Below are 56,951 nucleotides of genomic sequence, written 5' to 3' on the forward strand. Positions count from 1 at the left end.
CCGGGGGCTGGTGCGGCCCCGGGCCCCCCTTTGGGGGCCCCCTGCCGGGGGGGGGGGGGGGGGGAGGGGGGCCCCCCCCGCCCCCCCCTCCCCACTTCTCCCCACCCGTGCGCTCTACGCATAGAACGCGGGCCGCTCGACCAGCTCGACCTCGGTGCGCCCGCCCTCCCGTTGGGACACCACGCCCGCCTCGCACACGGCCGCGGCCGCGTAGCCGTCCCAGGCACTCGGTCCTGTGATCTCGCCCCTGCGGGTGGCGTCCACCCAGGCCTGCACCTCGCGGTCGTAGGCATCCTCGAAACGCTCGACGTAGTCCGGAGGTACGTCTCCTCCCCAGCGGCCTTCGGCGCTGATTCGGGGACCCTGTTCGTCCCCGATGCGTACGGTGCCTCGCTCGCAGACCACCTCGGCCTGCACCTGGTAGCCGTAACCGCAGTGCCCGAAGATCTCGACGTCGACGAGCGCGCCCGACGTGGTCTCGAAGAGGACGAACTGCGGGTCGTTCATGCCGGTCGGGGCGAGCGACGACGCCCTCGGCTTGTGCACGGTGACAGCCGTGATCTCCTGGTCCAGCAGCCATCGGGTCGCGTCCACCTCGTGGGAGACCGAGCTGGTGATGAGCATCTCGTCGGTGAAGGCGGGCGGCATCGCCAGGTTGCGGTGCCGTTGGTGCAGCATCAGGGCCGCGCCCAACTCACCGCTCTCGATGAGCCTCTTGAGCCTGACGTACTCGGCGTCGTAGCGCCGCATGAAGCCCACCTGGATGCGCCGGTGCCCGAGCCGCTGCTCAGCCTCCAGGATCCGCAGGGCGGACGCCGTGTCCGGAGTCATCGGCTTCTCGCACAGCACCGGCAGATCGCGGCCGATGGCTTCGATGAGGGCCGACTCGTGCGCGGGACCGGGCGAGGCGATGAGTACGGCATCCACCTCTTGCGACGCGAGGGCGGGCGCCGTTTCGGTATAGGCCGTGCACCCCTCGATCGTGGCGGCGAGGGATTTCGCCCGGTCCGCGTCGATGTCGACGACGGCGCTCACCCGCGCCCCGCTGATGACGTCATGGAGACGGCGTACGTGGTCGGCGCCCATCTTCCCGGTGCCGACGACGGCTACACGGAGTCCTGGCTCGCTTGGCATGAGTGTGATGTCTCCCCTGCTGGTGAAGGACTCTCCCGCACCTCATCCGCAGCAAGAGAGAACCCTCATTCCACCGCACCGTCAACGCTCAGGACAGCACCTTGCCGGGGTTCAGCACGCCGTGCGGGTCCAGAGCCTGCTTCACGGCACGCTGCATGGCCATGGCCTCCGGCGTGATCTCCGCGGCGAGGCCAGGACGCTTGAGCAGGCCCACCCCGTGCTCGCCGGAGACGGTGCCGCCCAGCGCGATGGCATCGGCGATGATCTCGGCGAAGGCCTCCTGGGCCCGGGTGCGTGCGGCGTCGTCGCCGGGTTGGGTGATCAGCAGCGGGTGGAGGTTGCCGTCGCCCGCGTGCGCGATGTTGGCGATGAGGATGTCGTGCCGGACGGCGGTCTTCTCGATGCGGCCGAGCATCTCCGGGATGTGCTCCTTGGGCACACAGATGTCCTCGGTCAGGACCGGACCCAGACGTTCGAGGGCGGGGTAGGCGAGCCGCCGGGCAGCGAACAGGGCGTCGGCCTCGTGCTCGTCCGTGGACCGCTCCGCCCAGGAGGCACCGGCGCCGCGGAAACAGTCGACCATGCGCTCGGCCTGGGCGGCGCCCGTCTCGCCCGGCTCGTCGATCCGGCCGAGGAGCACCACGTCGGCGTCGAGCGAGAGGCCCATGTTCTTCCACGCGTCGACGGCGCGCAGGCAGTGCCGGTCGATCAGTTCCAGCGCCGACGGGGTCAGCCCTGCGTCGGCCACGGCGCGTACGGCGGCTCCGGCATCGACGACGGAGTCGAAGTGCCCCGCGATCGTGACCGAGGCCGGTGGCATGGGCCGCAGGCGGACGGTCACCTCCGTGACGATGCCGAGCGTTCCTTCCGAGCCGACGACGAGACCCGTCAGGTCGTAGCCTGCGACGCCTTTCGCGGTGCGTCGACCTAGCCGCACGATCTCGCCGAGCCCGTTGACCATCTCCAGGGCGAGTACGTAATCACCGGTGACGCCGTACTTGACGCAGCAGACGCCGCCCGCGTTGGTGGCGACGTTGCCGCCGATGGTCGACCAGGGGGAGCTCGCGGGGTCGGGCGGATACCAGAGTCCGTGCTCGGCCACCGCCGCCCGCAGATGGTCGTTGACGACTCCGGGCTGAACGACCGCGAGACGCTCCAGGGGGTTGACCTCGACGATCTCGTCCATGCCGTCGAGCGCCACGACCACGTGCCCCTCGCCCGAGTTCGCGCCCCCGGAAAGGCCGGTGCCCGCTCCGCGGGCGACGACCGGGGTGCGGTGACGGATACAGGCGCGCACCGTGTCGGCGACGTCTTGGGTGGACCTCGCGCGGACGACGGCCGCGGGGCGACCGCTGGGCGCCCATGCCGCTTGGTCACTGCGGAAGGCCTCGACGCTGTCCGGATCGGTGAGTACCCGGTCGGCCGGGATGTGCTCGAGGATCGCTCGAACGACCGTGGCGCTCATCGTGTGTCCTCTCGGTGGGTTCGTCCCGGGGCGGGCATTCCGGTGGCTTGCATACCTCGATGGAAACATGCGGGCGCGGCGATCCGTACGGAGAGAATCTCCATGCTCCGGCTCCTTCCACGCGGCGCACGCCCGCGAGATCCTGCGGCGCATGACCCGGCAGCAGCGGGAGTCAGCTGAACTGTCGGCGTTCAACGACCTGGCCCGGCGCCGCCGGCAGCGACTGGACCGGCTACTGGGGCAGGCAGGGCCCCGAGCTGATCGAGCGCCGGACGCTCGACGGACACGTCCAAGAACTCGTCTACCGGCCTACCCTGCATGTCTGAGCCGACTCACCCCGCCTGAACTGGAGAACAGACTTGAGGATCACGACCCGGACGGTGAAGTACACCACCGGCAGCGACAGCAAACTCGTCGACATCTACGCCCCGGAGCAACAGGACGATGGATGTGTGCTGCTCTGGCACGGCATGGGACCCGACGAGCGGGACGTGATGGCGCCGCTCGCACGAGAGATCGCCGGGTTGGGCCTCACCGTCCTCGTCCCCGACTGGCGTTCGGACCAGGCCGACGAGGGCCGGGCGCATCTCACCGACTCCTTGCGGTTCGGGCGTGACTACGTACGCGAACTAAGCGACGGAGAGGGTCAGTTGATTCTCGCCGGGTGGTCGGCGGGGGCGGGCGCCGCGATGGGCACAGCCCTCCAGCCGGAGCTCTTCGACGGCTGGAGGCCGACCGCGGTGATCGGCATCGCGGGCGGCTACCGCTTCCCGGCACGCACCACCGGCACCGTTCCCCTCCGTGCGATCGGCCCGGCGGTGACACCGGTGCCCGTACGGCTCGTGCACGGCACCGAGGACACGGTCGTGCCCGGCGATTCCTCGCGTGAACTGCACGAAGCCCTGCTCTCACACGGCTGGGACTCCGAACTGTCCGAGCCCGCCACGGACCACGCCGGGGTACTTGGTTGCGTCTACGATCCCGGCGCGGGGCGGTGTCTGCCGGCGACCGAGCCCTCCGTGTCGGACCTCGGGCGGGATACGGCCCGCGTGGTGGCGAGCGTCCTCACTGGAAAGCCGGCATGACTTCCTTGATGAACAGCTCCAGGGACTTGCGCTTCTCCTCGTGCGACAGACCGGTGTCGATCCAGAAGCTGTACTCGTCGATACCGAGCTCCTCGTAGGCGCGCAGCCGCTCGACCACTTCTTCCGGGGTGCCGATCATCGCGGTCTTGTGCAGCGACTCCGGTTCGAACTCGGGACGGTCCTCGAACTTCGACTCCGGGCTGGGGGCGAGGAATCCCTTGTCAGGGGTGGTCTTGTTGCCGAACCAGGCGTCGAAGGTCCGGTAGAAGCGGTTGATCGCCTCTGCGGCCGGGCGCCATCCTTCGGGCTCGTCGGGCGAGTGGACGTGGGTGTGCCGCAGCACCATCAGGTCGGGGCGGGGCACCTCGGGGTGATTGGCCACCGCGGTGTCGAACTTCCGCTTGAGGTCGGCGACTTCGTCCTCGCCCTTCATCAGCGGGGTGACCATGACGTTGCAGCCCTGGCTCACCGCGAAGTCGTGGGAGTCGGGGTCGCGGGCGGCGATCCACATGGGCGGGGCGGGCTGCTGCACCGGCTTGGGCACACTGGTCGACGTGGGGAACTGCCAGATGTCGCCGTCGTGGGCGTAGTCGCCCTGCCAGAGCGCACGGACGGCGGGCACGAGCTCGCGCAGGTGTTTCCCGCCGTCGCGGGCCGAGACGCCGTCCGTCATCCGGTCGAACTCGAACTGGTAGGCACCCCGGGCAAGGCCGACCTCCATACGGCCGTTGCTGATGACGTCGAGCAGGGCACATTCACCGGCGGCCCTGATCGGGTGCCAGAACGGGGCGATGATGGTTCCCGCGCCCAGGCGGATGGTCGAGGTCTTCGCGGCGATGTGGGCGAGCAGCGGCATGGGGCTGGGGGAAATGGTGTACTCCATCGCGTGGTGCTCCCCGATCCACACGGTGGAGAACCCGCCCGCCTCGGCCATGAGGGCCAGTTCGGAGAGGTTCTCGAACAGCTGCCGGTGGCTGTCCTCCTCGTCCCAGCGCTCCATGTGAACGAACAACGAAAACCTCATGGCTGCTCCTCTGTCGTGGTGGTGACCTGGGCGCGCGCGGCGTCCATCTCGGTGAGAGTGACGTCCCCGGTGGCCCAGTGCGTGCGGGGGACTTCGTGGACGACGACCCGGATGTGTTCGGGCCGGGTGTTCGTGGTGCGCAGGACCGCGCCGTGCACCTCGTGGATCAGGTCCCGGATCTGTGCCGGAGTGCGGCCCTCGGCGAGCGTGATGGCGATCTGTGGCATGTCAGCTCCGCATGGTTCGGCCCCGCGTGGTTCAGCCCCCGTATGGTTCAGCTCCGCATCGTGAACGGGTCGGCCACGGGCTCCTCGCTCGTGTTGATCCAGACGCTCTTGAGGCGGGTGTACTCCTTGATGGACTCGGTGCCGTGCTCGACGCCGGACCCGCTGGTCTTGAAGCCCTGCCGCGGCGACATCGGGGACATGGCCCGATAGGTGTTGACCCAGACGGTCCCGGCGTCCAGACGGGCCGCCATCCGGTGCGCCCGTGCGAGGTTCGTCGTCCAGACCCCGGCCGCGAGTCCGTACTCGGTGTCGTTGGCCAGACGTACGACCTCCTCCTCGGTGTCGAACGGCATGACCGCCAGTACGGGGCCGAAGATCTCCTCGCGGACGACGCGCATGCTGTTGTCGACGTCCACGAGGATGGTGGGCTCGTAGAAGTAGCCGCCGAGCCCGCCGTCGGTGGAGTGTCCGCCGGTCAGCACCCGGGCGCCTTCACTGCGTCCGAGGTCGACGTATCCGGCCACCTTGTCGCGCTGGTCCTCGAAGGCCAGCGGGCCGAGTTCGGTCGCCTCGTCCATGGGGTCGCCGATGCGGATGGTCCTGGCGCGCTCACAGACGCGTTCGAGCAGCTCGTCGTAGACGGACCGGTGCGCGAACACGCGGCTCCCGGCGATACAGGTCTGTCCTGCGGCGGCGAAGATGCCTGCGACGACACCCATCGCGGCATTGGGAAGCTGCGCGTCGTCGAAGACGATGTTGGGCGACTTGCCGCCGAGTTCGAGCGTCGAGCCGATGAAACGGCTCGCGGTCGCCGCGGCGATACGGGCCCCGGTGGCGGTACTGCCGGTGAAGGAGATCTTCGCCAGGTCGTGGTGGTCGACAAGAGCCTGCCCGGCCTCGGCGCCGAACCCGGTGACGACGTTGACCGCGCCCGGCGGAAAGCCTGCCTCGAGTGCCAGCTCGGCGAGCTTGAGGACGGTGGACGAGGTGTACTCCGAGGGCTTGATCACGACGGTGTTGCCCGCGCAGAGAGCCGGGGCCAGCTTGCTGCTGGTCAAGGTCAGCGGCGAGTTCCAGGGGGTGATCGCGCCGACGACGCCGAGCGGCTCCCGTGCCGTGTAGTTGAGGACCTGGCGGTCGGAGGTGGGGATGAAGTCGCCGTGGATCTTGTCGGCAAGGCCTGCGTAGTAGTGGAAGTACTCCGGAAGTGTGGCCAGTTGCCCGCGCATCTCGCGCAGCAGTTTGCCGTTGTCCCGCGATTCCATGCGGGCGAGGTCTTCGGCGTTGTCGGCGATCAGGTCGCCGAGGCGACGCAGGAGGTGTCCGCGTCGGGTCTGGCTGAGGTCGCGCCACCGCGGGTCCTCGAAGGCCTTGCGTGCGGCGGCCACAGCCCTGTCGACGTCGGCCGCGTTCCCGCGTGCCGCCCGGTAGAGGACCTGGCGCGTGGCCGGGTTGGTGCTCTCGAAGTACTCCCCCGACGCGGGCTCCACCCACGTACCGCCGATGAAGTGCTGCAACGTGGTGGGTTCAGACATGTGCGCGCTCTCCGATGAAGGTGGTGAGACAGTCGACGAACGCGTCGGGGCGCTCGACGGGCAGCATGTGACGTGCTGTGGGGATGATTTCGGCGCGGCAGTGCGCGAGCGCCGATGCGAGCCGGTGGGTCATCTCGGGGGTGGAGCCGGGATCGTCCTGACCGGTCACGGCCAGTGCGCGTACGGCGATGGAGCCCAGGTCGGGGCCGAGTTCGGCGTCCGCGGTGGCGAACACGCGATAGCAGGCGAGGAACGACCCGACGTCGTTGGCCAAGAGCGTGGCCCTGGTGCGGGCGACACATGCGAGGTCGACGTCGGTGCCTGCGTACCAGCGCTTCAGGGAAGCGGCGGCACTCGCCTCGAAGTCGGCCTCCGCGGTGCGCAGCCGATCGAGGACGGACGTCCGCTCCTGGGGCGTACGGTCGCACACCGAGCTGACCGAGGTCAGTGTGGCCACCAGCTCAGGACGGTGCAGCGCCACGTGCTGGGCGACGAGTGCCCCGAGTGAGAATCCGACCAGGTGGGAGCCCTCGGGAATCCCGTCTACGACCCCGTCGGCCAGGTCGGTGAGCGTCACCCCGTCGCGCACGGGCGGGCGCGTGCCGTGGCCCGGCAGGTCGGGGGTGATCACGGTGAAACGGTCGGCCAGGAGCGCGGCGGCGGGCTCCCACATCGAGTGGTCGAGCCCGACGCCGTGCAGCAGCACCACGGTCGGCTTGCTCATACGTTCCTACTGCTCGGTCGAGAGGGGAGCGAGGCGCTGCTGCGGACGGCCCTGGGCGGCGGCTGCGAGCGCGATGACGATCTCGTTCGGGTGGGGGGCGTCGGTGAGCCGGATCTCGATGGTCTGGTGGTGCGAGCGGATCGTGGCGTCGGTGATGTGCTTCAGCGGGATGTCGAAGGCCACGCCGGCGGGTCCGCGCTTCTCGACCGCGGGCAGCAGGGTGGTGGCGCCCGCGGCCTTGCGGAAGTGGTCGCCGAACTTGAGCGTGTGGATCAGCGCCGAGCCGTGCTCGACCTCGCCGTCCAGGCCGACGACGGCGGCCTTGCCGTACGCCTCGGCGGGCGCGTCCAGGGCTTCGAGCACCGCGGGGGCGAGGAGCGCGCCGATGTCGGACGCGTGTGCGTCGATGCCGGGATTGAGGTCTTCGACGAAGCCCTGACCGGCCCACGGGTTCTCTATCACCGCTGCGACGACGGCGACCCGGGCGGGGCTGCCGACCGCGCGGCCGCCTTCGGTGTGGATCTCCTCGACGACGGTCACGATCTTGCGGACGTTCATGAGGGGACTTCCTCCAGTGTTTCGGTGGTGACGACGGGGTCGGTCATGCGGTCCCCGATGCGGGGGTGGGGACGAGGGCCCGTCGACGCTGCCGCGATGACGACGATCTCGTCGGCACGCGGGGCGTCGGGAACGCGGGCGCTGATGGTCTGGTAGTGGCTGCGGGTCGCGGCAAGTGTCTTGTGCCAGAGGGGGACGATCAGCGTTTCGCCCGCATCGGCGCGCGTGTCGGCGAAGCAGATGATCGACTCGCCCTGGAGGAACTCCCGGACCAGATTCCCGAAGTACGGGGTGTGGATGAGGGCACCGGCGTGCTCGATCTCGCCCGCCGTGCCGACGATGGCGGCCTTGCCGAACGATTCGATCTCGTCCACGCCACCGAGCGCGCCGATGAGCCTCTCGGTCAGCACCTTCGCCAGTACCGGCGCGATGTGGGCCTGCTCCGGGGAGAGATCGGTCGAAGGGCCGACGCCCGTCCACGGGTTCCGGATGACGGCGGCGACGCTGGCTCGCCTGGCCGGTTGCGCGGGCACCTCGCCCGCCTCGGTGAGGACGACGTCGCGGTAGAGCACGAGCTTACGGAGACCGATGCTCGCGTCCGGACGATCCAGGTTGCTCTCTTGCATACAACAGGACGTTAGACATGCACTCCGGTACCGGTCAAGAGGGAAGGCCGGGCGACTTCCCCAAAACACCAGTAGCCGCTCCATGAAGCCTCGCAGCACTTCTGACCTGGCTACTTACTGCATCCGCACAGTCCCGGGCGATTCGATGCGACCGATCCCTTGACGCTCAATCTGCGGCATGCCTTACTGCTCCTTGTATACCAATGGCGGTAGCGGCGAGCCCGCGGACTCAAGGAGTTTCATGTCCAGTCCCCTTCGAACGGGCGCGGAAATGACGCCCGACGAGCCGTCGGCGAGCGGGGGCGAAAGCCCCGCCGACGGCGCTTTCGAGGACACGGGCGAAGGGGGCGGGACCGTCGCCAGGCTCGGTTCCGTTTTCTGGGCCTCGCTCGGTATCTCCGCCGTCTTCGTCGCCTGGGCGGTGCTCTTCACGGAGAACCTGAACACGGTCACGACCGCGTCCCTGAACTGGGTCACGGGCACCTTCGGCTGGACCTATCTGGTGGTCACACTCGCCATCCTGGTCTTCCTGGTGTTCCTGGCCTTCAGCCCCGCGGGCGACATCCGGCTCGGCAAGGACACCGATCGTCCCGAGTTCTCGACGCTGACCTGGTTCTCCATGATCCTCAGCGCGGTCATGGGCATCGGCCTCGTCTCGTACGGCGTCGCCGAACCCATCTCGCACCTCGCGGCGCCCGCCCACGGCGTCGCCGAGCCGAACACGCCGGACGCAGCGGTACGGGCCCTGCAGTACTCCTACTTCGACTGGGGCCTGCACGCCTGGGCGATCTTCGCCATCTTCGGACTCGCCATCGCGTACTCGACCCATCGCAAAGGCCGCCGCGCCCTGGTCAGCCAGTTGTTCGTGCCCTTGCTCGGCGACCGCGTCAACGGGCCCATCGGCAAGGCGATCGACGTACTCGCCGTGTTCGCGACGCTCTTCGGCACCACGACCTCGCTCGGCCTCGGAGCGCTCCAAGTCAACAACGGCCTGGGAACGTTGTTCGGGATCCCCGTCAACTCGGTGTCCCAGGTGCTCATCATCGCCGCCGTCACCGCGGTCTTCACGCTCTCGGCAGTGACCGGCGTCAGCAAGGGGATCAAGTTCCTGAGTCAGGGCAGCTCGCTGCTCGCGGTCGCGCTGTTCGTCTTCATGCTGGTGGTCGGCCCCGCCGTCTTCATCGCGAACCTGTACATCGAGTCCGTGGGTCAGTGGGCCACCGACTTCTTCCGGATGAGTCTGCAGGGGACGGCGTTCGGCGGGCTCGAATGGATGCAGGTGTGGACCTACTTCATGATGGCCTGGTGGGTCTCCTGGGGCGCCTTCGTCGGTGTCTTCCTCGCCCGCATCTCGCGGGGCCGCACCATCCGTGGCTTCATCGTCGGAGTGCTCGTCGTACCCAGCGTGGTGTTCTTCACCTGGTTCACGGTCTTCGGCGGCACCGCGATCCACCTCGACCTGTTCGAGGGCGGTGACATCGCCAAGCAGACCTCGGCCGACATCAACAGCGCGTTCTTCGCGACCCTCGACCACTTCCCGCTCGCCGGGGTCACATCGGCGGTCGCGATCCTCCTGGTGGTGATGTTCTTCGTCTCCGGAGCGGACGCCAACACCTACGTACTGAGCATGATGACCTCGAACGGATCGCTCACCCCGCGCCGTTCGGTGCTCATCCTCTGGGGAGTCATCACCGGCGTCACCGCCGTCGCCCTCATGCTCGCGGGCGGCCTCGACGCCCTGCAGAACACCGTCATCGTGACGTCCTTGCCGTTCCTCGTGATCATCGCCGGTCTTGCGGTGTCCTTCTGGAAGGAACTGGGCGCCGACCGAAAGGAGAAAATTGATGTCGCACGCTGAATCCCGTCGCGCACGCACGCAGAAGGTATGGGCCGCGGCCTGGGGGCAAGGGGACGTCGATGCCCTCGACGAGCTCCTGAGCCCGGCCTACCTCCGCCACGGCAACGATCCGGACCCACAGGACCTGACCGCGTTCAAGGCCGCCGTCGTCTCCACACGTGCGGCATTTCCGGACCTGGTCACGACCATCGACGACATCCTGATCGACGGCGACAAGGCGGCGATCCGCTGGCACAGCAGCGGAACCCACACGAACTCGTTCCTCGGTGTCCCCGCCACCACGCGGCGCGTCGACGTCAGCGGTGCCACCTTCGCCCGGTTCGAGGGGGACCAGATCGTCGAGGAGTACGTGACATGGGATCCGCGGGCCCTGCTCTCGGCCCTCGGCATCATCCGCGTGGGACAGGACTGACGAGGAACAGGACCGACGATCAAGATGACAAGGAGCACTCTCATGGCCCCGCTCGCCTCCAAGCCCGACCTCGACGTGATGAAGCAGGTGAACCGGCAGTTCGTCACCGGTGTCACGGTCGTGACAGCGATGGACGGAGAGACCCCCCGCGGTCTTGCCGTCAACGCCTTCTCGAGCATCTCGCTCGACCCCGCCACCGTGATGGTGTGCGTCCAGCGCACCTCGTCCACCCACGACTGCCTGTTCCGGGCCGGTCACCTCGCGATCAACATCCTGTCCACGGACCAACTCGACGTCGCCGGCACGTTCGCGACGAAGTCCGACGACAAGTTCAAGGATCTGGACTGGCACGGCGGCCCGTTCGGCAGCCCGCTCATCGCGCGGAGCAGCGCGCAGATGGAGGTCGAGATCCGCGAGCGGCTCCAGGCCAGTACCCACACCGTCTTCATCTGCCGTGTGGTGCACGCCGCGGTCGACGAGCGAGCACCGATGGTCTACAGCGCGGGTAAGTTCTTCGACGGCGGCGCGCTCGCGCCCCTGGGATGACCGGCGGGCGGCTCAGGAGACGGAGGAGGGTCCGGTGAATCGCGGAATGAGCGAACCGAAGAACGGGTCGATGCAGGGCAGGGTGATCGCCGAAATGCGTCGGCGGATCATCAAGGGCGACATCGCGCCCGGCGCGCCGCTCTCGGAGCTCGCCCTCGCTGACGAGTTCGGTGTCAGTCGTACGCCGGTGCGCGAGGCCCTCAAGCAGTTGCAGACCGAGGGGCTCGTCGAAATCCGGCCTCGCGTGGGGACGTTCGTCACCACTCCGTCCCGGCGCGAGATCACCGAGCTCTTCGAGATGAAGGAACTCCTGGAGGGCGCGGCCGTCCGCCTCCTGGCGCAGCGGGGCCGGGTCTCGGAGATCGACATGCTCGAACGGAACCTGCGCGAGGCCGATGAAGCGGTGGCGCGTGACGATCGGGAGCGGTACGCGGAGCTGGTCCAGGAGTTTCACGACCTGCTCATCGCCGGTGCGGACAACAACAAGCTGGCGGCCCACTACCGGATGCTGATGAATCAGCTGGCCTACTCCCGGCTCGTGAACACCTCGCTGAGCCAGCCCGGCCGCGCCCTTCAATCGGACCGCGAACACCACCTCGTACTGGAGCTGATCCTCGAGAAGGACGGCGACAGCGCCGAGCAGGTGATGCGCGAGCATGTCAGGGCCAGTCGACGTGCACTGCTTGCCAGGCTGCCCATCGGCGGCCCGAGTGAGGGCTTCGGCACGGCAGGGTCGTCCTGACATCGGGCAGACCGGGATGCAGGGCGGCATCTGCGCTTCATGACGGTCATCACACCGCGAACACGCCGGGTTGAGGTCGCCGCGGTGGGACACATGGCGAATATGCCATCTGCGCAATCATTCGACGATCGGTCCTCGTCCCGGCGGTTCCCCTCCCCCGGTGACGAGTCGGAACAGCTGAGGGCCACCGCCGACGCGCTGCGCGAGCAGGTGTCCGAGCTGGAGGTCCAGGCGCGTGCGCGCATCAGGGTCGCCCTGGCAGAGGGTGTCCTGGTCGAACGGTATCGGCTGGCGAACGCGGAGGCGGCGTTCACGCTGCTGCGCCAGGCGTCCCAGCGGGCCAACATCAAGCTGCACCAGCTGGCCGCCGCGGTGGCCAGGACACCTGGGCCGGCACCGGGAGCCCGGGTGTGGTTCAGCGGCCGGGCACAGCATCCGATACCCGACCTGGCCGCGCTCGGCGCAGGCACGCTCAACGTGTCCAACCAGGGCGAGGTACTCGGCGCCGCCCTGCAACGCGTCCTGTCCGTCACCGGCACGGACATGGGAAACGTGCAGCTGGTCGAGGACGGTGTCCTGCGCATGACGAAACACACCGGTCTTTCCCGGCAGTTCACCGACTACTTCGCGTTCGTCGACGGGAACACCTCCTGCGCCCGGGCCGCCTCCGCCAGTCACCAGGTCACCGTCAAAGAGGTGGCCTCGTCGGCCGGCTTCGACGACGACACGCGCCGGGTGATCCTCACGGCCGGTAGCCGTGCCTGCCACAGTGTCCCGCTGGTCGACGACCAGGACACCGTCCACGGCGTGATCTCCTCCCATCACGCCCGCCCTCTGGTCGGCTTCACCCGGACGCAGCTCCAGGCCCTGCACACCACAAGCCGCGCCCTCGGCACCTGGATCAAGTGGCACCAGCACACCGTCCTGCGCGACGCACTGGAGGACCTGCACCAGCTCGGCCGCGCCCGCACCCAGTAGCGACGGGGGTCAGGGCTGGAGCGGCACCTTCCAGCAGTTGGAGGTGGCCGGCTTGCCGGAGAGCCGGTCGGCCATCCACGAGACGGCGTCGCCCTGGTCGGTGATGAGCGGGACGAGGTGGTTGGTGAGGATCTTGTCGCCGAGGTTCGGCAGCACGAGGGCCTCGTAGGTGACGTTGCCGCCCTTGCCGCACCAGTCCACGGCCAGTTGCCGGGCCTGCTCGTGCGGGACGATGTCGTCCTGGACGCCGGTCGCCAGACGCACCGGACCGGTGGGCTTGAGCCTGCCGATGCGCTGCTTGTCCAGGGCGGCCTTGGCCTTGGGGTCGGCGGCGATGATGTCCCCTATGGACTTGCCGTCGTTGGTCCACTTGTTGCTCTTGGTGAACCCGTAGCCGAACAGTGCGTCGCCGACACACATGGTCGACGCGTCCTTCAGTGCCGCCTTCCCCTGGGCGTTGATGTGCGTGTCCACGACCGCGCGCAGGTCGGGGTCGGCCTGGGCGAAGCCGCTGATCGACCAGGCGAGGGCGCCCGCGAGCGCACTGCCGTCGATGCCCTTCATGACCGAGGTCAGGTCCGCCGGTGGTGCACCGGCGTAGGTGCCGGCGAGCTTGATCTCGGGGGCGTAGGAGGAGTGGAGTTCGGCGGCCGCGGCGCTTGCGCCACCGCCTTGGCTGTAGCCGTACAGACCGGTGGGGGACTCCGCGGTGACCGATGCCCCGGGCACGGAGCGGGCGGCGCGGGCCGCGTCAAGGAGGGCGTGCCCCTGGTCGAGGCGGTTGACATAGGTGTGCAGGCGGTCGGTGGCGCCGAGGCCCACGTAGTCGGTGATGACGACGGCTGCCCCGGTGGCCAGGATGCGGTAGATGGCCAGGGCCTCGTAGCCGACCGACACCGTCTGGCCGTTGAGGGTCAACGGGTGCTGGAGGGCGAACGAGGGTGCGCACTGGTCGCCCTGGCCCATGGTGCCCGAGGCCACCGCCACCAGCGGGCGCGGCCCCGGTTTCGTCCAGGCCGCCGAGGGCTCGATGTAGGCGCCGGTCACCGCGACCGGCTGCCCGGCCGAGTCGGTGGACTTGTACATCAGTCGGCTCGCGGTACCGGGCATCGGGCGGCCGTCAAGACCGGGGATGCTCAGCCCGAGCGGCATGGCCTCGGTCCTGATCAACGCACCATTGGTGGAAGGCAGTTCGGCGGGCGGGTTGTAGAAGGCGGGGATGGTGACGCCCCGGGAGACGACGGGCTCCCCGTCGGCCGCGGAGGCCGATGCCCCCGAGAGGCCCACGCAGACGGTGCCCGCGACGACGCCTGCCACCAGGCGCAGCCGGGCCGGGACCGTGCGGCGGGTGGTCAACGCTTCGGTGTGCGCGGAGGATTCGGTCGTACGGGTGGGCAGAGCAGAACGCGAAGGGTGTCTCATGCGGCTCATGGGTGTGCTCCTCGCTCGTGATGCGGACGTGATGCAGAGGTGGTTCAGACGTGATTCAGATGACGGTGTCGATGTCGCGTGCGGTGATGGCGTCCAGCGCCCGTTCGGCCACGGCGGCGATGGTCATGGACGGGTTGCACGCTCCCGTCGTGCCCGGGATCAGCGCACCGTCCAGTACGTAGAGCCCGCGCTGTCCCCGCACGCGGCCGTCGATGTCGCACACGGTGCCCATCGCCGCTCCGCCCAGCGGGTGCCAGGTGCTGTTGACCAGGGAATTGGTGTCCGTGAGCGCGCCGAGTCCCTTGGAGACCGCCGAGACCCTCCGCTGGATGTGCCGGTGGCTCACGGCGTCACCGTCCCGGGGCCAGTGCAGCGACACGGAGTCGGTGTCGGCGTCGTAGCGGAAGCGGCCGCGATCGGGGCTCACCCCGAAGCCGACCAGCATCGTCGTCCTGGTGTCGAGGCCCAGCGGCGGGAGCGACGCCTGGATGATGGTGTTCGCGGTGGCCGGGTCCTCCCATGCCTTGCTGCCGAAGACCACCGGGCCGCCTTGTTCGGGCCCGAAGTCCTCCCGCAGGTTGGTCCACGCGTAGATGCGGTCGCCGTTGGTGCCCCATCCTTCGCCGAGCCCGTCGGGCAGGTCGGGGATGGCTCCGGTGGCCGCCGCGCGGACGAGGAGCTTGCTGGTGTTGACGCTGCCGGCTGCCATGACCAGGGCCCGGGCGGAGAGGATCTTCTGCTCCAGGACCCGGCCCGAGTCATCGGTGCGGTCGACCCGCACCTCCCAGCGACCGTCACCGGCCCGCGCCACGGACGTGACGTTGTGGTGGGTCGCCACGGTGACCTTGCCGGTCGCCTCGGCCTGTTGAAGGTAGGTCACGTCGACGGAGTGTTTGCCGCCGTTGTTCACGCCGAGGGCGCAGTCGCCGTTCGTGTACGACGGCTTCATCTCACCGCGCAGTTCGGCGAGGGCGTAGTCCCAGTCGATGGGCATGGGGATCTTCTCGAGGCCGTACCCGGCTCCGCGCACACGCTCGGAGAACACCCGGGCCGCCACGTAGTGGGGTGAGCCGACCAGTTCATCGGGTGCCGTGGCCACCCGCAGCATCTTCGCGACCCTCGGATAGTGGATCTGGTCCATGCGCCGGTAGTCGAGTTGTTCGGGCAGCCAGGTGTTGAACACCGCCTCCGACGGTTGGAGGGTCATCCCTTGGTAGACGAGGGATCCCCCACCGACCCCGGCCGCGCAGACGCTCAGGATGTTCTCGCCGAGTACGGGTTCCAGGAGTCCGGCGTAGGGCGCGAAGTTCAGCGGGGTGCCGAGGAGCTTGGCGAGCGGCCTGACCGCCGCGGGGAGGGTGCCGTACCAGAGCATGCGTTTGTCGAGGCCCGACACCCTGGGGAAGGTCTCCGCGTTCGGCCCGGTCGGCCAGCGCCGACCGCGTTCGAGCACGGTCACCGGCACGCCCGCCTGTGCCAGGCGCAGCGCCGCGACGCCGCCCCCGAAACCGGATCCGATGATGACGACCCGGTGTTCTTCCCGGGTCAGCCGCACCCGGGAAGGTACGGCGGAGGCGGCCGATGGTGGAAGGACGACGCTCGCGGCGGCGAGTCCGGCGGCGCCTGCGAGCAGGGCGCGTCTGCTGGGAGGGGGCATGGGCGACTCCTTGAGGGGACCACGGGAGTTTTCGGCATGCGCATGACAAGTGAGACATAACAGAGGAGACCAACGCGGGTTACCCGCTGGTCACTTACGGGAGAATAGGGCTGCGTGTCAGTCTGTGACAAGACGTCTGCATGCGTCATCCGCGCCGCTCGCTATGCTGCGCTGATCGAGACGGAGGGCGGTGGAGCGAGAGTGCGCGAGGCGCCATCCACGGAACGAGGACACACGGCGGAAGAGGTCGCCAGGCCGTCGCTCGTTCAGCGACGGAAGGCGGCTCTCCGCTTCGAGATAGCCCGCGAAGCCGTTCGCCTGTTCACCTCGCAAGGCGTCACCGCGACGACCGGGGAGCAGATCGCTCAGGCCGTGGGGATCTCCGCCCGCACCATGTGGCGTCACTTCCCCACCAAGGAGAGCTGCGTACTGCCCCTCCTTTCGGCGGGGCTCGATTTCGTCATGGCCGAACTGCGCCACTGGCCGCCGGAGATGAGCCTGGTCGACTTCTTCACGGAGACCTGCCGGATCGGCGAGCTGCCCGCCGACACCCCCGTCATACTCGATCTGATCCGTATGACGTCCACCGACCCGGCACTGCGCTCCGTCTGGCTCCAGGCCCACGACGACGCCCTGCCCGTCCTCGGAGAACTCCTCGCCCGGCGATCCGGCGGCCACCCCGACGACTTGAGAGCGAAAGTGCACGCAGCGACCCTCAACGGGGCACTGCGTGCGGCGGCGGAGGACTTCGCCCAGCGGTACGCCGATGATCCCGAGGCTTCCGGCGGAGAAATCACCGCATGTCTACTCGCGGCCTTGCACGCCGCCTCGGAGGGCCTGCCCTACTGAGGCCCGAACTCTACTGAGGCCCGAACCCTGCTGGAGCCCGAACCCTGCTGGGGCCCTGAGAGGAAACGGCGCCCGTCCGGGCCTACTTGGACTCGACGCGCCCGAACGCGTCGGGGCCGGTGGTCAACGCGTCCCGTGCCTCTTGCCACGCGTTGTCGCCCAGGCCGAACTGGGTGCGGAGGTAAGCCGACGCGAGCCGCGCGAGCGCGGCGACCCGCTCGGGGTTCTCGTCCGTGGCCTCGGCGACGTCGTACCCGCTGATCCCGCCGAGTCCGTGCTCCGCGTCAAACAGGCTGAGCAACGTCTTGGCGCCGGGAGCGAGGTGGTACGGGTCGGCGTGCCAGTCCGGGCCCATCTCCGTGAAGTGCCGGGAGTCGTCCTTGTCCCCGGCAACGACAAGCGCGGGTGTGGTCATGGCGGAGAAGTCCATGGTCCGGAAGACCGGGAACTGCTCGCCCATGACCCCGGTCAGGATGTCGCCTCCCCTCCCGGGGGCGGCCAGCAGCACCCCCTGCTTGATCCGGGGCTCTGTGTAATCCGCTTCCTGTCCGTCATCAGGGTCGGTGACCCGGGCGCCCAGCAGAAGCGAGGCGGTGAAGCCGCCAAGCGAGTGTCCGGCCACGGCGATGCTTTCGCGGTCCATGCGCCCGGCGAGCTGCGGCACGGCGGACTCGATCTCATCGAAGCGGTCGATGATGTGGGTCATGTCCTCGGCGCGCGAGCGCCAGAACAGCGGCGCCCCGGGGGTGTCCGCAAGCAGGTGGCTGAGCGTCTGGGAGCTGAGGTGCGTGGGCTGGATGACGACGAAGCCGTGTTCGGCCCACACGTTGGCGAGCGGGGCGTAGCCGTGGAGCGAGGAGAGGTGGTTGGAGTGGCCGTGCCCGTGCGAGAGGAGGATGACCGGCAGGTCGGTTCCCGTCGCGGGTGCGGTGACGCGCACCTGAAGGTCGACGGGACGTCCGGGCACGGAGAGCACCACCGGGCTGAACGAGAGCACGGGAGTGGGCGAGCCGACGGTGTCGGTCACGGAGGTCACGGAGGTCACGGAGGTCACGGAGGTCACGGAAGTCGATGCACTAGATGCACTCACGATGCGTCTTTCCCTTCGGTTTTCCCTTTGAGGGCCTCTGCCGCTGATCTCATGGGGCTGAGCGCGCGAGGCAGGGAGGAAGTGCCGCCTTCAGCTAGACTGAAGCGGAACGTTGCTCCACTTACGATACGGAACATTGTTCCGCTTGCCAAGCGGAGCGCCGTTCCGTCTTGTCGACGGCAACAGGGACGGCAACAGGGAGGAGAGTGCGGTGCCCACGAAAGGCCAGTCCGGAGAGGTGGCGGCCCCGAGCAAACGGGCCGACGCGGTGCGCAACCAGCAGAAGCTGCTCGCCGCCGCCGCCGAGGTGTTCGTGACCTCCGGCGTCGATGCGCCGATCCGCGAGATCGCGGCCAAGGCGGGCGTAGGGATGGGCACGATCTACCGCCACTTCCCGACGCGGGCGGATCTCGTCGTCGCCGTCTTCCGCCACCAGGTCGAGGCGTGCGCGGAAGCCGGTCCGGCCCTGCTGGCCGACGCCGACTCACCACTCGCCGCGCTGCGCCAGTGGATCGACGTCTTCGTCGATTTCCTGGTCACCAAGCACGGGCTCGCCAACACGGTGCAGCCGGACAGCAGTGGCTTCGCCGCGCTCCACACCTATTTCCTCGACCGCCTGCTGCCCGTCGCCGAGCAGTTGCTCGACGCCGCGGTCGACGCAGGCGAGATCAGGCCCGGTACGCGGCCCTATGAACTGATGCGCGGCATCGGCAACCTCTGCATCGGCACCGAAAGCGACCCGCGCTACGACCCCCGTCGCCTGGTCGCGCTGCTCCTTCAGGGACTTCAGCAACCACAGGCGTCCTGATCCAGACGGGCCTGCAGCAGGGCGGCGCCGGATTCGGCAAGCCAGTCCCCGAACGTACGCAGTCCGGGATGGATGACGCGCAGCGCCTCGATGTCGGCGTGCCAGCGCGATCCGGCCGCCCAGCGCTCCCGGACCTGAGCGATCTCGGGGTTCAGTGCGGTTGCCTCGGCATGAGTGATCTGCTCGTAGCGGATTGCGGTACCGGTGGCCTCGCTGATCGCGGCGACCGCCTCGGTCGGGGTAGGCGCGTCCCCGGCCAGCTCGAGACTCCGTCCCGCGAACCGGTCCGGCTGATCGAAAGCCAGCGCCGCGAACTCGGCGATGTCCTCCACCGCGATGATCTGGACAGGTTCGTCCGGCGGGAAGATGTGCCGGTGCACGCCGTGGACGATGCCGTCGAGACCGATGAGCGTCGAACCGAGAAAGTTCGACATGAACCGCACCGGGCGCAGAACGGTCACCGCCCGGATCCGCTCACGCAGGTGGTCCTCGATGCGCTTCTTTCCCTCGGAGCCACCTGGGCGACCCGGCGTGGACGCGATGCCCGTGAACACGACGTGCTCGACTCCCACTGAAGCCGCGGCATCGATCAGTGCCCGACCACGGGTGAACTCGCGCTCCACGTCGGTGCCGGCCGGTCCGAAGGCCACGGGCGGTACGGCGAACAGTGCCGCCGCTCCCTCCAGCGCAGCAGGCAGACTCGACCGGTCGTCGAGGTCTCCGCGCACGAGCTCCGCTCCCGCGGCTTCAAGTGATGTGGCGGCGGGTGCGGTCGTGTCCCGCACGAGCGCGCGCACCGGCCTTCCGGCCGCCAGGAGCCGTTGTGCGGTGGCGCCGCCCTGCCGACCGGTCGCACCGGTCACAACAACCAAGCGGTCAGTGCTCATGTCGTCCTCCGCCCCGGCGATGGTCGGTGGGTTCAGTCAGGTTGGGCCCGGGGTCGATGTGGAATGCTCCACCCGGTTAAGTGGCACGGACAAGGGATTACGTGACATGACCGCAGCTCCCCAGAACGACGCCCGGGCCGACGCCCGCCGTAACCGCAGGAAGGTGCTCGCCGCCGCCTCGCAGGCGTTCGACCAGCATGGCCCGGACGTCTCGCTCGACGCGATCGCACGGCAGGCGGGGGTCGGCGCCGGAACCGTGTACCGGCACTTCCCCAGTAAGGAGATCCTGCTGGAGGCCGTACTGGTCCAGCAGGTCGACGACTTGGTGGAGACCGCTCGACAGTGGGCGGCCCGCGTCGACCCCGCCCCGGCATTCTTCGGCTTGCTCCTGGAGGTCATCGAAACGTCGCACGGGCGCGAGCACGCATGCGATGCCTTGACCATGCATACGAACTGGCCACGGCCGAGCCTTGCCGCGTCGGCGCGACGGTTCCGCCAGGCACTCGGCCAACTGCTCCGCGCGGCCCAGCAGGCTGGTGAGGTCCGCGCTGACGTCAGCGCGGACGATGTCGCAGCCCTCACCGTCGGGTGCGCGACGATACGGGCCGCCCACCGCGACCGGAGCGGCGGCACCCGCATGGTGCGGCTGGCGCTGGAGAGCCTGCGGGCTCCGTCAATCGTCACGCAAGGGCGGGGCTTTCGTGACACCCCCGGCACGCTTCACGCGGCGTCGCGGTGCGAAGAATGCGGGGTCCGGCTCGAGGCCCGGTCCACTGGCCGCCCGGCGCGCTACTGCGGAGCGACCTGCCGACAGCGAGCACATCGCCGCCGCCTCGGGACGGCGACGCTCTCCTCAGTCCCCGACGCGTCAGCCACGAGGCCCGCGCACTGACCGATTCCGTCGCGTGACCCGCGACACCGCGCATTCAGCGCCGACACAATCGTCCTGCTCCAGAGGGCAGCTCTTGGACGGCCAGTTCACAGGCACCGGATACGCACCTGCGAGCACCCCAGCCGACATCCCGGAACGGATCACCATGAAGCCAACGGATCTCCCGTCCATCAATGAATCCGGCCTTCCGCTCGCGATGGAGCAGAACCTCGCCGAGCATGCCTGCCACCTGCACCGGAACCTGAAAAGCGCGTCCGTCACCGAGACCAGCGACCTGCTGATCGCCGACAGCGGTCTCGCCGATGACACCTTCAACATCGTCGCGGCGGCCCGTTTCGCCCCGGACACTGCCCCGACCCGCGCCGCGGAGACGACCCGGACCTTGGCCGCCACCGGCCGCCCCTTCTCCTGGTGGGTGGGCCCCGCCTCCACACCGGGCAATCTTGCCCAGCATCTTGAGGCCGTCGGCCTGGAGGCGTCGGAGACCGAGACCGGCATGTGGAAGGATCTGCGCGGTCCTCTCCCCGAGGCGCACGTCGACGGCCTGGACATCCGCCCGGTAACCACTCCGGAACAGCTCGCCGACTACGCCACGATCCTCGCTGCGAACTGGAGCCCGCCCGCCGCCACGGTGCGCCGATTCTTCGCCGACGCCGCCGACTTGGCGCTCGCCGCCGACTGCCCCGCCCGCTACCTGCTCGGCTCCGTCGACGGCCGTCCCGTCTGCTCGGCCGAGGTCTTCCTGCACGCGGGTGTCGCCGGGATCTACAACATCGCCACGCTCGCCACCGACCGCCGCCGTGGTCATGGCGGCGCCTTCACCCTGGCCGCCCTGCACACCGCACGCGACGCGGGCTACGAGACCGCGGTGCTGCAGGCATCCGCCGACGGAGAACCCGTCTACCGCCGCCTCGGTTTCGCCGCCTGTGGCCACTTCACCGAGTACGCCATCGCCTCCTGACCCTCTGGCGAGAATCCGGGGCTCATCGGCATTTTCGCCGCTGTCGGCTCGACGGTGCCATCCATAGGCTCGTGGCATCAGCCGCCGACGAGAAGGCTATTCACATGTTCGACGAGAGCAACGGCACGGGGGCGAAAGACATCGCCCTGCCCACCGCAGTGGCCGGAGTCCACATCCCCGACAGCGAACTGGCCCAGAAATCGGCTGCGTTCGTTCGAGGCGTATCCTCCGGGACGCTCTTCAACCATGTCATGCGGACATACGTTTTCAGCTCGCTGCTGTTCGATCGGCGCGGCGTTCCGTACGACTCTGAACTTGCCTTCGTCGCCGCGGCCCTGCATGACCTCGGGCTGGTCAAGGCGTACCAGACCCCGACCGAACGCTTCGAAGTCGACGGTGCCGACGCCGCACAGCGGTTCCTGCGGGAACAGGGCATGTCCGCCGATCGGGCGGCTGTCGTCTGGGATGCGATCGCCCTGCACACCAATGCAGGAATCGCGACTCGGAAAAGGCCGGAGATCGCCATGGTCTCCGTGGGATCCGGACTGGATTTCGCCGGGAACGATCTTCAGGAAATCCCGTCCGACGTTCTCGAGGAAATACTCACCACGTTCCCCAGGGAAGACTTCAAGAAGGACGCGCTCGACAACATGGTGTCGCTGTGCCGTACGAAGCCCATGTCGGTACTCATGCATCCCTTCGCCGAGGTCGGCCGTCGCCACATCCCCGATTTCCCGGTGCCCACCGTGGAGGATCTGCTGTTCGCGTCGCCTTTCGAGGAGTGACGGTGAGCGATGTGCCCGCCGGAGCGTCGCTCCGGCGGGCGGCGGCTCAGCGCGCCAGCACGGTCTCCAGCCACTGCAGGATCTCGGGGGTGACCGGGTCGGTGATGTCGGCGAACTCCTCATGCTTCTTGAGGAACTTGGCCACGTACGGGCAGACCGGCACGATCCGCAGGCCCGACGCCCGGACGTCGGTCAGTGCCTGCTGTACGAGGATCGAGGCCAGGCCCTGCCCGGCGAAGGCGTCGTCGACCTCGGTGTGGAAGAAGACGCGTTGGCCGTCTCGGTCGCGGTAGGCCGTGAGGCCCGCGGTCGTACCGTCGACCAGGATTTCGTAGCGGTGCCGGGAATCCACTCGCCGGACGGTCGGAGCGGGAGCTTGCTGGGTCATCGTGTGCCTTTCGGACGGGTCGGGTTGGAGCGCGGGGCGATGGTGGCGTTGGGGAGGGCGGGCGCGGGGATGCGCTCTCCGTCATAGCCGTCGACTCGGCCGAATCGGTCGGAGGCGCTCTGCCACGCTTCTCTGGCGTCGACGATGTCCTGGTGGCTGCGGCCCACGAAGTTCCACCACATAGAGAGTACTTCGCTGCTTTGCGCAGGTCAGAGGCATCTCGGTCCTCGGGCGGTCAGCAAACCGTCAGCATTGGACTTCAGGAGTCGGCGACCGATGGCGAACAAGACCCTGGCGCATGGCATGGGTACCTTCTTCAAGGACTGCGATCACGCCCAGTCGAGATGGCCGAAGTGCCCGCACCTCTACAAGATCCAGTTCCGCAACGCCGCGGGGAAGCAGACCGTTGAGTCCGGGTTCGAGACCGACGTTGCGGCGATTGTGCGTTTGACGGATGTCTACAACGCGAAGAGGGCTGCGCCGGGCCGTGCGAGCAGGGCGGTTCGGGTGGCGAAGTACGGGGCGATGACGTTTCGGGAGTATGCGAGGGAGTGGCGGGAGAGTCAGCGTCATCTGGAGGGGTCCTCGCTGCGGCATCTGGACTCGCTGCTGGAGCACCACATCTTCCCTGCGCTGGGGAATCGGCGGATGGATGCCTTCGACCACAAGGTGGTGGACGGGTTCATCAAGGCGATGGAGCGCAACGGGGCCGGACTGGCCACACGGTCCAACGCGTTCGACAAGGTGAAGTCGATCCTGCTGGTCCGGAGTTCTGAAGACCCGTTGGCGTCCGTACGACGTCGTATGCGGAAGTACGGTGCCGTTGGGGGCCCTCACACGCCGGGCAGATCCGCCGCCTCCCGGTCTCGTCGCGGATCTAGCCGAGGAAGGAGCCCAGGGCCGAGTTGACCTCATCTGCGTGCGTCCAGAGCAACCCGTGCGGGGCTCCCTCGATCTCTACGTACTGCGCCTCGGGCAGGTCCCGTCGAAAGCGGCGGGCGGTAGCGTCGATAGGGAGGATCTTGTCGGCTGTGCCGTGCAGGATCAGGACCGGCTTGCCACTGTCGCGGACCGCTTCGACGTCGGCGCGGAAGTCTTCGATCCACGTGGGAACGACCGCGTAGGCCGCCACGGGGGCACTTGACGTCGCCACGTTCCAGCTCGCGGTGACGGCCTCCTGGCTGATCCGACTGCCGAGGTTCTCCTCGAGGTTGTAGAAGTCCGAGAAGAACTGCGTGTACCAGGCGTACCGATCGCCCCTCGCCGCTGCCTCGATTCCGTCGAAGACCTTCTGCGGCACACCCTCGGGGTTGTCGTCCCGGGCGACCAGGAAGGGCTCCAGCGAGGCCAGAAACGCGAGCTTGGCGACCCTTTCGTGCCCGAATCGTGAGACGTAACGGGCGACCTCGCCCGTGCCCATCGAGAAGCCCACCAGGACGACGTCGCTCAGGTCGAGCGTCTCCAGGACGGTGTTCAGGTCTGCGGCAAAGGTGTCGTAGTCATACCCGGAGTTCACCTTTGACGACTGACCGAAGCCCCGACGGTCGTAGGTGATGACGCGGTAGCCGGCGGCCAGGAGATTCCTCGTCTGGCGCTCCCAGCTGTGGCCGTTCAACGGATATCCGTGAATGAGGACGACGGGCTGCCCTGCGCCCTGATCCTCGTAGTAGAGCTCGATCGGCGTGCTGTTTTCATTACCTACGGTGATGTACCCCATGTGCTCGTCCCTTTCTGGGTCGCTACGGGCGTCGAGGACCGGAGGATCAGATCCCCAGCGTTTCATGATTACTGTTGGGCCGGCCTGATGGCCCGGCTCAACTCGCCGCGCACCACCGCGCACCATCAGCTGTCCGATGGAGTTGCGCGCAGTTGCGTGGAGCGGTTCGAGGTCTACGCCCCACCGTCCACGAGTTCGTACTGCAGCGCACCCGAGGGACAGCGCCGCACCACTTCGATCAGGCGCCCGACCTCGGCACCGTCGGGGCGGATCCACGGGCGCTCGGCCGTGTCGAAGACTTCCGGCAGGCCGTTGACACATTCGGCGGCGTGCAAGCAGCGCCTGGCTTCGAAGGTCACGGTGATCAACTGGCCCTCGTAGGCCTTCTTCTCGGTTCCACCGCTCATACCGGTCTCCGTCGTTTCTGTCGCTTCAGTGCCCGGCTGTTCAGTCGCTGACCTTGCTGCGGGACTGGTACAGCAGGTCCTGGTACTCGGGGTGCCGGGCGATCCACCCCGCGAAGAACGGGCAGGTGGGGAGCACCCGCAGGTTCGCGGCGCGCGCCTCGTCGAGGGCGGCGCGGGCCAGCGCCGACCCGACTCCCCTGCCCTCGTACTCGGACGAGACCTCGGTGTGCACGAACGCGACAAGTTCCGTCGTACGGATGTACTCCGCGACGCCCGCGACCTTGGACTCTCCGTCGACCCGGGCCTCGTACCGTCTGGCTTCGGGAACGTCACTCACTACCACTGCCATGTGTCCTCCATACGTCTTCCGCGTGGGCCTCGTTCCACCATAGTCCCCATTTGGTTGACTCTTCAACTAGCCGGGTTGCGGCCGACCGGGTCACCGCTGTCGCGCGCGCCCGGTCGTCGCGGTTGTCAGGCCTCGGTTCCGGTGGACGTGGCCAGGAGCTGCATCTCCCAGGCGAACGCCACACCGCTGGCACCACCATGCTGCGACTGGACCTCGGCGACGCCCGGCACGGTCTTCTCACGGGCCCAGTCGCGCTGCCACTCGCCCAGTACGGCCATCCAGGTGATCGGCACCACGCCCGCCTGGACCATGCGCCGCACGGCCATGTCATGAGCTTCCTTCGAGGCGCCGCCCGAGGCGTCGGTGACGGCAAAGACCTCGAAGCCCTCACCCGCCGCCTGTATCGCCGGCATCGCGACACACATCTCCGTCCAGAGGCCGGCGATGATCAGCTTCTTGCGGCCGGTCGCCCTGACGGCATCGACGACGCGCTCGTCCTCCCAGGTGTTGATGAAGGTCCTGTCGATCGGCTTCTGCTCCGGGAACACATCCTGCAACCCCTTGATGAGGTAGCCGCCGCGCCCCTCCAGAACAGTCGTCAGGATGGTCGGCACGTCGAACACCTTGGCAGCCTTGGCGAGGCCGACGACGTTGTTCACGATCATCGTGGGTTCGTGGCTGTTCAGGTTGGCGAACTGGAACGGCTGGTGGTCGATCAGCACGACGACGCTCTCCTCGGGCGTCAGCAGTGCCTGCAGGCCGGACTTCGCTTCATTGCTCATGGGAATCCCTCTCCGGGTGCTCAGTGTCTGCGGGGTCGAACGGGACACCGTCGATCTCGACGTCGGCGACTCAGCCGTACGTGTCCTCGTCGGCACCCCCAAGGCCGAGTCGGCCGAACAACACGCTCCATCGGGTGACGCACCCTCACCACCTGGCGCGGCCTCCGCATCAGCGGCGGCCCGCAGCACCGGCAGAGGCTCACCTCAACCCGACTGGATGACGTGTCATCTACATTAATGACGGCAGGTTGATGCGTCAACTAGATGTCGATTCCGGCCCACATGTTCGAGCGCGAGAGCCAACGGCGGCCCGGGAATGCGGAGTTGCCCCGTGGCGGCAATCGCAGTTACGAAGCCCGGACATCGGGCGGAATCGGCCACGTCAACGAGATAGATGAGGTGTCAACGTCTTCGCTACACTCCATCGATGAACGCAACGCCTCGCTGGCTGACCTCGGAGCAGAAGGCCGCCTGGGACAGTTTCATCCGCATGCAGGAGACGCTCATCGGGCGACTCTCCCGCCGAGTCCAGGCCGACTCCCACATGTCCGCCTCCGACTACATCGTGCTGGTGAGTCTCACCGAACGGGGCGGCGGACGGATGCGCTTCCTGGATCTGGCCAATTCGGTGGAGTGGGAGAAGAGCCGCATGTCCCACCAGGTCAGGCGCATGACGAAGCGCGGACTGGTGAACAGGGAAGAATGCCCCGACGACGGACGCGGAGCGTTCATCATCGCTACTCCGGCCGGTTACAAGGCGATTGAAGACGCCGCACCCATGCACGTCGAACACGTCCGCCGACTGTTCATCGATGCCCTCACCCAGGAGGAACTCGATACGCTCGCCCGGATCTCGAACCGCGTTCTCGAACACATGAAGAAACAGGCAGACTGACCGATCCGAATTGCGATCAGATCTGATCTGTCTGGTCAGTTCCGGCCGGGCGAGGTCGATCCCACCTGGCTCTCGGCGAGGGCGTTCGGGTGAGCCAACCGCTCGACAAGTCCCCGCACGCTAAACGCACTTGCACGGGCGGCGTGCAGCGCGCAGATTTGGTTGACATGTCAACGGCCACCGTAGGGTGAGATCACCAACTCGTCAACCACACTGAGAGTTGACCGAGGCACACAACCCCGCCCAACTCGATGCGCCCACCCGCGCCGGCATCCTGGCCAGCGATCCAAGGACAGTCATCCCGAACTGCGTGGCCTCCCACCCCCAATGCCGTTGGCGTGTCACCATCGCAAGCCGGTTGACGTATCAACTACCTTGGTGGTTGCCTTGCCGCCGAAGTCTCCCCCCCTCGTGCGGAGGAACGGGTCCTGCACGGCCATCACCCGGCGCATCGGGTTGGCGGTACGGGGTGAAGTGCCCATCGTGCCCGCGCCCGAACGCCCGAGACGGCACAACTCCGTACCGTGGCGCCCTGGTTCACCCGCTTCACCAGAAGGGATGCAGTCGTCATGAGCGACCTCGACCTCCAGCCCGGCCTCCGTGAGTGCGGAGGCCGCGCCGATGTGTCCGGCGAACCCGTCAGAGAGCTGCTGAACCCGCGCGAGCTGCCACATCCCCGGCTGCTTCATGACGTTCAACTGCCTCGCTGACCGTGCTCGCTGCCCGTACGGGGCATACCCGGAGAAGAACCGCTTCGACGTCCTCGGCGACGACGCCACCGACCCTGCGGTCCCGGAGCACGTCCAAGCTCTGCGCTGAACCGCATCAGCGCGCACCCGCCCGAGCCACCGGCCGCGGCGCCTCTCCCGCCTGAGACAGAAGGACCTGCCTGATGAAGACTCCCGTGCCCGACTACCTGGACGAAGTGCTCGACAGCCTGCGTGCCGACACCAGCGGCGCCAATGCCGACTACATCCCCGAGCTCGCCGAAGCCGATCCGGAACGTTTCGGCATGGCGCTGACCACGACGCTCGGTCGCACTTACGCCGCCGGCGACGCCGACACGGAGTTCTCCATCCAGTCGATCTCCAAGCCGTTCGCCTATGCGGCCGCCATCATCGATCGTGGCCTCGACCGCGTCCTGGGTGCCGTCGGGGTCGAGCCGTCCGGCGAGGCCTTCAACGAGCTCTCCCTCGAAGGCGGCACCCACCGGCCGATGAATCCCATGATCAATGCCGGGGCCATCACCACGCATTCGCTCCTGGTCGGCGCGGAGGCCGGCCAGGACGATCGCGTCGAACGTGCCGTGACGTTCTTCTCCCGCCTCGCGGGCCGGGATCTGCAGGTCGACGAGCGGGTGTGCGCCTCAGAGCTTGACTCCGCGCACCGCAACCTCGCCATCGCCCACATGCTGCGCACCTACGGCATCATCGACGGGGACGTGCCCTCCGTCGTCGAGGGATATACGCGCCAGTGCTCGATCCTGGTCAGCGTCCGGGACCTCTCGGTGATGGCCGCGACGCTCGCCACCGGAGGTATCCAGCCCGTCACCGGAGAACGGGTGATGGACCCCGCCGTCGCTCAGCACGTCATGGCCGTGATGGCTGCGGCCGGGATGTACGACGCGGCCGGCGACTGGCTCACCCGTGTGGGCATCCCCGCCAAGAGCGGCGTCGCAGGGGGCATCGTCGGTGTCCTGCCCGACCTCGTGGGCATCGGAACCTTCTCCCCGCGCCTGGACTCCCACGGCAACAGCCAGAGAGGGCGTCTCGTCTTCGAGCGGCTCTCCCGGGACATGGGAATGCACCTGTTCTCCTCCGATCGGGGCCGACTCGATGCCGTCGGCGTGAGCGAGTCACGGGGCACGATCACCTTCGCCTTGCAGGGCAACGTCCAGCTCACCGCCGCTTCGGAACTCTTGGACCTGATGGCCGACTCGGACGGCGCTGCCGACGTGGTGCTGGATGTCACCAGAGTGCACTCCTTCTCCGATCTCGGCCGTCGCATGTCGCTCGAAGGGCTGCGCCGACTGCGGCTGGACGGACGCAGGGTTGCCCTCCGCGATCCCTCGGGCGTGCTGCCGGACCCTGATCTGGGAGACGGCAGTTACCCGGACGCCGTCTGACCGACCAGCTCACCGTCCTTGGCGACAACTCGGCACGGACCGGGTGAAGCTCGGCTGGTGCCACTGCCACGCAAGGTCCTGCGCCGATCCCGGCTGCTGATCCGGCCCGACACCGTGCTCGCCAACACCCTCAACACCCCCGCAGGCCGCACGGGCGAACTCATCGCCATAGCCCAGCTGCTCCAAGTGGTGCACCGCGGAGGTCATCCCGAGCTGGCGCCTATGCTGAAACACCACACCGAGCACCTCACCGGTGTGCCTGTTCCAGTGCCCTGAACATCCAGCCGTCCCGCCGCCGGATTCCCCCAGCCCCGGTGAACCTCTCGTCTCCAACTCCGCAACCCGTCTCATGCGGGGGCCTATGCGGTGCGTGCGGCCTACATCTGAGACCCTGCGCGGACAACGGAGTACAGTCCCGGCTCAGTTGACGTTGGAGAGATGGATGAAGGCTTCCAAGACCCTGATGCAGGTGGTCGCTCACCCGGACGACGACCTGTACTTCATGAATCCCGAGGTGGCGGCCACGCTCCGCGCGGGCCACCGAGTGGTGACGGTGTACATCACGGCTGGAGAGTCCGACGGCCGCAACAACATACCCGGAGCCGATGCGCCCGCCGAACCCGACCAACCGGCGTACGCGAGCGCCCGGATGCAGGGACTGCGCCAGGCGTACGGCTGGATGTCGGCCAAGGAGCCAGGAGCCCGATGGTCACGTTCGGCCCTCGCGATGCCGAACGGGGCGTGGAGTGAGACGGCCCAACTCGGGGCGCAGGTCACGCTGGTGCACTTGGGCCTAAGGGAAGAAGCGCTCCCGGACACGCCGTACGTGGGGCTCGCCGAGCTGTGGCATGGGCCGGACGGCACGGCGACGACGCTCCGCACACCTGGCAGCCTCGTAGCGGAGGAGTCCGGCTACACCCGGGCCGAGTTGATCGACGCCATCGCGTGGCTCCTGGAGCGCCATCGGCCCGGCGTCGTCCACTATCTGGATCCACTCCCCGATCATCAGAACCACGATGCCCCGAACCGGCGCCATTTCGACCAGCCCGGCTTCTCCGACCACCGCGACCACACCGTCGCCGCGAAGTTCGCCCTGGCCGCGCTGTCACGGAACGACGCCTGGGCCCGAGGCCGTTCCTTCGTCCAGGCCTACCGTGGCTACTACAACGCGCGCTGGCCCGCCAATCTGAGTGCAGCTCAACTGGACGACAAGGTCGCGGCGTTGGACGCATATGGGGGTCTTTCCACCGCTGACTGCGGAAACCCGGGGGGCTGCGGCGACTACTCGGTGGGGCAGGGCAGGTCCCGGATGACGGGGTGGGCCCATAGCGTGACCCCTCGGTGGGACGGCGCCGGTCCGGCTCTGACTACGGACGCCGATGGCACAGTGGCCGCGTTCTGGGTCCTGGGCGGCCGTGTGGTGATGTCTCAGCAGGAGCCGGGGGGGCGGGCTTGGACCGGCCCCCGGCAGGTGGGCGGGCGCGGACTGCTGCCGGTCCTCGCGGTGACCACCGGGCCTGATGGAAGCCGCCGGATCCATGCGTCGCGGGTGGCGGAGCCGTCGGTCGGGGTCGGTGAGGACATCGTCGAGACCGGGCTCATCGAGCAGTCGCCCCAAGGGGAATTCCGCACCTGGCGCAGCCTGAGGACTCCCGGCGGCCCACGTTCCGGCACGGGCCAACTCGGTGTGCCCGTGGCGGCCGTCGACGGTGGGGGCAACCGGTTCGTCTTCGCCCGGCAAGGGGATCTGTCCATAGCCGTGAGAACGGGTACGCGTGGACAACCGAAGCACTGGACCAAGCTCGCCGAATCGGACGTCAGGGAATCGCTCGCCGCGGTCACCGATGTCCGGGGCATGGTCCACCTCTTCGGTTCCGGACGGCACGGGCTTCGGCACTGGGCGCAGTCCGCACCGGGAGCTCTCCCTGTCGGACAGGACACCTCCGCATTGCCCGTCCCGGTGAGTCCGCCCACCGCCGTGGTCACCGAGGACGGCGCCCTGGTGCTGGCGTATCGCTGTGCCGACGGCCCTTCATGCGTGTACCGACGGCTTGACGACACCGGCTGGGGGCGTGTCGCATTCCCGGAGCCTGTCGAGGGAGGTCTCGGACCGGTGGCGCTCGCCGCGGGCGAAGGGCACCAGGTGCTGCTCGTGCAGCGGACCGATCAGGGCGCGTTGCAGGCGTGGGCGATGGATGTGTCGCGCGACAGCGGTGCCGTGCGGTGCACCGTGCCGGATGTGTTCACCGTCGGTACGCCATCGGCGGCCATGGACGGCTCCGGCCGATTCGTCGTGGCGGGGCTCGGGATCGACGGCTCATTGCTCGCCCTCACTGAGAGATCTCCTGAGAGCTGTACAGAGAGCTCTACAGAAACGTTGACCGAGACCTTCACTGAGACAGGCACCGGATCACGAGTCTTCACGAGGGGATGATCCTTGAAGATCACGTTTCTGCTCACCTGGGCGGATGTGCTGGGAGGCACGGAGCGGGCGGTGTTCACCCAGGCTGCGCAACTCGCCGCCGCACATGACGTCGAGATCATCAGCGTCTTCAAGACCGGGGAACGACCCTTCTTCACCATCGACCCGCAGGTCACACTGCGCTACCTGGTGGACAGGAGCGGCGGCCCCGAGAGCCCGGTGTCCCCGACGGGTCTCAGCGCGGCCGAGTGCGCGACGCTGGCCGCATCACCCACCGAGTTCACCGCCCCGGCCTGGGAGAGGGCCATCTTCACCCGGCTCTCCGACCTGGAGCTCGGGCTCCTGCTCCCGGCGATCGATTGCGATCTGCTGGTCACCACAACGCCCGCGCTCACATCGGCCGCGGTACGTCTGACAAGGCCCGAAGTTCTGACGGTGCACCATGAGCACCGTATGGCCGGGATTCCGCCGCTGCCGTCCGCGCCTCAGCTCGACGCGCTGGTGACGGTCAACGAGCGCAGCCGGGCCCAGTACGAAGAGGCGCTGGGAGATGCCGCGCCGTTCCTTGCGACGATCCCCAACTCGCTGCCCGTCGAGCACCCACCGTGTTCGACACTCACCGGAAAGACCGTGGTGATCGCGGGACGGCTCGCTGCCGAGAAGCGGGTCGACCATGCGATTCGGGCGTTCGCGAAGGCGTCTTCGGAGCACCCCGACTGGGTGCTCAGCATCTTCGGCGACGGCCCCGAGCGCAGTGCGTTGCATGCGCTGGCCGGGGAACTCGGAGTATCGGGCCGTGTGCGGTTCCACGGCAGCAGTCCGCACATGTCCCAGGAGTGGGCCAAGGCCGATATCGCCCTGCTGACCTCACGCGCGGAATCATTCGGCCTCGTCATCCTGGAGGCCCTCGCGGCGGGGGTTCCCGTGGTGTCCTACGACTGCCCCAACGGTCCATCCGAGATCATCCGGCACGGAGTGGACGGTTGGTTGGTGCCCACGGGTGACGTGGACGCGATCGCGGCCGTACTCGCCGGGCTGATGGGCGACCGAGCGGCTCTGCGCGCTCTGGGCACACACACGGTCACCGGGGCCGAGCGCTTCTCCGCGGAGCGGGTGACCGAGCGCTGGGAGACCCTCTTCGCCGAACTGGAGGCGCGGCGCGGTGACTTCGCCCGTCGCCGCCACCGGGCCGAGCGGATGGCCTGCCGCTCGGCCCTCGACTCGTCGGGAGCCCAGGCTCAATCGCCGTGCAAGGGTGGCGCGGAGGGCGCGCCCACGGGGCAGTGTCCGCCCGACTCCCCCGGCACCTCCCGGAATACGGGAACGGAGCGCGCCTCCCGCAGATACGGAACCCCTTCCGTATAGCCGGTTCCCGAGCGCGTCTCGCCGAGCATGCGGGCCGCAAGGCGGTAGTGGGTCTTTCGCCACTGGACCAATGCGGTGGCGAACCCCTCCATCGCCTGCCCGACGATGTCGCGCGTCGCCGGGGACATCCGACCTGCCGCGTCGGCGCTCCGGAACGCGCTGTCGAGGCTGGGCATGCCCTTGAGTACGCGTGCGCGGACCTCGGGTACGGAGTGGAAGGCGGCGGACTCCACGCGGTCCGGGTCCGGTTCCCGGCACAGCGATTCCATGGTCTTGTAGCCGCGGGACTGTATGGCGCTCGCGCCCTCGGTGTAACAACGGAAGGCATGGAACGCCTCGATGCTCATCGTCGCAAGGAGTGAGAACAGCGGGGCCGCCTCGCGAAGTCCCGTGGTCGCCGCGTCGATGCGTCCGGCCGCGACGAGGGGCTGATGGCCGTCAATGCCTTCCACCGCGGCGGCCAGGTGCTCGGCGAGCAGCGCGAAGGTCAACTCGAAGCACTGGAGCACACGAATGAACAGGTACTCGTCGTGGACGGTGTAGGCGGGGAGCATGCTGAGCGTGAGGCGGCGCCGCTCTTCGGGTCGCGTGTCCCCGTGGACGGTGCGGCAGAGCCCGCGGGTCTGTTCGCTCAGGCCGTCCTGGACGGTCCGCGCGACCGTGGCGGCCGGGTCTGCCAGGCCGAGCCGGGTGAGCGCCGGACCCGCCGCCCGTATACCCAGGCGGCAACGCTTGGCCACGGTGCGCGTGTCGGGACGCATCAGCGGGAGCCGGCCGGTTCTGCCCTCTTCGGCGTCCAGCTCGAACTCAAAGATGTCGGCGATGAGTTGGACGGTGAGCCGGTCCCGCTGCCCGGAGGTATGTTCCTGCCGGTCCGATGTGTCCGCAGGCCCCAGGAGCGGGGTGTCCGCAGGGCCGAGGAGCAGATTGAGCGCGAGATAGGTCTGGTAGTCGTAGCGGCCGTCCCACTTGTCGAGGGCCAGGTCCAGGAACCGCGTGAGCAGCTCTCGGTCCCGGGCCGTCCCGCGCAGTGTGGGCAGGTCGTCACGGAGCTCGGCGAGTGAGGTGAGCAGCTCCCGCTCCACGAAGTGTTTCCCCACGAGCTGGTACGCGTCGACGACGGAGGCGTAGGGGAAGACGCTCAGATCTCCGTCGGACCGCCATTCCTCCAAGGCGCGCACCATCCTCAACTCCCCGAGCCGACCTGGCGGAGCACCTCATGGGCAAGCAGCTCCAGCTGGTCGATGTCGCCGAGGGAGTGGGTCCTGAGATAGATCCGGCTCGTGCCGGACTCGCCCAGCTTCCCGATCTTGTCCACGACCTCGTCCGGAGTGCCCACGAGCCACTTCTCGCGCAGCGATTCGGGGGTGCGGCCCGCGGGCGCGCGCCGGGCGATCTCCGCCGCGTCGCGCCCGCAGCACACGGCCTGCGACACGGCGAGGGCCAGGGAGTCCTCGCTGCGGCCCACCTCGGCGCAGGCCCTGCGGACACGGTCGAACGCCTCGGCGACCTGCTCGAAGCCCGGATAGGCCAGGCTGAACTCGTCGGCGTACCGCGCGGCGAGGCGAGGGGTGCGGCGGGTGCCGTACCCGCCGATGAGCAGGGGCGGCCGTGGGCGCTGGAGGGGCTTGGGCAGTCCGGGTGAGTCGGTCAGCGTGTAGTACTTGCCGACGTGGTTGAAGGTCCCCCCTACGGGCGTCTCCCAGAGACCGGTGATGATGGCGAGTTGCTCCTCGAACCGGTCGAACCGCTCGACCACGTCCGGGAAGGGGATGCCGTAGGCGGTGTGTTCCGGCTTGTACCAGCCCGCGCCGAGCCCGAACTCGATGCGTCCGCCGCTCATGTGGTCAGTCTGCGCGACACTGATCGCCAGCGGCCCCGGCGCGCGGAACGTGGCGGCCGTCATCAGCGAGCCGAGCCGGATGGTGGAGGTCTCCCTGGCGAGGCCCGCCAGCGTGGTCCAGGTGTCGGTGGGCCCCGGCAGGCCGTCCCCGCCGCCTATGGGCGTGTAGTGGTCGGCGCGGAAGAAGCCCTCGAACCCGAGGTCTTCGGCCGCCTTCGCGACCCGCAGCACGTCGTCGTAGGTCGCGCCGAATTGCGGCTCGGTCAAGATGCACAGTCGCATGGGGGGTGCCTTTCCGTACGGGTGGGTCAGCGGATCTTGGCGAGGCGGGCGTCCTCGTCGGGATCGGCGATGCCGGTCCACCCGTAGACCGACAGGTCGGTGGGCATCGGCTCGGTGCGTGTGGTGGTGCTGTGCACCTCGACCGTGGTGTGCCGTTCGGCGGCCTGGAACGCCGCGTGCATCACCTCGACGACGTGCAGGGCCAGGGCCGGATCGGCCTTCGGGGCGCTGCCGGTGCGCAGCGCGAGGGCGAGGTCGGCGACGCCGATCCCGCGGTCGTACACGTAGCCCGGCAGCGCAGGAAGCTCCTGCAGACCGCCCCCGCTGGAACGGGCCACCTGGATGGGGCCGTCGAAGAGGTTCGGGTCCGGCAGGACGAGTGACCCCGACGTGCCGTGCAGCTCGATGTGCGGCGAGGTCGCAGCCCAGGCGTCGAACGAGCAGACGAGGGTGGCGATCGCGCCCGACGCGAAGTCCAGGGAGGCGACCGTGACGGTGGGTACGGCGACCTCGATACGTTCCCCCGCGCGGGGCCCGCGGGCGATGACACGCTCGCGGTCGCTGACCCGGTTCTGGGCGCTGACCGCGGTCACCGGGCCGAGGAGGTGGACGAGCATGGTCAGGTAGTACGGACCCATGTCGTGCAGCGGCCCGGCGCCGGGACGGTAGAAGAAGTCCGCGTCGGGGTGCCAGATTTCGGGCCCGGACCTGAGCATGGACGCATGAGCGTGGACCGGGGTGCCGATCTCACCGGCGGCGACGGCGGCGATCGCGGTCTGCGGACCGCGTCCGAGCACGGTGTCGGGTGCGCAGGCCAGGAGCAGCCCGGACTCACGGGCGAGCGCGAGCAGCCGCCTCGCGTCCTCGGGATCCGTGGCAAGGGGCTTCTCCACGTAGACGGACTTGCCAGCGCGCAGGGCCGCTTCCGTGGTCGCGGCGTGTTCGGTGGGGGGCGTCAGGTTGACGACGATCGACACGTCGGGGTCGTCGAGCACCTCCTGCCACGTGGACGGCTTGCCGAGGCCGAACTCCTGGACGCGCCGCTGGGCCCGTTCCGGGTCCAGGTCGGCGCAGCGGAGGACTTCCAGGATGCTGAAGTGGCGCAGCATGCGCAGGTAGCGCGCGCTGACCGAGCCGCAGCCGAGGACGGCCACGCCGGTGGGCGGGATCGGCCCGCGTCGGGAATCGATGAGGGTGTCGGTGTCCGTGCTCATGAGGGGGGTCACCTTCCGGTCGTGAGGCTGAGGCTGTGCTGGAGGTGTTCGCGAAGGGCCGGCAGATGTTCCGGCGCGAGCAGCGTGTGGTGCGAGCCGGGGATCACCGTGTGGTGGAAGGAGCCCGTGGTGTGCGCCCGCCAGGACGTCATCCCTGCCGGGACGGGGTTTCCGGCCGCCTCGAGGGTCGCCATGGGGCTCCCGACGACGCCCTGAGTGGTGTGTCCCGCAGCGAGGGGCAGCAGCACATCGAGGCGGGCGGCGACATCGGTGTGTTCCGCCCCTTCGATGAGCGCCGCGCGCTCCGCCGAGGGAGCCGGTGGATTGAGCATCCGGTCGATCAGGACCAGTGCGGGACGGCGTCCACGCTGCTCGAGCAGGCGCGCGAGGTCGAACGCGACGGCGGCTCCCAGTGAGTAGCCGACGAGGGGCACCACTGTGTGGTCGGTGTGGAGCAGCAGTTCCTCGGAGAGGGCTTCGGCCAGCTGGTGGAGCGAGGCTTCCACCGATCCGTCGGGCGTCAGGTAGTCGACTCCCCACGGGGCGTACGAGGTGGGCAGCTCGCCCACCAGATCCGTGAAGATGTACGGGATGCCCGCGGCGGGCGGCAGGAAGAAGACGGGCAGGGCATCGTGACGCGCCGGTCGCAGCGGTACGACGCGCGTGGCGCCGCGAGAGCGGCTGTCACTGAGGTGCCGGGTGAGCGCGTCGGCGGTCGGATGGTCGTGCAGGGCTCGCAACGAGACGTCCCGGTCGAGCGCGCGCGACAGTGCGGAGACCGCCCGGAGCGCGAGGATGCTGTGCCCGCCCGCGTCGAAGAAGTGCTCGTCGGCCCCGAGCAGGGGGTCGTCGAGTACCCCCCGCAGCGTGTCGAGGACGAGGTCGGCGAGCCCGTGGTCCGCCCCCTCGCCGCTCGGCCCCCCGCGGTGCAGACGGGCGAGCAGGGCCTGGGCGTCCAGCTTTCCGCTGGAGGAGAGGGGGATTTCGGGCACTGAGGTGATCAGGCGGGGCACCATCACGTCGGGCAGCGACCGCTTGAGGTGGGCGCGGATCTCGGCCCGCTTGGGCACGGCCGGGCCCGCCACGAACGCGGCGGGCTCGATGTCACCGCCCGGCGTACGGAAGGCGATGACGGCCGTGGCCTGGACGTCGGGGTGCGCGCCAAGGACGCGTTCGATCTCGCCGAGCTCCACCCGGTGGCCCCGGATCTTGACCTGCCCGTCGCGCCGTCCGGCGAAGTGCAGTACGTCCGACTCATCCACCCAACCGCGGTCACCCGTGCGCAGGACGCGCCCCGCCGGGCGCCCTGGACGCGGGCCAAAGCGCTCCTCGGTGAGCGCTTCGTCGTTGGTGTATTCCAGGGCGACACAGGGCCCAGCGATACGGATCTCCCCCACAGCCCCTCGCGGGACGGGTCGACCCGAGCCGTCCGTGACCTGGACCTGGCTGTTCGTCAGGGATGTGCCGATGGGCACGTCCTCGCGCGCGGGGTGGAGCCCGTCCCCGCCGCGCACGACGTACGCGACGGAGTCGACGCCGCTCTCGGTCAGTCCGTACACGTTGACGACGACGGCGGACTCGGGAGCACCGAGCTCGTGGAAGCGGGCGACCGCGGCGGCCGGGAGCCGTTCGCCCCCGACCAGCAGGCGGCGCAGCGGCAGGCGGTGCAGCGACGGTGCCGCGTGGGCGGTGAGCAGTTGGAGCAGGCTGGGCGTGCAGTCGGCGACGTCGACGCCGTGCTCGACGAGTGCGTCGCACAGCCGCACCGGGTCCCGCTTCACTTCGGGGTCGATCAACACGAGCGTGTGCCCGCGAAGCAGCGCGCCGAAGATCTGCTGAACCGAGGCGTCGAAGGCCAGGGAGGCGAGGAGCGCCACACGCAGGCCGTCGCCGAGACCGTCGTAGACCGGGGCACCGAGGGCGTCGACGAGGCTCGTCACCGCGCGCTCGGGGACCTGTACGCCCTTGGGTCGGCCGGTCGATCCGGAGGTGTACAGCACGTAGGCGAGCGATTCTTGGCTATCCTGGGAGGCGGAGTGCGCGGAGCGGTCGGGGAACGGTCCTTCGAGCCGGTCGACGCGCGTGACCCCCTCGTCGTCCGGGTGTGCCAGGAACCGCGCGCCGCTGTCGCTCAGGATGTGCTGTGCCCGGTCCTCGGGCAGCTCCGGATCGATGGGGACGTACGCGGCACCGGCGTGGAGCACTCCGAGCAAGGCCGTGATCGCCTCCGGTGTCGCGGGCATGCGTACGGCGACGCGGTCTCCGGGCACGGCGCCCAGCAGGGTCAGGCGACCGGCGAACTCATCGGCGCCGGCCGCGAGTTCGGCGTAGGTCCGCACGACGTCGTGGTGACGCAGCGCGGGCCGCCCCGGAGCAGCGGCCACGATGTCCGCCAGGCGTCGGCGGATGCCGGGGCCTGGGTCCGCGGGCGCCGAGGGCGGGGTCTCGTCCCGCTGGGCCAGGGGCGTCGGTCCGGCGGTGAGCGGAAGGTCACCGAGCCGGGTCTCGGGCTGTTCGCATGCCGCGCGCAGGAAGTGCGGCAGGCACTCCCCCAGTGCCTCGGCGAGCGGGGGCGTGACCAGGGTGCTGTCGTACGCCACGCGCAGGTCGACGCCGTCCGGTGAGGTCCTCGCGTCCAGGCGGAGGGAGAAGGGTTCCACGAGGGAGTCGAGCGACACCACACGGCTGCGCGGTGCGGCCTCGTCCACCATGTCCGTCTCACGCCAGACGAATGCCAGCGGCAGAGAACGAGAGGTCTCCGGCCCCGACGGCAGCACGAAGTAGTCCTGGAAGGCGGCCGCTTTGCGGCGTTCCTCGGCAACCTCACGGGCCAGTGCCGCGAAGTCGCGGTCGTGGTCACATGCGAGGAACAGCGGCAGGGTGCGCTCCAACAGCCCTGGTATAGCGCCGAGTTCGTCCAGCTCCCGGCCGTCGACGGTGTCGCCGAGCAGCAGGGTGTCGAGGTCGAACCAGCGGGCGAGGAGCCCTGACCACGCTGCGCACAGGACGTCCGCGGGTGAGGCCCCCAGTGCGGCCGCGCACCGGTGCAGCTCCTCGCTCTCGCGGTCGCCCCACGCGATGGGCGTGGCGGCGGGGCGCAGCTCCGCGGGGGCCGATTCGCGGCCCCACGGAAGCGGCGGCACAGCGGCGCAGCCCTGCTCGGCGCCGTCCCAGTGGGTCACCCCGTCCGCTTCGCGGGCGGCCAGTGTCTCCCAGGCCCAGGCCGCGAGGTCCGCCTGGTCCGGTCCTTCGTACGCGGCGTCCCCGATCAGGGTCGCGGCGAGGCGCGCCGCGGCGGTGGCGTCGAGCCGGTCGGCAGGGGCGCGGAGCTCGATCCGGTGTTCCCCGTCGGGACCGGATCGCAGCGCGCAGGTCACGACGCCCTCCCTCCAGGTGAGGGTCGCCGGGTCCGCCAGGCCGTTCGTGGCGGTGGGCGGTTCGGGGTGTGCGCCGTCGGCTTGCAGAACTTCGTGACGGGCGACGGCCGACCGCAGCCGCTCGCGGATGTCGGCCGGGGCGATTGCCGCGTCGTGGCCGACGACGATCCGGGTCTCGGGCGTACCGGCACCCCAGACGTCGGTGAATCGCTGCTGGGTGGGCGAGGCGTGCATGGGGGTTCTGGCTCCTTCAGCTATCGCTGGGGCGTGCTGCGCACCGGCCTGCTGGACGACATGTTCACGCGTTCGGTCCTGTCGTGTGGCCGTGCGACATGGCAACCAGTACCTCGCGCCGCCCCTGGTAGGGCATGCGGCCATGGGCGGCTGACATGTTGTCGACGATCAGCACGTCGCCCCTTTGCCAGCGCACTTTGCGCAGCGTCGCGTTGTAGGCGCGCCCGAGTTCCTCGATCACCGGGTCCTCGATCTCCTGCCCGCCGCCGTACAGCGTCCGGAAGGGCAGGTCGTCCGCGTCGCAGTGGTCGAGCAGTTCGGCGCGCAGGGCGGGGTCGAGGCTGTTGGGGCTGAAGAAGTAGGCGTGGTTGAACCAGACTTCCCGTCCGGTGTACGGGTGGGTCCGCAGCGCGGGACGCCAGAAGGTCGTCCGCAGCCGGTCGTCGCCCCGCCATTCGTACGCGATGTCATGGCGGCGGCAGTACTCCTCGACCTCTTCGCGGTCGTCGGTACCGAAGACCGTGGGCCACTCGAGGCCGAGGCCACCGCCGAAGTTGCGTACGTAGCGGACGCCTTCGTCACGGAACCTGGCGACGGTCTCGGGGCGCAGCCGTTGGGTGATCTCGGACAGGTCGGCCACGCTGGTCTCGCCGCCGGAGTCGGCCGGGCGTATGCAGCAGAACGTCAGGCGCAAGGGCCAGCTCTGCGCGTACGAGTGCTCGGTGTGCAGCTTGATCGGCTGGTCTGCGGGGTGTTCCGTTGAGGTGTAGAGGGACGGCGCCACTTCTCGGCGGTCGGAGGAGCGCTCTTCGTAGGGCAGCGGAGCGGAGCCGAGCAGGTCGAGCACCTTGCGGAACCCCTCGGGCGAGTCGGCGCCGGTTTCGCGGTAGAGCACGAAGCCGCCGTGGTCGGCCAGGCCGTCGAGCAACTCCCGATCATTCTCGAGCCGTTCGGCTATGGACTGGCCGGGCTCGGGAAGGCGCGCCGGTACGTCGGCCGGGGCAGCGGCCCCGGAACCTCCGGACATACGGCGCTTGAGCCGGGCGCGGCGGGCGGCAAGGGCGGTCGCCGCGTCACTCGCGGCGGGCGCCGCCGCCAGCGCCGGGTCACGTCCGTCGACGGTGTCGGCAAGCAGCCTCGCGATGCGCGTGACGATGCCCTCGGCCGAGTTCTCCGTGTGGGCCGCGGTGTCGTAGAGCGCTTCGAGGCACAGGCCCTGTTCGTCCTCCGTGAACAGCAGGTCCCAGCCGAACTTGCGCGCCACCGCCGTCCGTCGGGGCAGCCGTCGGCCGATGACGTCCCCCAGCGCCCACTCGGCGGGATCCGCCCGTACATCGGCGGCACGGTAGTCGAGTTCGACGGGGAAGGCCGCGCCCGGCATCCCGAGGTCGGCGAGCACGTCGGTGTACGGGCAGGTTCGCCGGTCCAGGCCCCAGTGCACCGTTTCCCGCACCCGGGCGACGACGTCGGCCATGGTGTGCGCGCCCTGTGTGCCGACCCTGTGCGGCAGCATGTTGAGGTGCATGCCGATCTGGTCGTCAAGGTCCGGTTCACCCCGCAGGGACACGGGCGAGACGACGACGATGTCCTCCTGCCCGGATGCCTCGCGCAATGCGAAGGACACGACGGCGAGGACCACCGCGAACGGGCTCAGCTGTTGGGCGCGGGCGAACTCGTGCAGCCTGTCGCGTTCCACGGTGGTCAAGCGGCGGGTGATGCAGCCACCGGCCGCCGAGGCGACAGTGGGGCCGGGGGCGGTCGGGAACGTCACCCCGCGGGCACCGGACAAGCGCTCTCGCCACTCGGCCCGTTGCCGGACCGCCCGGTCGGAGTGCGCCTGCGTGCTCTGCCGCGCGGCGACGGCCTCGTAGGGCAGGGCGGGCGGACGCGGAAGCACGGTTCCCCGGGTGCGGGCTTCGTACAGCGCCGCGAGGTCACCGAGCAGCAGTGCCATCGACCACCCCTCGCACACGATGTGGTGAGCGATGACGACGAGTGTCCTGGACTGCGCCCCTTCGACGAGGACAACGCGCAGCAGGGGGCCCGCCTCCAGCGAGAGCGGGGTGGCGCAGAGGGTGTCGATCACCGCCGTGCGCTCATCGGGGCTCGCGGGCGCCGGGAGGATCTCCAGGGACGCCAAGGGCTCCGCGTGGACGCGTTGTACCGGCGTGCCCCGATGGGAGGTGAAGGTCGTCCGCAGAGCCCCGTGCCGACGCCCGAGATCGGACACCGCGGCGCGGAGACCGTCGACGTCGAGCGCACCCGTCAGCTCGAAGCACCGGGGAACGTTGTACGCGGCACCTGCCTCGCCACGAGCACAGGCCAGCCACACACCGAGTTGCCCCGGGGACAGCGGAAGCGGCTGGTCGTGGTCCTCCGGGCGGCCGGATTCCGGGGCGGTTTCGGGCGCCGGGGCGGGCTGCGCGAGGGCCTCGGTGCAGTGGACCGCCAAGGCCCGTACCGTCGGAGCCTCGAAGAAGGCGGAGACGGCGACGGCGACGCCCGTCTCCAGTTCCAGCCGGGACAGCATCCGCAGCGCCGTAAGACTGGTGCCCCCGAGGCCGAAGAAGTTGTCGGTCACTCCGGCGGGGGCCCGCTCAAGGAGTTCCTGCCATAGGTCGAACAGGCGCTCCTCCCAAGGTCCTTCGGGGCCCGTGGACTCGCCGTCGCCCTGGTCCTCGTCCGCCGCAAGACGGGCGAGGGCCTCCAGATCGGTCTTGCCACCGGCGGTCTCCGGCAGCCGCGCAAGGACCACCGTGCGGTCCGGCAGTGCGTGGGTGGGCAGAACCGTGGACAACTCGGCCGCAAGCACGCGTGGTTCCGGGGCGTCGTCCCCGGCCACGAACGCACACAGGCGCCCCTGCGCGACAACGACACCCGCAGCGTCGACGCCGGGAACGTTCAGCAACGCGGCCTCGACCTCCGCGGGTTCGACGCGGTGGCCGCCGATCTGCACCTGCCGGTCACGGCGCCCGATCAGCTCAAGGCGCCCGTCGTCACACCACCGCCCGAGATCGCCCGTACGGTAGCGGCGCACACCGGAGAGTTCTGGCACGGGCTGCGCCAGCGGCGCATCGGCGTGCAGGTAGTCCCGCGCCACGGCCGCGCCCTCCACGCATATCTCTCCGACGGCGCCGATCGGCATCAGCTCGCCCCCGGTGCCAAGCACGCGGATGCGGGTGTTGGCGATCGGTGTGCCGATCGTGATCTCGCCGCCGAGCACCACGTCACCGGCGCTGGTGCAGCAGGTCGTCTCCGTCGCGCCGTAGGAGTTGATCACCCGTCGGCCTGCTCCGGACCACCGCCGCACGTCCTGCTCCCGCAAGGGCTCGCCGCCGCTGATGACCGTGCCGGCGTCGGGCAGATCGTCGGGCGTCATCGAGCGGAGCAGCGTGGGTACGAGGAAGGCGACCGTGACTCCGCTCCCGCGTACGTCCGCCGCGAAGTCGTCCGTGGAGTGCCGCATGCGCCCCGGTACGACGGCGGCTCCGGTGACCAGTGCCGCTCCCGTGGCAAGCATGGTGACGTCGAAAGAGGGTGAGAACGGCTGGAGCACCCTGTCGTCCTCCGTCACGCCGACATACGCGCTCTGGTCCCGCAGCATGTTGGCGAGACTTCCGTGGCCGACGAGTACACCCTTGGGCAGGCCGGTCGAGCCGGAGGTGTACAGCAGGTAGGCGGTGTCATCGGGACTCACCCGCGGCAGATCGACGCCACGACCGGCGGACGGGGCGTCGATCGCGAGGGCGGGGATCCGGCTCAGCGATGCCGGTGGCGGGCCCGTGTAGGTGACCACGGCCCGCGCGTCGGCGTCCGTGCACAGGGCGCGGAGCCGCTCCTCGGGCCAGGTCGGGTCGAGCCACAGGAGCACTCCGCGGGCCTTCAGGACGCCGAGCATGGCCCGGATGCCGTCGATCCCGTTGTCCAGGGCGACGGCCACGACCTGGCCGGGTTCCAGCGCGTGCCCGGTGAGCAGGTCATGCGCGATCCGGTCGCTGTCGGCGTCGAGTTCCGCGTAGTCGATGCCACGCTCACCGTCGATCACGGCGGTCCGGTGCGGGAACATGCGGGCGCTCTCGCGGAACAGCTCGACCAGGGACGTGCGCGTCCACTCGGGCTTCATCGGGCCGGTCCCGAAGCCGATGACCTGCGCGCGCTCATCGTCACTCAGCAGGGCGATCCGCTCCAGGGGCGCCTCGGCGTCGCCGAGGGCGAGCAGGAACCGGCCGATCGCCGAGGCGGCGGCCTCCGGGTTTCCCTGACCTCCCGGCATCCACACGCGCATCCGGCCCTCGCCCGAGTAGCGCACGCGCACCCCGCCCTGCTCCGGCGGTTCTTCGGAGCTCGACACATCGGCGTACACGTCGCACCCGCCGTATCCGTCTGCGTATTGCGTCCCACGGCGCCCTCGCAGCGCGGCCTTCAGTTGCTCCTTGACGGCGCCCACGTGGGCGCGGAGCGAGGCGGTGCGGTCCACCGGCACGCGGAAGAACCGCGCCACGCCGTCCGGTCCCGGCACTGCTACGCGCACGGGCCGGTCTTCGCCCGTGCCCGCCGTGTACCAGGTCAGAGCCGAGAGCAGGAGTGTCAGTTCGCTCCACCGATCGTGCCGTGCGGCTCGGTCGAAGGCGGCCAACGCAGCGGATTCCAGGCGGACTGCCGCCTCCAGGGGCTGCTGGTCGGCGAATCCCGTTTGTGACATTCGGAGTTGGGACAGTGCACTGTGCATCAACGTGCCCTCCGGCGGACTGAGTGGTGACGTGGGGAACAGCAATGTGCGGAGGCGAATAGGGGGTGCCGGCGCTACAGGTGCACCTCGAAGTCCGGTGCGGCGGGCCCGACCCGCAAACCGGGGTCGCGGGCCGCCTGCCGCAGCAGCTCCGACAGGTCCTGGGCGACCGCGGCCACCGTCTCCTCGCGGAACAGTGCGGCGTCGTAGATGATCTGCCACCGCAGCGCGTCTCCGGGAAGGACGAAGAACCAAAGGTCCGCGCGGGACGCGTGTTCGTCCATCTCGATGGGTTCGCAGCGGAATCCACACTGCTCGGCGATGCCCGCCACCTCGGCGGCTCTGTCGATGCTGTGCCAGGTGATGCCCACGGAAGGAGCGCTCGAAAGGCCGCCGTGGCGCTGTGTCCCGATGCGGTCGACCACATCGGACAGCGCGAGGTACTGATGGCGCAGCGCCTCCTCCACCTCAGCGCCGGTGCTCCGCACCACCTGTACGAAGGGGTCGCCCGGCACCACATCGCCGCGCAGCAGCACCGTGTTCGCGAAGAGGCCCACCTGGTCGCGTATGCCGGGCAGATCGCGACCGGCAAGGCTGGCGGCGAGAACCTGCTGACGCTCCCCCGTCCACTGGGCGAGCACCGCGTGGATCGCCGCGACGCACACGACGAACGGCGTCACGCCTTGGGTCCGGGCCAGGTCCCGTAGACCTTCGTACACATCGGGCGCGCATTCCAGATGGAGGCTGCGGGCCCGGAAGGACGGTACGGGCGGCCGTGGGGCGTCGGTGGGCAACGGCCGAATCGACACCGAGGGGTCGGCCCAGCGCTCCAGGTAGCCGGCGGCTTCCTCCCTGGCCCGGCTGGCCAGGTCGTCCAGTGCGTGGACGTAGTCGCGGTGCCGTCTGGGCAGCGGCGCGGGGAAGGGGGCCTCCCCGGCGCGCAGACGCCCGTACGCCTCGAAGAAGTCGGCCACCAGAACCTCGACGGACCACCCGTCGGCGACGATGTGATGGGTGGTCAGGATCAGCAGGTGCTCACCGTGCTCGAACGTCGTCACCGCGCCGCGGAGCAGGACGTCCCGCGCAAGGTCGAAGGGACGCCGGGCCTCCGCTGCCGTCCGCTCGACGGCCGCCGCCGGGCTCCACCGGGCCTTGGCACTGCCGACGGTCAGGGGTGAGCGGCACTCACCGGCGCGTACCTGCTGGCCGAATTCCGACTGCCGCAGGACAGTGCGCAGCGCTTCGTGCCGGTCGACGACGGCGGCGAGTGCCTGCTCAAGGAGGTCGGGTCGTACCTCGCCGGTCAGGTGGAAGGCCCGGCTGAGGTTGAACGCCTCGTTCCCGCCCTCCATGCGGCTCAGCAGCCAGATGCGTTCCTGGAGATGTGACAGCGGATGGGTGTCGCCCCAGGACGAGGACGCGATCAGGTCCGCCGCGGTGGACTTGGTCATCAGAAGCTCGAGCAAGTCCTCGAAGCGGGGGGTCCGCAGGATCTCCGTCATGGTCACGTGCGTACCGAGTTCGTCCCGGATGCGGGTGGCGAGCCGAGCGGAACGCAGGCTGTCCCCGCCCTCTTCGATGAAGTGGCTCTCCATCCCGATCTCGTCGACACCCAGCGCGGTCCGCCACAGCGCGGCAAGGCGTTGTCCCATGGCGGTGGTGGGCTCGGCGGGGCGCCGTTCGATGTCCAGCGCGTGCGCCCTCGCGCGCAGGGCCGCGTGGTCGGCCTTGCGGTTGCGGGTCAGGGGGATGCCCGGAACCAGGACGACGCGTGCGGGGACCGCGTGGTCCGGGAGTTCCGTGGCCAGGTGTTCCCGCACGTCCGCGACGAAGCGGCGGGGAGAACTCCAGCTCGTCGGGGCCTGCGTCGACCCTTCGTCCTGTGGATCAGTACCGGGGCGCGTCGCGTACATCAGGACGTGACCGACGGCGCCGGTGTGGTCCTGCCCCTCGGCCTTCACCCGGAACCCGCGATCGACGAGGGCCCCGCGTATCCGTCCGAGGTGCGCAGCGTCGCCCTGGGCCTCCAGGACGATCTGCCGGATGAGCGGCCAGTGCTCGTCGTCGATGCCGAGGAGGATGTCCCACTCCGCCCGCTGCGCATCGATCTTCAGGAGGTCGACCCGCCCGAGGCCGTGGTCGCGGATCACCTGGGAGAGGGTGGTGAGTTCGCAGTCGACGGCGGTCGGGGCGAGCTGTTCGTCGAGCAGCTCGTCCAGGTGGTCGCTCTCGGTCCGGTCGAGGCCCCGCCCAAGACGCCGCTCCGCGAGTGACTTGAGCAGATGCCGGTCCTCTTCCGCCGCGGGGTGCAGCGTGGCCAGCATGCTGTGATCGGCGTACGACGTCAGGGTGCCGCGGCCCGCGGCGGCCGAGAGCCCGGCGGCCACCGGTGTCCAGGCGCCGCCGTACAGGGCGCTGTTGGCCCGCAGCCGGGCGAAGGCCGCAGGCGCGGGTTCGACCGCGATGATGCGCGACCCCGGCGCTTCGGTCGCCACCTGGAGGCTGAACATGCCGACGTTGGCACCTACGTCGATGACGACGCTGCCAGGGGTGACGCTGATCCCTTCGCGCAAGTAGGCACGTTCGACGAACAGTTCCTGGTGGGCGAATGCCGTCTCGGCCGGGTTGAGCGAGAGGATCGGACGCCCGTCGGGCAACTCCGTCCAGCCCCGGGCGACTTCGGGCGTGCTGTCGAGGAGAGCGCACAGGCGGGCGACCGGGCCGGTTCGGTCCGTGGACGGCACGCAGTAGGCGAGGAGCCGGCTCTGTCCTGCCGAGTCGGTGTCGATGACGACGGCCGCGTCGTCGACACCGGGGTGCTCGCGCAGGATCTGCGCGACGCCGTCGAGTTCGACGCGGTGACCGCGTACCTTGTGTCGCCTGTCGGCACGTCCCGAGAAGGCGATACGTCCATCAGGGAACCGCATCCCCAGGTCGCCGGTGCGGTGCACACGACCCGTCCGGGGCGTGTCGACGAAGCGCACGGCAGTCAGGTCCTGGTCACCCAGATACCCGTCGCTGAGCCCGTCACCGGCGACGCAGATCTCGCCGATGACACCGGGGGCCACGGGGCGCAGCTTCTCGTCGAGGATGTGCACGGTGGTGTTGGCGATCGGCGTGCCAAGCACGGGCCGCCGCAGGAAGTCCGCGAGTTCGGACGGCTGGACGCGCTCCGCGACGCAGCCCACCGTCGTCTCGGTCGGACCATAGTGGTTGACGATCACCGTCGCCGGGCTGGCCTTGTGGAGCCGTTCGAGGTCGGCCGGACGCACGGCCTCCCCACCGACAACCAGCAGGCGCGGCGCGAGCCGTGCGAGCTGTCCGGTGTCCGTGTCAAGGAGCAGCCGCAGGAGGGACGGGGTCAGCTTGAGCGCGGTGACGCGCTCCCGTACCAGTTCGTCCAAGAGGCGGTGCGGGTCGCCGAGCGTGTCCTGCGAGGGCACGACGAGTGTGCCGCCGTGCAGCAGCGCGCCCCACAGTGCCGTATGACCCAGATCGAATGCGGCGGAGGTGAGGAGCGCCGGGCGGTCGCGGTCGTCGAACCCCAGGTCCTCGCCCAGCCACAGGGCGTAGTTGACCAGCGCCCGCTGAGGGACGACGACCCCCTTGGGCCGCCCTGTCGTGCCGGAGGTGTAGATGACGTAGGCGGGGCAGGTCTGTCCGGCGGGCACCGGAGCGGCAACTGCTCCTTCGCCGAAGCGTTCCTCGTCGGCGGAGAATGCTGCCACGCCCCAGTCACCGACCCGCTCGGCGTACGGACGTTCCGTGATCAGCACGCCCAGGCCGCTGTCGTCGCGGATGTGGTGCAGAACCCTGTCCGGATGGCCGGGATCCATCAGGACCATGGTCTTCCCGGAGTAGAGGCAGCCGAGCATCGCGGCGACGAGCGCGGCACCCGGGCCGAGGAGAAGACCGACGTAGTCCGCGTCGTGATCGGCGAGGCGTCCGGCGATCCGGCCCGCCCAGGCGTCGAGTTGGGCGTAACTCACGGTCTCTGCGCCGTTGACAAGCGCGGGATGACCGGGCGCGCGCAGGGTGTGCCGCCGGAACAGCTCGGCGGCACCGCTGTCCGGACGGGTCCTGGACGGTCCGGCGAAGGTGGACACGGCTCGGTGGAAGTCGTCCTCGTGCAGCAGACGTCCAGGCAGCGGGGCTTCCGGCTCCTGGGCGGCATGCCGCAACAAGACCTGGAACTGACGGGCCAGGGACTGTACGGCCGCCGGGTCGTGGACGCCCGGGTCGAAGTCCAGCTGGAGCTGGAGCTTGCTACCGGTACGCAGCACGGAGCAGAACACAGTGGCCGCGTTGTCCGCGTCCACGAGGCCTTCCACGTGAGCGCCGCCGGGGAGACCGGATGGCGGCTCGGCGGGCATCGTGAGGGCACGGAAGCCTGCGGGGAAGACGACCGGGTCGTCGGGCTCGAGGCCCCAGTCGAAGCACTCCTGCCACTCGGCCAGTTCGGTACGCGACTCCCGTACGGCGCGGGTCGCATCGCGCAGGCTCGGGGTGCTGGTGAACCCCATCGGCAGTGTCCTGGCCAGCGGGCCGCGGAGCGTGTGGAAGCTCTCGGCGTCCCGGCCGGGGAAGGTGACGCCCAGGCAGATGTCGGTGACGCCCGCGTTCTGCGCCACGAGGAAGCCCCAGCAGGCGAGGAGCAGGTCTTCCGGCTCCGCGTCCAGCTTCTCGGCGGTGCGTAGGAGGTCGTCCAGGTCAGGGCCCGCGGTCTCCACCGGGAGCGTCTCCCATGCGCGGCCGGGCTCCAAGCGTGCGGTCGTGCTCAGGGGCGACGCGCAGCGCGTCAGATCGTCCCGCTTCGCCTGCCAGTACTCGCGCTCCTCCGAGTCCATGTCCGAGAGCACCGCGTCCTGCCAGCGCGTGTAGTGCTGGTAGTCGGGCGCGCCCGCGGATCCTGCGATGCCGTCGCCGTCCGGGTCGGCGAGCGCTGCCGTGAGGTCGCGCGCCCACAGCAGAAGCGATGTGGCGTCGTGGGTCAGGGTGGGTGCGGATACGACGAGCCGATGCCCGCCGCCGGATATCCGGACGGTGATGCCCCACTCTTCGACCGGAACCCGCGACACCCCAGAGCTGCCCGCGCCTTCGACGGCCGCCCGCCCGTGCCCGTCCTCCTCGGTCGTCACCGTGGGGACCTGCGGCTCTTCGTTCAGCCGGACCGGGACCATCCGGTCCGGCTGCCTGGCGAATCGCCGAGCGGCCCCCTCACGCACGGCGGGCGTGGTGAGGGCTCGGCGCACCTCGTCGATGCCGATGGCGTACGGAAGAGATAGGACGCACTCGCTCATCCGGAGCGTCTCCGGATCGCGGAGCCAGCTCCGGCGTTGCTGGGCGGAGAGCCCGTGTAGACGCACCTCGGTCTCCATCTTCGGGGGGATGTCTGCGATCGACGCGGCTGGGTGAAGCGCGGGGCTACGGCGAGGCCGGTCCGCCCATCATCACGAGCAGCCTTCGTGATCCCTGGTAGGGCAGGCGGCCGTGCGCCATCAGCATGTTGTCGAGCAGGAGGATGTCGCCGGTGACCCACGGCCGGACCACGAGCGCCCGCTCGTAAGCGCTCCGGATCTCCGTCGCGACCTCTCCCGTAATGGGCGAGCCATCGCCGAAGGCGGTGGTGAACGGCGACACCTCGGCCGCCTCGAGAGCGTCGGCGAGGCCTGGTTCCACCGACTCCGCGTGAAAGAAGGAGGCGTGGTTGAACCACACCTGCTCTCCGGTGACGTGGTGCTGCCGTATTGCGGGCCGGGTCCATTCGATACGAAGGCCGTCCTCGATCCACTCGTGGCGCATTCCGAGTTCGCGGCAGGTCCGCTCGGCCGCGTCTCTCGACTGCGTTCCGAGTACCTCCTGCCAGGAAAGGCCGACGCCGGTGCGCAACTCGCGCCGGTAGCGGACGCCCAGTCGCATGAAACGCTCACGCGTCGGGGCGGAGAGGTTTCGCAACACGACCCGGGTGTCGGCGATCGGCGTTTCGCCGCCGGTGTCAGCCGCCTTGTCGCTATAGAAGGCCAGCAAGGTGGGCCAACTTGCCGAGTACGACAGCTCGCTGTGCATCGCGATGGTCTGGTCCGCCGGATGATCGGTCGATGTATAAAGCCGGTCACCCACGACGGACCGGGGAGAGGAACGGTCCTGGTAATCCATGGAGTGCGGGCATACGGCGGCGAAGAACCGCTGGAATAGTTCACTTCTGGGCGGACGGAACCCCCGGAACAGGATTCCCCCGTACTCATGGAGAAGGGATCTGATGGATTCGGATTCCGTCGCACACCAACCGGCCAGGTCGACATCGTCGACCGCAGGCTCGACCACGGCGGGACCCGGACCTTCGCAGGATACGGAAACCGGATTTCGAGGCACCTCGGGGACGGGGGCCAGAGCACCTGGGTCGAACTCGCTGAACTCTTGGAGCTGGCGCGCCCGGCGTTCCCTCCGGCTCTCGCTCATGATGGGACGCTCCTCTCTTTCGAGCCCCGGGGAGATCTCGTGGCCGCCGGTTCGAAGTCCGGCGCTTCCTGGTCCGGCACTTCCTGGTCCTGTGCTTCCTGGTTCTTCGAGAACCAGGCGATCGTCCGGCGCAGTCCGTCTTCCAACGAGACGGACGGTTTCCACCCGAGCAGCGCGTCGGCCCGGGAAATGTCAGGGCACCGGCACTTCGGATCGTCCGCCGGGAGGCCCAGGTGGCGCAGCGGCGACGCGGACCCGACCAACCCGCCTATCCGGTGGGCCAGTTCCGTGACGGTGAGTTCCTCGGGGTTGCCGATGTTGACGGGGCCGAGGTGCGGGCTTGCCGCGAGGTGGAGGATTCCGTCCACGGTGTCGTCGACGTAGCACAGCGACCGGGTCTGGGTGCCGTCCCCGTGGACGGTCATGGGGTCGTCCGCGAGCGCCTGGCGGATGAAGTTCGGAACGACGCGCCCGTCCCCCGACCGCAGGCGCGGGCCATAGGTGTTGAAGATCCGCACGATTCCGGCATCCACGCCGCGGCGCGTGGCGTGGGCGACGGTCAGCGCCTCGGCGAACCTCTTGGCCTCGTCGTACATCGAGCGCTCGCCGACCGGGTTGACGTTGCCCCAATAGCTCTCAGCCTGGGGATGTTGGAGCGGATCTCCATAGACCTCGGAAGTGGAGGCGAGGACGAAGCGGGCACCCTTCTCGCCCGCCAGCTCCAAGGCGTTAGAGGTCCCCTGACTGCCGACCTGGAGTGTCTCGATCGCCAGGCGGGTGTAGGCGACGGGCGAGGCCGGTGAGGCCAGGTGCAGTACGAGATCGACGGGACCGTTCACATGGAGCGCGGCACTGACGTCCGACCGGACGAAGGCGAAACGCGGGTGGCCGAGCAGGTGGCCGACGTTCTCGCGTGACCCGGTGCACAAGTTGTCCACGCAGACCACATCGCACCCCGAGGCGATGAGGGCATCACACAGGTGCGATCCGAGAAACCCCGCTCCCCCGGTGACGACCGCGCGCTGGAAGGTTCTCCTGGGCGGCATGGTTCCCCCGGTACGAGCGGTGTGGCGGGCTTGCGGCCGATGGCTGGACATCAACGACCGGCGGCCTGGTTCAGCCGCCGCATCTCCTGCACGAACGGCGCCCTGGCCACCAACTGCTCAAAGATCCGTTCGTCGAGATCCCGGTCCCTGTCCTTGGTCGCGGGATGGGTCAGCGGCCACGTCAGCTCGTCGCAGGCCAGTGCCGCGAACTCATGGCCTGGGTCCGCGGTGTGTGTCGCGTCCGCCCGGAAGCCGAGGTTGGTGACCAGATTCGCCGTCGGGATGATTGCCTTGCCGCGGAGGAGGCAGATCAGGAACCACTGGTAATCCCAGTCGTCCTGCCCCTTTCCCTCATAGATGCGACCCCAACGCCCTTCCCACAGTTCGCGTTCCGTCGGGTCGGGGAAGTGCTCTGCGAGCACTCCGCTCTTCACGATCTCGGGCCAGTCGGAGATCCACATGTCGTAATGCTGCCAAGCACGCCGCCAAGTGGCCCAACCCCAGATGGTGTTGTACTTCGAGAAGTAGTACGACTCCGGCCGAAGATGAGGCTCAAGGTAGTGGGTGCCACCGATATGCATCACCTCGCTGTCGTCCGCGTAACGGTTCAACAGCTCCTCGGCGAAGGAGAAGAAGGACACATCCGCGAGAGTGTCGTCCTCAATGATGATGCCGGCTTCGACATGCTCGAAGAACCAGTCGATCGCACCGGCCACGTTCACCTTGCAGCCTTGGTTCTTGTCCCCGTATCTGCGCTGGACTTCGCAAGGCCAGTCGATCTTCTCCTCGATGATCCGACGCACTTCGGCGACCGCGAGATCATCACCCGGGACATCGGACTTCGGCCCGTCCATGGCGATGAACAGTTTGGCCGGCCGCACCTCCCGGATCCGATCCATCAGGACAGGAGCCAAGTCTGTGCGGTGATAGGCGACGAAAAGGACTGGCGTCTGAAAGCCCTCTGACATGAATCCCCCTCGGTCTCTTCAAGGACAGCCACGGCTACGAGGCCACCCCGGTCATGGGCGGGCTGATTCGGAACGGGCGAGAACCAGCTCCGAACCAATTCGTAGGCGAACAGTTCGATGCTATTAGTGGCCATCGAATCGCCGCGAGAGGCTACAGGGCAGAATCCGGTGCCCGAACTGACATGGCGGGCGTGTCCACCTGGGCAGGGCGTTTCGCTTCGGCGGCGGGTTCAGCACACTGTAGGTGCCGAGAACTCCGTCCGCGCAGGTCACCTCACTCGCCCGGTGATCGGCACAATGGGGCAGGATGACGGCTCGTGCTGACCCGTCTCGCATACCTGACGATCACCCATCTGTTCGCAGCGATACGGCTGTTGTGGGCGAGCGACCACGACAAGGCCGCCGAGACCCTCGCCCTACGCCACCAACTGGACGCGCTGCTACGGAAACGCGCCCCTCACCGGGTCGCATTCACCGCCGCGGACCGCACCTTCCTCGCGGCACTGCTCCACCATCTCCCGCGGGCCTCCCTGGGCCGACTGCGACTACCGGTACGCCCCGACACGCTGCTGCGATGGCACCGGGAGCTGATGCGCCACCGACACGCCAGGACATGCGCCCCCAAGCGGCCCGGCCGCCCGCGCACCGTGCGTTCCATCCGCGTCCTCGTACTGCGCCTGGCCCGAGAGAACCACACCTGGGGCTACCGGCGCATCCACGGCGAACTCACCACTCTGGGCATCAAGGTCGCCGCCTCAACCGTGTGGGAGATCCTCAGGAAGGAGGGCATCGACCCGGCACCCCAGCGCACCACCACGACCTGGGCTGTGTTCCTGCGCTCGCAAGCCGACGCCCTGCTGGCGATGGACTTCCTCGAGACGATCTCGCTGACCGGACAGCGGCAGTACATCCTTGCCGTGATCGAGCACGGCACCCGCCGCATCCGCATCCTGGGGACCACCGCCCGCCCCACCCACGACTGGGTCACCCAATCGATCAAGAACCTGGCCATGGACCTGGCCGACGCAGGAGCACGGGCCAGGTTCCTCATCCGGGACCGGGACATGAAGTACCCCGCACTCATGGACGAGATCCTCGCCAAGGCCGGCATCCGCACCGTACTCGCTGGCGTGCGCATTCCCCGGATGAACTCGCACATGGAGCGGTGGGTACGGACCTGCCGCCGCGAGCTTCTCGACCACACCCTGATCTGGAACGAACGCCACCTCCGCCACACCCTGCGCGAGTTCGAACACCACTACAACGAACACCGCCCACACCGCAGCCTTCAGGCCGCCACCCCACTCCGGGCCCTACCCAACCCGATCACCGATCCCGACCGACCCACACGCCTGGACATCCACAGACGCGACCGTCTCGCCGGCACCCTCCACGAGTACCGACACGTCGCCTGACCAGCACGGACGGGGTTTTCGGCACCCACAGAGTCCCTCGGCGGGCCGCTACCGGAGGACGTTGAACCTCGCTGCTACGTCACGACGGCTCTGGTCCGCAGTCAGGACTGAGGCGAGTGCGCGGCGGGTTGTACGGGCTGCTCGGAGTCCTGGAGTTCGGCCAGCAAGGCGGTCTGGCCGGCGAGGAGTTCGGTGAGGATGCGGCGTGCTGCACGCAGGAGTTCGGCGACATCGCCACCGGCCAAGGCGTATGTGACAGTCGTGCCTTCGCGGGCGGAGACGACGATGCCGGAGCGGCGCAGTACGGCGAGTTGCTGAGAGAGGTTCGAGGGCTCGACGTCGATCTCGATGAGCAGGTCCCGTACCGATACCGGCCCGTTCTGCAGGAGTTCCAGGACACGGATGCGGACCGGGTGCCCGAGCATGCGGAAGAACTCTGCTTTGACCTGGTAGAGGGGCGCCTGCACGGGATCTCCCACTTTCCTGACGCGGATGAGGCCCTGAGATGGGGGCGCGGCGGCCCTGACCGCCGCCGCGCCCGGCGTGACGTCCCATCCTCCCCGGCCGGGGCTACTCGATCCGAGAGTTCAGAAGATGCAGAGGTAGTGGCTTGAAAAATTCTTCAAGTAGCGGGCGTAGAAAAAACGCCGGAGCTCACACCTCGATCTGCTCCTCGGTACGCTGGAGGAGACGGCGCGCCATAGCGAGGTTCGACCGGGCCTTGTCGATGACGAGATAGATGAAAAGACCGTTCCCCGACCTTCCGGTCACCGGACGGATGAGGTGGTACTGGGTACCCAGAGTGACGAGGATGTCCTCGATCTCGCTCTTGAGGCCCAGCATCTCCATGGTGCGCACCTTGGCGCGGATCAGGTCGGTGTTGCCGGCCGCCGCGACGTTCAGATCCAGGTCCTTGCCGCCGCCCAGCGTGCCGAGCGCCATGCCGCTTGTGTAGTCGACGACGGCGGCTCCGAGCGCTCCTTCGGCCTCGCTCAGCAGGGTTTTGAGGGACACTTCCACACTGGTCACGGGTCCTCCTCCGAGGGATGTGAAGGCTGGTTGTCCGGCCCTGGCGGGGACTCTAGGAGTCACGCCGCCACCCGATGCGACTTGAGGCGAAAGCAGCCGCAGTTGCCCCCTTGGGATCGGTTGGATGCGCTTGCGTGCCGTACTGGGGCTGCTTGCTCGACCTACTTGTCGGTCGCGGACTGTGCGCGCGGCGGGCCCGGGGTGAGTCCGCCGAGCAGCGCGGTGAGCGTGAACTCGAATCGTTCGTGCGCCGCGCCCGAGGTCAGCCCGCGGATGTGGGCGACCGTGCTCGGGAACCTGTCGAGCGGCAGCATCCAGTACCTGTCCCGCTCAGAAATAGGATTCCGGTTCTGGCCTGCAGCTTCTCCACGCGGGGCAACAGCCTCAATGGCGCCTGGGATGCTCCTTCGATGTCGCTGTCGATCGTCACCACCCTGGTCCGGAATCTGATCAAGCTGCCGTCTGCCGTGCTCCGCAGCCGCGTGGCCAAGGACGCAGAGGTCCTCGCGTTACGGCATGAGAACGCGGTGCTGCGCCGTCAGATCGCCCGCGTCCGCTACGAGCCCGCAGACCGAATCTGGCTTGCCGCGCTCTCGCGGTTCGTTCTGCGCGAGCGCTGGCGCCAGGCCTTCGCGGTCACCTCCACCACACTGCTGGCCTGGCACCGCCAACTCATAGCCAGGAAGTGGATGTTCACGCGGCACCGCCGCCCCGGCAGACCCTCCACCGCGCCCGCCGTTAAACAGCTCATCCTGCGCATGGCCCAGGAGAACAGCAGCTGGGGCCACCGCCGGATACAGGGCGAACTCGCCCGCTTCGGCTACCCGATCGCCCCGTCCACAGTCTGGGAGATCCTCCACACAGCCGGCATCGACCCCGCGCCGCAGCGCTCCGGCCCCACCTGGCGGCAGTTCCTGACCGCCCAGGCCCACGGCATCATTGCCGCCGACTTCCTGCACCTGGCCACCATCTCGCTCGAGCGCCTGTACGCCCTGATCTTCATCGAACATGGCACCCGCCGCGTCCACCTCGCCTGCATCACCGCCCACCCCACCGCCGCGTGGACCGTTCAGCAGGCCAGGAACCTTGCCATGGCGCAGGGGCACCGGTTGGAGTCGCTGCGCTTCCTCCTCCGGGACCGGGACAGCAAGTACACCCGTTCCTTTGACACCGTCTTCGAGGCCGACGACGTGGAGATCCTGCTCAGCCCGCCGCAGGCGCCCAAAGCGAACGCGATCCGCGAGAGAGACGTGGGCACCCTCCGCCGCGAGCTCCTCGACCGCATGCTGATCTACAACGAGGCCCACGCTCGCGCAGTCCTGGTCGAATACATCAGGCACTACAACGGACACCGCCCCCACCAGTCCCGGCAGCAACTGCCCCCGGACAGCACCGAACCAGCCACCGTCACCGATCTCCAGGCCCACCGGATCCGGCGCCAACGCCTCCTCGGAGGCCTGATCAACCAGTACGAAAGAACCGCCTGACCGAACGGACTCGCCGCAGCTCACAACACCGAATCGTATTTTCGAGCGGCATAGGACCTGCTTGTGAGATTTGCGGGTGTCGGCGTCGATGACCACCTGGTAGTTCGTCGAGTATCAAAAGTTCTTGGACTGCTCGGCAACGTT

48 protein-coding genes and 3 pseudogenes (1 of these 51 running past the window's edge) are annotated in these 56,951 nt (G+C 68.9%); 20 read left to right on the top strand and 31 right to left on the bottom strand.

Going from position 1 to position 56,951, the window contains the following annotated elements; all coding sequences use genetic code 11:
• Positions 1-114: 114 nt before the first annotated feature.
• Together ACWFRJ_RS34575 and ACWFRJ_RS34580 are read right to left on the bottom strand one after the other, a co-directional pair.
• On the bottom strand, positions 115-1,134 hold the full coding sequence (locus ACWFRJ_RS34575) for a Gfo/Idh/MocA family protein (protein ID WP_453540096.1): 1,020 nt from the start codon (positions 1,132-1,134) through the stop codon (positions 115-117).
• Between the two features lie 88 nt (positions 1,135-1,222).
• Positions 1,223-2,599, bottom strand: coding sequence for an FAD-binding oxidoreductase (locus tag ACWFRJ_RS34580; RefSeq protein ID WP_453540099.1), 1,377 nt, complete (start codon positions 2,597-2,599; stop codon positions 1,223-1,225).
• 359 nt (positions 2,600-2,958) lie between these two features.
• Between ACWFRJ_RS34580 and ACWFRJ_RS34585 the strand changes: the two genes are divergently transcribed.
• Entirely contained in the window at positions 2,959-3,684 is a 726-nt protein-coding gene (locus ACWFRJ_RS34585; RefSeq protein WP_453540102.1) for an alpha/beta hydrolase, read from the top strand.
• On the opposite strand, the gene ACWFRJ_RS34590 is transcribed toward ACWFRJ_RS34585, so the two are convergent.
• The 6 genes from ACWFRJ_RS34590 to ACWFRJ_RS34615 are packed head-to-tail and all read right to left on the bottom strand — an operon-like array spanning position 3,665 to position 8,378.
• On the bottom strand, positions 3,665-4,708 hold the full coding sequence (locus ACWFRJ_RS34590; protein ID WP_453540104.1) for an LLM class flavin-dependent oxidoreductase: 1,044 nt from the start codon (positions 4,706-4,708) through the stop codon (positions 3,665-3,667). The genes ACWFRJ_RS34585 and ACWFRJ_RS34590 overlap by 20 nt on opposite strands.
• Complete coding sequence (locus ACWFRJ_RS34595) at positions 4,705-4,935, bottom strand: tautomerase family protein (RefSeq protein ID WP_453540107.1); 231 nt, start codon at positions 4,933-4,935, stop codon at positions 4,705-4,707. The genes ACWFRJ_RS34590 and ACWFRJ_RS34595 overlap by 4 nt, the downstream gene beginning before the upstream one ends.
• Before the next feature lie 47 nt (positions 4,936-4,982).
• A complete protein-coding gene (locus ACWFRJ_RS34600) occupies positions 4,983-6,470 on the bottom strand; it encodes an aldehyde dehydrogenase (RefSeq protein ID WP_453540110.1) in 1,488 nt (495 codons plus the stop codon).
• Entirely contained in the window at positions 6,463-7,194 is a 732-nt protein-coding gene (locus tag ACWFRJ_RS34605; RefSeq protein WP_453540113.1) for an alpha/beta fold hydrolase, read from the bottom strand. Before ACWFRJ_RS34605 ends, ACWFRJ_RS34600 begins: the two co-directional genes overlap by 8 nt.
• 6 nt (positions 7,195-7,200) lie before the next feature.
• The gene (locus ACWFRJ_RS34610) at positions 7,201-7,752 is read right to left on the bottom strand and encodes an amino acid synthesis family protein (RefSeq protein ID WP_453540116.1); all 552 of its coding nucleotides are present in this window, start codon (positions 7,750-7,752) and stop codon (positions 7,201-7,203) included.
• Positions 7,749-8,378 (bottom strand): amino acid synthesis family protein, encoded by a 630-nt coding sequence (locus ACWFRJ_RS34615; RefSeq protein ID WP_453540119.1) that lies wholly within the window; start codon positions 8,376-8,378, stop codon positions 7,749-7,751. The genes ACWFRJ_RS34610 and ACWFRJ_RS34615 overlap by 4 nt, the downstream gene beginning before the upstream one ends.
• 241 nt (positions 8,379-8,619) lie before the next feature.
• Here ACWFRJ_RS34615 and ACWFRJ_RS34620 point away from each other — a divergent pair, with 241 nt between their 5' ends.
• The 5 genes from ACWFRJ_RS34620 to ACWFRJ_RS34640 all read left to right on the top strand — a co-directional run bounded on the left by ACWFRJ_RS34620 (position 8,620) and on the right by ACWFRJ_RS34640 (position 12,914).
• Positions 8,620-10,236, top strand: a complete 1,617-nt coding sequence (locus ACWFRJ_RS34620; protein ID WP_453540122.1) for a BCCT family transporter — start codon at positions 8,620-8,622, stop codon at positions 10,234-10,236.
• The gene (locus ACWFRJ_RS34625) at positions 10,223-10,648 is read left to right on the top strand and encodes an ester cyclase (protein ID WP_453540125.1); all 426 of its coding nucleotides are present in this window, start codon (positions 10,223-10,225) and stop codon (positions 10,646-10,648) included. The genes ACWFRJ_RS34620 and ACWFRJ_RS34625 overlap by 14 nt, the downstream gene beginning before the upstream one ends.
• Positions 10,649-10,690: 42 nt before the next feature.
• A complete protein-coding gene (locus tag ACWFRJ_RS34630; RefSeq protein WP_453540128.1) occupies positions 10,691-11,194 on the top strand; it encodes a flavin reductase family protein in 504 nt (167 codons plus the stop codon).
• A 46-nt stretch (positions 11,195-11,240) separates the two neighbouring features.
• Complete coding sequence (locus ACWFRJ_RS34635; protein WP_453540131.1) at positions 11,241-11,936, top strand: GntR family transcriptional regulator; 696 nt, start codon at positions 11,241-11,243, stop codon at positions 11,934-11,936.
• A 102-nt stretch (positions 11,937-12,038) separates the two neighbouring features.
• Positions 12,039-12,914 carry an ANTAR domain-containing protein gene (locus ACWFRJ_RS34640; RefSeq protein WP_453540134.1) on the top strand — a complete coding sequence of 292 codons (876 nt, stop codon included), beginning with the start codon at positions 12,039-12,041 and terminating at the stop codon, positions 12,912-12,914.
• A 9-nt stretch (positions 12,915-12,923) separates the two neighbouring features.
• Here the strand turns inward: ACWFRJ_RS34640 and ACWFRJ_RS34645 are convergent, their stop codons facing one another.
• Together ACWFRJ_RS34645 and ACWFRJ_RS34650 are read right to left on the bottom strand one after the other, a co-directional pair.
• Positions 12,924-14,336, bottom strand: coding sequence for a lipase family protein (locus ACWFRJ_RS34645; protein ID WP_453540262.1), 1,413 nt, complete (start codon positions 14,334-14,336; stop codon positions 12,924-12,926).
• A 64-nt stretch (positions 14,337-14,400) separates the two neighbouring features.
• Positions 14,401-16,002 carry a GMC oxidoreductase gene (locus tag ACWFRJ_RS34650; protein WP_453540137.1) on the bottom strand — a complete coding sequence of 534 codons (1,602 nt, stop codon included), beginning with the start codon at positions 16,000-16,002 and terminating at the stop codon, positions 14,401-14,403.
• A gap of 201 nt (positions 16,003-16,203) precedes the next feature.
• Between ACWFRJ_RS34650 and ACWFRJ_RS34655 the strand changes: the two genes are divergently transcribed.
• Complete coding sequence (locus ACWFRJ_RS34655; protein WP_453540140.1) at positions 16,204-16,851, top strand: TetR/AcrR family transcriptional regulator; 648 nt, start codon at positions 16,204-16,206, stop codon at positions 16,849-16,851.
• 82 nt (positions 16,852-16,933) lie between these two features.
• Here the strand turns inward: ACWFRJ_RS34655 and ACWFRJ_RS34660 are convergent, their stop codons facing one another.
• On the bottom strand, positions 16,934-17,896 hold the full coding sequence (locus ACWFRJ_RS34660; protein WP_453540265.1) for an alpha/beta hydrolase family protein: 963 nt from the start codon (positions 17,894-17,896) through the stop codon (positions 16,934-16,936).
• Between the two features lie 256 nt (positions 17,897-18,152).
• Here ACWFRJ_RS34660 and ACWFRJ_RS34665 point away from each other — a divergent pair, with 256 nt between their 5' ends.
• The gene (locus ACWFRJ_RS34665) at positions 18,153-18,749 is read left to right on the top strand and encodes a TetR/AcrR family transcriptional regulator (protein ID WP_453540142.1); all 597 of its coding nucleotides are present in this window, start codon (positions 18,153-18,155) and stop codon (positions 18,747-18,749) included.
• On the opposite strand, the gene ACWFRJ_RS34670 is transcribed toward ACWFRJ_RS34665, so the two are convergent.
• A complete protein-coding gene (locus ACWFRJ_RS34670; protein ID WP_453540145.1) occupies positions 18,728-19,636 on the bottom strand; it encodes an NmrA/HSCARG family protein in 909 nt (302 codons plus the stop codon). The genes ACWFRJ_RS34665 and ACWFRJ_RS34670 overlap by 22 nt on opposite strands.
• A 106-nt stretch (positions 19,637-19,742) precedes the next feature.
• Between ACWFRJ_RS34670 and ACWFRJ_RS34675 the strand changes: the two genes are divergently transcribed.
• From ACWFRJ_RS34675 to ACWFRJ_RS34685, 3 genes are all read left to right on the top strand, one after another.
• Complete coding sequence (locus ACWFRJ_RS34675) at positions 19,743-20,528, top strand: TetR/AcrR family transcriptional regulator (RefSeq protein ID WP_453540148.1); 786 nt, start codon at positions 19,743-19,745, stop codon at positions 20,526-20,528.
• Between the two features lie 196 nt (positions 20,529-20,724).
• Positions 20,725-21,489: a GNAT family N-acetyltransferase gene (locus tag ACWFRJ_RS34680; protein WP_453540268.1), complete on the top strand. Its 765-nt coding sequence runs from the start codon at positions 20,725-20,727 to the stop codon at positions 21,487-21,489.
• A gap of 104 nt (positions 21,490-21,593) precedes the next feature.
• Entirely contained in the window at positions 21,594-22,274 is a 681-nt protein-coding gene (locus ACWFRJ_RS34685) for an HD domain-containing protein (protein ID WP_453540151.1), read from the top strand.
• Between the two features lie 46 nt (positions 22,275-22,320).
• Here ACWFRJ_RS34685 and ACWFRJ_RS34690 read toward each other — a convergent pair whose 3' ends face one another.
• Positions 22,321-22,662, bottom strand: a complete 342-nt coding sequence (locus ACWFRJ_RS34690; RefSeq protein ID WP_453540154.1) for a GNAT family N-acetyltransferase — start codon at positions 22,660-22,662, stop codon at positions 22,321-22,323.
• Positions 22,659-22,856: pseudogene (locus tag ACWFRJ_RS34695) on the bottom strand (pirin family protein); the annotation flags it as partial. The gene ACWFRJ_RS34690 and the pseudogene ACWFRJ_RS34695, both read right to left, overlap by 4 nt.
• Before the next feature lie 82 nt (positions 22,857-22,938).
• Between ACWFRJ_RS34695 and ACWFRJ_RS34700 the strand changes: the two are divergent.
• Positions 22,939-23,571: a hypothetical protein gene (locus ACWFRJ_RS34700; RefSeq protein WP_453540157.1), complete on the top strand. Its 633-nt coding sequence runs from the start codon at positions 22,939-22,941 to the stop codon at positions 23,569-23,571.
• Here the strand turns inward: ACWFRJ_RS34700 and ACWFRJ_RS34705 are convergent.
• The 4 genes from ACWFRJ_RS34705 to ACWFRJ_RS34720 all read right to left on the bottom strand — a co-directional run bounded on the left by ACWFRJ_RS34705 (position 23,540) and on the right by ACWFRJ_RS34720 (position 25,917).
• Positions 23,540-24,379, bottom strand: a complete 840-nt coding sequence (locus tag ACWFRJ_RS34705; RefSeq protein WP_453540160.1) for an alpha/beta fold hydrolase — start codon at positions 24,377-24,379, stop codon at positions 23,540-23,542. The genes ACWFRJ_RS34700 and ACWFRJ_RS34705 overlap by 32 nt on opposite strands.
• A gap of 173 nt (positions 24,380-24,552) precedes the next feature.
• A complete protein-coding gene (locus ACWFRJ_RS34710; RefSeq protein ID WP_453540163.1) occupies positions 24,553-24,786 on the bottom strand; it encodes a (4Fe-4S)-binding protein in 234 nt (77 codons plus the stop codon).
• 40 nt (positions 24,787-24,826) lie between these two features.
• Positions 24,827-25,135 carry a GNAT family N-acetyltransferase gene (locus tag ACWFRJ_RS34715; RefSeq protein WP_453540166.1) on the bottom strand — a complete coding sequence of 103 codons (309 nt, stop codon included), beginning with the start codon at positions 25,133-25,135 and terminating at the stop codon, positions 24,827-24,829.
• Between the two features lie 125 nt (positions 25,136-25,260).
• Entirely contained in the window at positions 25,261-25,917 is a 657-nt protein-coding gene (locus ACWFRJ_RS34720; protein WP_453540169.1) for a hydrolase, read from the bottom strand.
• 427 nt (positions 25,918-26,344) lie between these two features.
• On the opposite strand from ACWFRJ_RS34720, the gene ACWFRJ_RS34725 reads away from it, so the two are divergent.
• The 6 genes and pseudogenes from ACWFRJ_RS34725 to ACWFRJ_RS34750 form a co-directional block, all read left to right on the top strand.
• A complete protein-coding gene (locus ACWFRJ_RS34725) occupies positions 26,345-26,812 on the top strand; it encodes a MarR family winged helix-turn-helix transcriptional regulator (protein ID WP_453540172.1) in 468 nt (155 codons plus the stop codon).
• A 687-nt stretch (positions 26,813-27,499) separates the two neighbouring features.
• On the top strand, positions 27,500-27,631 hold the full coding sequence (locus ACWFRJ_RS34730; RefSeq protein WP_453540175.1) for a hypothetical protein: 132 nt from the start codon (positions 27,500-27,502) through the stop codon (positions 27,629-27,631).
• Positions 27,632-27,704: 73 nt separating this feature from the next.
• The gene (locus ACWFRJ_RS34735) at positions 27,705-28,937 is read left to right on the top strand and encodes a glutaminase (protein ID WP_453540177.1); all 1,233 of its coding nucleotides are present in this window, start codon (positions 27,705-27,707) and stop codon (positions 28,935-28,937) included.
• 57 nt (positions 28,938-28,994) lie between these two features.
• Entirely contained in the window at positions 28,995-29,213 is a 219-nt protein-coding gene (locus tag ACWFRJ_RS34740; RefSeq protein ID WP_453540180.1) for a hypothetical protein, read from the top strand.
• A 166-nt stretch (positions 29,214-29,379) separates the two neighbouring features.
• On the top strand, positions 29,380-31,371 hold the full coding sequence (locus ACWFRJ_RS34745) for a PIG-L family deacetylase (protein WP_453540183.1): 1,992 nt from the start codon (positions 29,380-29,382) through the stop codon (positions 31,369-31,371).
• A 441-nt stretch (positions 31,372-31,812) separates the two neighbouring features.
• Positions 31,813-32,409, top strand: a pseudogene (locus ACWFRJ_RS34750) (glycosyltransferase); the annotation flags it as partial.
• A gap of 188 nt (positions 32,410-32,597) precedes the next feature.
• On the opposite strand, the gene ACWFRJ_RS34755 reads toward ACWFRJ_RS34750, so the two are convergent.
• The 9 genes from ACWFRJ_RS34755 to ACWFRJ_RS34795 all read right to left on the bottom strand — a co-directional run bounded on the left by ACWFRJ_RS34755 (position 32,598) and on the right by ACWFRJ_RS34795 (position 52,876).
• The gene (locus tag ACWFRJ_RS34755; protein WP_453540186.1) at positions 32,598-33,908 is read right to left on the bottom strand and encodes a tryptophan 2,3-dioxygenase; all 1,311 of its coding nucleotides are present in this window, start codon (positions 33,906-33,908) and stop codon (positions 32,598-32,600) included.
• Between the two features lie 2 nt (positions 33,909-33,910).
• On the bottom strand, positions 33,911-34,849 hold the full coding sequence (locus ACWFRJ_RS34760; RefSeq protein WP_453540189.1) for an LLM class F420-dependent oxidoreductase: 939 nt from the start codon (positions 34,847-34,849) through the stop codon (positions 33,911-33,913).
• Positions 34,850-34,875: 26 nt separating this feature from the next.
• Positions 34,876-36,063, bottom strand: a complete 1,188-nt coding sequence (locus ACWFRJ_RS34765; RefSeq protein ID WP_453540192.1) for a Gfo/Idh/MocA family protein — start codon at positions 36,061-36,063, stop codon at positions 34,876-34,878.
• Positions 36,064-36,071: 8 nt separating this feature from the next.
• The gene (locus ACWFRJ_RS34770) at positions 36,072-39,674 is read right to left on the bottom strand and encodes a non-ribosomal peptide synthetase (protein WP_453540195.1); all 3,603 of its coding nucleotides are present in this window, start codon (positions 39,672-39,674) and stop codon (positions 36,072-36,074) included.
• A gap of 64 nt (positions 39,675-39,738) precedes the next feature.
• A complete protein-coding gene (locus ACWFRJ_RS34775) occupies positions 39,739-44,376 on the bottom strand; it encodes an AMP-binding protein (RefSeq protein ID WP_453540197.1) in 4,638 nt (1,545 codons plus the stop codon).
• 101 nt (positions 44,377-44,477) lie between these two features.
• A complete protein-coding gene (locus ACWFRJ_RS34780; RefSeq protein ID WP_453540200.1) occupies positions 44,478-49,781 on the bottom strand; it encodes an amino acid adenylation domain-containing protein in 5,304 nt (1,767 codons plus the stop codon).
• A gap of 46 nt (positions 49,782-49,827) precedes the next feature.
• Positions 49,828-50,862, bottom strand: coding sequence for a TauD/TfdA family dioxygenase (locus ACWFRJ_RS34785; protein WP_453540203.1), 1,035 nt, complete (start codon positions 50,860-50,862; stop codon positions 49,828-49,830).
• On the bottom strand, positions 50,859-51,908 hold the full coding sequence (locus ACWFRJ_RS34790; protein ID WP_453540206.1) for a UDP-glucuronic acid decarboxylase family protein: 1,050 nt from the start codon (positions 51,906-51,908) through the stop codon (positions 50,859-50,861). Before ACWFRJ_RS34790 ends, ACWFRJ_RS34785 begins: the two co-directional genes overlap by 4 nt.
• Positions 51,909-51,958: 50 nt before the next feature.
• The gene (locus ACWFRJ_RS34795) at positions 51,959-52,876 is read right to left on the bottom strand and encodes a hypothetical protein (protein ID WP_453540209.1); all 918 of its coding nucleotides are present in this window, start codon (positions 52,874-52,876) and stop codon (positions 51,959-51,961) included.
• A 317-nt stretch (positions 52,877-53,193) separates the two neighbouring features.
• On the opposite strand from ACWFRJ_RS34795, the gene ACWFRJ_RS34800 reads away from it, so the two are divergent.
• Entirely contained in the window at positions 53,194-54,291 is a 1,098-nt protein-coding gene (locus ACWFRJ_RS34800) for an integrase core domain-containing protein (RefSeq protein WP_453540211.1), read from the top strand.
• A 101-nt stretch (positions 54,292-54,392) separates the two neighbouring features.
• Here the strand turns inward: ACWFRJ_RS34800 and ACWFRJ_RS34805 are convergent, their stop codons facing one another.
• From ACWFRJ_RS34805 to ACWFRJ_RS34815, 3 genes are all read right to left on the bottom strand, one after another.
• Positions 54,393-54,758 carry an ArsR/SmtB family transcription factor gene (locus tag ACWFRJ_RS34805; protein ID WP_453540214.1) on the bottom strand — a complete coding sequence of 122 codons (366 nt, stop codon included), beginning with the start codon at positions 54,756-54,758 and terminating at the stop codon, positions 54,393-54,395.
• Between the two features lie 187 nt (positions 54,759-54,945).
• Positions 54,946-55,320 carry a hypothetical protein gene (locus ACWFRJ_RS34810; protein WP_453540216.1) on the bottom strand — a complete coding sequence of 125 codons (375 nt, stop codon included), beginning with the start codon at positions 55,318-55,320 and terminating at the stop codon, positions 54,946-54,948.
• A 161-nt stretch (positions 55,321-55,481) separates the two neighbouring features.
• Entirely contained in the window at positions 55,482-55,634 is a 153-nt protein-coding gene (locus tag ACWFRJ_RS34815; protein WP_453540219.1) for a hypothetical protein, read from the bottom strand.
• Positions 55,635-55,730: 96 nt separating this feature from the next.
• Here ACWFRJ_RS34815 and ACWFRJ_RS34820 point away from each other — a divergent pair, with 96 nt between their 5' ends.
• Complete coding sequence (locus ACWFRJ_RS34820; RefSeq protein ID WP_453540222.1) at positions 55,731-56,807, top strand: integrase core domain-containing protein; 1,077 nt, start codon at positions 55,731-55,733, stop codon at positions 56,805-56,807.
• A 117-nt stretch (positions 56,808-56,924) separates the two neighbouring features.
• On the opposite strand, the pseudogene ACWFRJ_RS34825 reads toward ACWFRJ_RS34820, so the two are convergent.
• Positions 56,925-56,951: pseudogene (locus tag ACWFRJ_RS34825) on the bottom strand (IS5/IS1182 family transposase); its annotated part runs 239 nt beyond the window's last position; the annotation flags it as partial.

The organism is Streptomyces sp. NPDC055239 (assembly GCF_053606205.1).

Coding starts and splice junctions, on each gene's coding strand:
- ACWFRJ_RS34575 (WP_453540096.1), bottom strand. CDS start 1,134: ATGCCAAGCGAGCCAGGACTCCGTGTAGCCGTCGTCGGCACCGGGAAG.
- ACWFRJ_RS34580 (WP_453540099.1), bottom strand. CDS start 2,599: ATGAGCGCCACGGTCGTTCGAGCGATCCTCGAGCACATCCCGGCCGAC.
- ACWFRJ_RS34590 (WP_453540104.1), bottom strand. CDS start 4,708: ATGAGGTTTTCGTTGTTCGTTCACATGGAGCGCTGGGACGAGGAGGAC.
- ACWFRJ_RS34595 (WP_453540107.1), bottom strand. CDS start 4,935: ATGCCACAGATCGCCATCACGCTCGCCGAGGGCCGCACTCCGGCACAG.
- ACWFRJ_RS34600 (WP_453540110.1), bottom strand. CDS start 6,470: ATGTCTGAACCCACCACGTTGCAGCACTTCATCGGCGGTACGTGGGTG.
- ACWFRJ_RS34605 (WP_453540113.1), bottom strand. CDS start 7,194: ATGAGCAAGCCGACCGTGGTGCTGCTGCACGGCGTCGGGCTCGACCAC.
- ACWFRJ_RS34610 (WP_453540116.1), bottom strand. CDS start 7,752: ATGAACGTCCGCAAGATCGTGACCGTCGTCGAGGAGATCCACACCGAA.
- ACWFRJ_RS34615 (WP_453540119.1), bottom strand. CDS start 8,378: ATGCAAGAGAGCAACCTGGATCGTCCGGACGCGAGCATCGGTCTCCGT.
- ACWFRJ_RS34620 (WP_453540122.1), top strand. CDS start 8,620: ATGTCCAGTCCCCTTCGAACGGGCGCGGAAATGACGCCCGACGAGCCG.
- ACWFRJ_RS34625 (WP_453540125.1), top strand. CDS start 10,223: ATGTCGCACGCTGAATCCCGTCGCGCACGCACGCAGAAGGTATGGGCC.
- ACWFRJ_RS34630 (WP_453540128.1), top strand. CDS start 10,691: ATGGCCCCGCTCGCCTCCAAGCCCGACCTCGACGTGATGAAGCAGGTG.
- ACWFRJ_RS34635 (WP_453540131.1), top strand. CDS start 11,241: ATGAGCGAACCGAAGAACGGGTCGATGCAGGGCAGGGTGATCGCCGAA.
- ACWFRJ_RS34640 (WP_453540134.1), top strand. CDS start 12,039: ATGCCATCTGCGCAATCATTCGACGATCGGTCCTCGTCCCGGCGGTTC.
- ACWFRJ_RS34645 (WP_453540262.1), bottom strand. CDS start 14,336: ATGAGACACCCTTCGCGTTCTGCTCTGCCCACCCGTACGACCGAATCC.
- ACWFRJ_RS34650 (WP_453540137.1), bottom strand. CDS start 16,002: ATGCCCCCTCCCAGCAGACGCGCCCTGCTCGCAGGCGCCGCCGGACTC.
- ACWFRJ_RS34670 (WP_453540145.1), bottom strand. CDS start 19,636: ATGAGCACTGACCGCTTGGTTGTTGTGACCGGTGCGACCGGTCGGCAG.
- ACWFRJ_RS34675 (WP_453540148.1), top strand. CDS start 19,743: ATGACCGCAGCTCCCCAGAACGACGCCCGGGCCGACGCCCGCCGTAAC.
- ACWFRJ_RS34680 (WP_453540268.1), top strand. CDS start 20,725: ATGGAGCAGAACCTCGCCGAGCATGCCTGCCACCTGCACCGGAACCTG.
- ACWFRJ_RS34685 (WP_453540151.1), top strand. CDS start 21,594: ATGTTCGACGAGAGCAACGGCACGGGGGCGAAAGACATCGCCCTGCCC.
- ACWFRJ_RS34690 (WP_453540154.1), bottom strand. CDS start 22,662: ATGACCCAGCAAGCTCCCGCTCCGACCGTCCGGCGAGTGGATTCCCGG.
- ACWFRJ_RS34700 (WP_453540157.1), top strand. CDS start 22,939: ATGGCGAACAAGACCCTGGCGCATGGCATGGGTACCTTCTTCAAGGAC.
- ACWFRJ_RS34705 (WP_453540160.1), bottom strand. CDS start 24,379: ATGGGGTACATCACCGTAGGTAATGAAAACAGCACGCCGATCGAGCTC.
- ACWFRJ_RS34710 (WP_453540163.1), bottom strand. CDS start 24,786: ATGAGCGGTGGAACCGAGAAGAAGGCCTACGAGGGCCAGTTGATCACC.
- ACWFRJ_RS34715 (WP_453540166.1), bottom strand. CDS start 25,135: ATGGCAGTGGTAGTGAGTGACGTTCCCGAAGCCAGACGGTACGAGGCC.
- ACWFRJ_RS34720 (WP_453540169.1), bottom strand. CDS start 25,917: ATGAGCAATGAAGCGAAGTCCGGCCTGCAGGCACTGCTGACGCCCGAG.
- ACWFRJ_RS34725 (WP_453540172.1), top strand. CDS start 26,345: ATGAACGCAACGCCTCGCTGGCTGACCTCGGAGCAGAAGGCCGCCTGG.
- ACWFRJ_RS34730 (WP_453540175.1), top strand. CDS start 27,500: ATGACGTTCAACTGCCTCGCTGACCGTGCTCGCTGCCCGTACGGGGCA.
- ACWFRJ_RS34735 (WP_453540177.1), top strand. CDS start 27,705: ATGAAGACTCCCGTGCCCGACTACCTGGACGAAGTGCTCGACAGCCTG.
- ACWFRJ_RS34745 (WP_453540183.1), top strand. CDS start 29,380: ATGAAGGCTTCCAAGACCCTGATGCAGGTGGTCGCTCACCCGGACGAC.
- ACWFRJ_RS34755 (WP_453540186.1), bottom strand. CDS start 33,908: ATGGTGCGCGCCTTGGAGGAATGGCGGTCCGACGGAGATCTGAGCGTC.
- ACWFRJ_RS34760 (WP_453540189.1), bottom strand. CDS start 34,849: ATGCGACTGTGCATCTTGACCGAGCCGCAATTCGGCGCGACCTACGAC.
- ACWFRJ_RS34765 (WP_453540192.1), bottom strand. CDS start 36,063: ATGAGCACGGACACCGACACCCTCATCGATTCCCGACGCGGGCCGATC.
- ACWFRJ_RS34770 (WP_453540195.1), bottom strand. CDS start 39,674: ATGCACGCCTCGCCCACCCAGCAGCGATTCACCGACGTCTGGGGTGCC.
- ACWFRJ_RS34775 (WP_453540197.1), bottom strand. CDS start 44,376: ATGTCACAAACGGGATTCGCCGACCAGCAGCCCCTGGAGGCGGCAGTC.
- ACWFRJ_RS34780 (WP_453540200.1), bottom strand. CDS start 49,781: ATGGAGACCGAGGTGCGTCTACACGGGCTCTCCGCCCAGCAACGCCGG.
- ACWFRJ_RS34785 (WP_453540203.1), bottom strand. CDS start 50,862: ATGAGCGAGAGCCGGAGGGAACGCCGGGCGCGCCAGCTCCAAGAGTTC.
- ACWFRJ_RS34790 (WP_453540206.1), bottom strand. CDS start 51,908: ATGCCGCCCAGGAGAACCTTCCAGCGCGCGGTCGTCACCGGGGGAGCG.
- ACWFRJ_RS34795 (WP_453540209.1), bottom strand. CDS start 52,876: ATGTCAGAGGGCTTTCAGACGCCAGTCCTTTTCGTCGCCTATCACCGC.
- ACWFRJ_RS34815 (WP_453540219.1), bottom strand. CDS start 55,634: ATGCTGCCGCTCGACAGGTTCCCGAGCACGGTCGCCCACATCCGCGGG.
- ACWFRJ_RS34820 (WP_453540222.1), top strand. CDS start 55,731: ATGTCGCTGTCGATCGTCACCACCCTGGTCCGGAATCTGATCAAGCTG.